This is a genomic window from Nesterenkonia sp. CL21 (assembly GCF_031705515.1).
GTDB lineage: Bacteria > Actinomycetota > Actinomycetes > Actinomycetales > Micrococcaceae > Nesterenkonia > Nesterenkonia aethiopica.
This window is the reverse complement of sequence record NZ_JAUTWR010000001.1, coordinates 1,028,767-1,084,894: the sequence shown is the minus strand read 5'-3', so window position 1 is coordinate 1,084,894 and position 56,128 is coordinate 1,028,767. Positions and strand designations below refer to the sequence as shown.

The following is a 56,128-nucleotide window of genomic DNA, read 5'->3' as shown; positions in this document are numbered from 1 at the left end:
GGTGGTGAGCCAGGTGATGGCTGACCGGACGTCGACGTCGGCTCCTGTCGCCTTCGCCCTGCCTGCCAGGTCCTGGATGCTGGGATGGTCGGTCTGGTGGGGCATGCGGACCACCATGGCCAAGGCCGCCCGCTCGAGATAGTGATCGCACAGCTGGGCGAAGGCTCGCTGCCGCGCCGACTCCGGATCGTGATTCTCGGAGAGCTCGATCGCGTAGACCCGAAGCAGGTCATGAAGCCGGTAGCGCCCCCGGGACACCGGCTCGACCAGATGAGCACGCCGGAGCGTCTCCACGCCGCGCCGGGTGGCGCGTTCATCGAGGTGGGCGAGCGCTGAGAGCGGACCCAGGCTCAGTTCAGCGGACGGTGAGATGCCGAAGCATCGGAAGATCCATGCGGAGTCATGGTCCAGGTGACGGTAGGACCAGGAGAAGACGCCGCGAACGGACGCCCGGTCCTCTCCGACGTCCAACACGTCCAGCCGAGCCCCGGCGTCAGGAGGGACGTCCTGGGGCGAGGCGAGGAGCGCGTCCAGTTCCTGGGCGCCTCCTGACCGCATACGCTCGGCTGCGATGCGCAGGGCCAGGGGGAGGCGCGAGCAGACTGCTGCCAGGGAATCGGCCTGTGAGTCATCCAGCGGCAGGCCCAGGTCCGCGATGAGCTGCTGAGTCTCCTCCGGGGAGAGCGGACCCAACGGGAGGCGATGCGCACCTTCCTGCACGACCAGTCCGGTCAGCTGCGAACGACTGGTCACGACGGTGACTGACTCCGATGTCCCCGGGAGCAGAGGCCGGACGTGGTCGGCGTCCTTGGCGTTGTCGAGCACCACCAGCATCCGACGACCTGACATGGCCGATCGGAACAGGGCTGATCGTTCGTGCTCGCCATCAGGAATCTCCGCCGTCGGGACGCCCAGAGCAGTGAGAAGTCCGGGCAGTGCTTCCGTAGGGTCCCGAGGCTCATCCGGGCCGAAGCCCCGCAGATCGATGTACAGCTGTCCGTCCGGGAAGTCGCCTGTGACCGCATGTCCCCACGAGACGGCCAGCGCCGTCTTGCCAGTGCCGGCGCCACCGGTCAGGCAGAAGATCCTGACCGCATCGACAGCACGGCTCCTCCCCTCGTCAAGCTCCCGAAGGACGTCCGTGCGGCCGACGAAGACACGGGGACACACCGGCAGCTGGGCGGGAACCTGGCGGGACGGCTTCGGGACGGACGTGCCCGGGTCGACGAGTATCGCTTCCTCGGCGAGGACCATGCGATGCAGCTCTCGCAGCCGGGGTCCGGGCTCGACCCCGAGCTCATCCAGAAGCCATGTCCTGGCGCGTTCACAGGCCCCCAGCGCGTCGGCGTGGTGACCGGAGAGGGAGAGGGCCGTGACGAGCAGTTCGTGGAGGCGCTCGCGGAGCGGGTGCTCACGGACCAGCGGCTCGATCTCTCGCGCCACCGTCTCGTGGTTTCCCCGGGACAGCTCCGAGGCCAGTAGCAGTTCCCAGGTGGACGAGCGAAGGTCGTGGAGGCGCCGCGATGCTCCGGCCAGACGTGTGGTCTCGATGGTCTCGAACGGTGCGCCCCGCCACAGGGAGAGAGCGTCGCGACACAGCGTCACCACCTGGTCATGGTCGCCGATCTCGGCCGCCCTCCGTGCCTCCGCGAGGAGCTTCTCGAAGCGGACCGCGTCGACAGCCCCGCCTTCGAGGCTCAGACGGTACCCGCCGCCGTCGGCCTCGATCGTGGCACCGGTGTCGAGTGTGCGGCGCAGCCGGTGGATATGGGACTGCAGGCGATGAGCAGCACGATCATCCGGGGCAGCGCCCCACATGACGTCGATCAGCCGATCCGTCGTGACGATCTGGTCTGCGTCCACGACCAGCATGCTCAGCAGCAGCGCCTGCAGGCCTGGCGGACGGACGACGGTGCCGTCGTCGCGTCTGACCTGCACCGGCCCCAGCACCTCGACAACCACCATGATCTGCAGACGGCACGCCCGTCCCCGCCGACCGGCCAGGACCGGGCCCTGTGCGACTGTGTCCTCCCCTCAGAACCAGAGATGCGTCTCAGGATCCGTCCACCGTACCCGGTGGGTGCTGTGGTGAGGATGGCTGCTCGACCGTGAGGCGCGGTCTGTGGCCGCGCGGCATGGCCGGAGCGGAAGCTGCTGCGGGAACGACGATGCCCGGCACGGAGACCGTGCCGGGCATCGGTGGGCCCTACCGGGATCGAACCGATGACACTCGCGGTGTAAACGCGATGCTCTACCAGCTGAGCTAAAGGCCCGGGCACGGCGGCCGCGTTCCCGTGACAGGCGCAATGACGTCGGGACGGGCGCGCCGGCCACAGCACTATACCAAAGGGCTCAGCGCCCGCGACGGAGGAAGCCCTCCTGCAGGGCGGCCGCTCAGGCGTCGGCGCTGATCTTCTCAGCGGCCTCCTGCTGCGGGTCCACGGCCGCGGAACGCCGCGCCAGGGCGCGCTGCTCGGCGCCGAAGAGCGCCGCGCCGACGATGCCCGCGTTGTTCTTCAGCTGGGCCGGCACCACCGGCGCGCGGGTGCTGGTCACGTGGGGGAGGAAGTCCTCGCTGCGCTTGGAGATGCCCCCGCCGATGATGAACTGGGAGGGGGAGAACAGGCGCTCGACGTGAGTGAGGTAGCGGTCCAGGAGCCGCCCGTACTCGTCCCAGGGCATGTCGACGCGTTCGCGGGCCGCGGCCGAGGCCTTCTGCTCGGCGACCTCTCCTTCGAACTCCAGGTGCCCCAGCTCGCTGTTGGGGACCAGCACCCCGTCATGCACCAGGGCAGAGCCGATCCCCGTGCCCAGAGTGACGGTGAGCACGCTGCCCGCGCGTCCAGCGCCGGCGCCGTACCGTGCCTCAGCCAGACCGGCGCCGTCGGCGTCGTTGAGCGTGGAGATGTCACCGGGCAGCGGGCGCAGCAGCTCACCGGCGTCGCATTCGATCCAGGAGTCGTCGATGTTGGCGGCGGAGAGCACGACGTTGTCGATCACGATGCCGGGCACCAGGACGCCGACGGCCAGCTCATCGCGGGAGGGCGCCTTCTCGCGCCCCAGCAGCTCCTCCAGGATGGTGCTGATGACCTCCGCGACGGCCTCCGGCGTGGCCGGCCTCGGCGTCGGGATGCGGAACCGCTCGCCGGTCAGCTTGCCCTTCTGGAGGTTGACGATCCCGCCCTTGATGCCGGTGCCGCCCACGTCGATGCCGATCGCCCGCTTGGGAAGGTCGTCGACGGCGAAGCTGGCAGGGGCGACCGCCTGGGCGGCCAGAGGCTGAGACTGGTCAGAGTGGGTCATTGCTCTCCAAGGGGTGAGGCGAGAAGAGCGAGACAGCGGCGATCGACGACGCGCTGCCGGCTCTGCTCGGGGGCCACAGGACTGGACGTGCGTCGTCGCACCGGGATCGGACGGCCAGACCCTGCGGGGTCGGCCAGAGAACAGGATAGCGGGTCGGAGCGATGCAGGTCACGTATGTCACGATGCTTGACGCGCCGCGGACGCGGGCGTGCGGAGCCCCACGGGAACTGCGCGGCCGCCCGGCGCCTGGCTGATCAGGCGTCTTCGTCGGCCGAGGGGAGTGTGAGGACGTCCGCCCCGTCGTCAGTGACGACCAGCGTGTGCTCGAACTGTGCGGTGCGGCGCCGATCGCGGGTGACCGCGGTCCAGCCGTCCTCCCACATGTCCCAGTGCCGCGTCCCCAGGGTGAGCATCGGCTCGATGGTGAACACCATCCCGGGCTCCATGGGACGTGAGTACTCGGGTGCGGCGTCGTAGTGGGGGATGACCAGCCCCGTGTGGAACGCCTTGCCCACTCCATGGCCGATGAACTCGCGGACCACGCCGTAGCCGAAGCGTTTGGCATAGGACTCGATGGAGCGGCCGATGACGTTGATGGGGCGGCCGGGCTTCACGGCGCGGATCCCGCGCATCATGGCCTCGTGGGTCCGCTCCACCAGCAGCCGGGAGTCCTCGTCGACGTCGCCCACGAGGAAGGTGCGGTTGTGGTCGCCGTGGACGCCGTCGAGGTAGGCCGTGATGTCCAGGTTGACGATGTCGCCGTCCTGCAGGGTCGTGGAGTCGGGGATGCCGTGGCAGATGACCTCGTTGACGGAGGTGCAGATCGCCTTGGGGAAGCCGCGGTAGGACAGGCAGGAGGGGTAGGCCCCACGGGACACGAGGTACTCGTGGGCGAAGGCATCGAGCTCGTCGGTGGTCACCCCGGGGCGGATGAGTCGGCCGGTGGCCACCATCGCATCGGCGGCGAGCTGTCCGGCACGGCGGATGCGCTCCACCGTCGCGGCGTCGTAGACGTCCTCCCCGGTGTACTCCGGGGGCGCGTCCAGCCCGACGTAGTTCGGCTTCTCGATGTGGTGCGGCACGGGCCGCATCGGAGTCACGGTGCCCTTGGTGAGCGTGCCGATCGGGGCGGTGGAGGAGGGAGCGGAAGCCATGGACCCCATCCTAACGTTCCGACAGGGGGCGTTCACCGGGCGACGGGGCGCAGCTGCAGCACCAGGGCGACGACGGCGATGAGGGTCACCACGGTCAGGGCGATCGGCAGCGAGGTGCTCTGAGTCATGGCGCCGATCGCCGGCGAGAGGCTCAGCGTGACGGTCCGCATGGTCCAGCTGATCCAGGTGACGCCGCTGTGCGGGGGCAGTCCGGGCACCGCGTCGGCGCGAGCGAACGCGATCGGGACGGTCACCGCACAGCCCACTCCGGCCAGGGCCAGTCCGGCGAGGGTGAGGGGGACGGTGGGCGCCCAGGCGGCCCCGAGGAGACCCAGCACGACGGCGGCGAGGCTCAGCAGCAGAGCCCGACGGTCGCCGAGCCGATCGATCACCCTGTCTCCCAGCAGGCGGCCGATGAACTGGGCGGTCAGCAGGACGGTGAGGCCGATGCCGGCGGAGGCCGCGGCCATGTCGCGTTCGCTGGAGAGCAGCACGGCGGACCAGTTGTTGCCCACGTCCTCCACCGAGATCCCGGCCAGTGCCACCAGCGCCAACGGGATCAGGATCTTCGCCGTGGCCCAGCCGGTGGCGCGGGTGGTGCTCTGCGGGGTGCCCAGCACCGGTTCCGGCTCCGGCAGGAACGCCCGGGCGGATGCGGCCATCGCGGCCGCGCAGACCACGGCCCAGACGGCCATATGGGTCAGAATCGGCACACCCAGCAGTGCGGCGAGCGTGCCGACGGCGCCGCCCAGCGCCGCTCCGACGCTCCACCCGGCGTGCATGGAGTTCAGCAGGGACCGGCCGTAGGCCTCCTGGACCCGCAAGCCCTGGGAGTTCTGCGCCACGTCCACCACGGCGTCTCCGAAGCCGGCGAGCAGCAGTCCCAGCAGGACGAGCCACGGGCTGGCCAGTGCCACGCCGGAGGTGGCCACCACCAGGGAGCCGCCCACCCAGGCCGTGCCCACACCGGCCGACCAGGCGACGCCGAAGCGACGGGAGATCACTCCCGGCAGGTGCACGGCCAGCGTGCCGCCCAGACCGATGCCGACGACCAGCAGTCCGAAGAGCGCCGGACTCAGTCCCAGGGCCTCCTTGACCTCCGCATACCGGGCCAGCAGGGAGGCCGGCAGGGCGCCGTTCGTGGCGAAGGCCGCCATGGTCGCCATCCGGCTGCGTCGCAGGGAGGGCGGCGGCGGAGTCGGCACGCGGTCCGCTGGGCTGGGCATTTGCATGGCGAGCAGTCTTCCGATCAGATCGAACACATGCAACGTGCGAACAGACACAGAACGATCATCGCAGCCGTGCGGGGCGGCGACGAGGTGCGCGCCTCCGATCTGGTCCGCGCCACCGGGGCCTCTGCGATGACCATTCGCCGGGACCTGAGCGATCTCGAACGCCGCGGGGTGCTGCGGCGCACCCATGGGGGTGCCGTCGGGCTGCCCGCACGAGGCGCGCAGCTGCCGTTCCAGGTGCGCAGCGAGACTCATGTGGAGGAGAAGCGCGGGATCGGGGAGGCGGTGGCCGCCATGATCCCGGACGGCTCCAGCGTGATCCTGGACGACGGCACCACCTGCGGAGCGGTGGCCCGAGCGTTGGCCGGGCGGGAGCTCACCGTCCTCGCGCTGTCGGTGCATCTCGCGGCCGTGCTTGCGGAGGGAGGGGACGCCTCAGGGAGGGGGATCCGGGTGCTGACCCCCGGAGGCGAGCTCAACCCTGGCGAGCTGTCCTGGAGCGGCCACCGGGCGGTGCGCGACATCGAGGACTTCCGGGCGGACATCGGCGTGCTGGGGGTCTGCGGATGGGACGAGGAGTCCGGGATGACGGCGTCCACGCTTCAGGACGCCGACGTCAAGAAGGCGCTCATCGGGTCCTCCCGTCAGGTGGTCGCCGCCGCGGCGGCCGAGAAGATCGGGCTCTCGGCGGTCTTCTCGGTGTGCCCCTCCTCGGCGGTAGACACCCTCGCCACGGGGCGTCTGTCTCGCGAGCGACGGCTCTGGCTGGAGCAGGAGGGGGTCGACGTCGTCTGCTGTGCCTGATGTCGCGCCTTCGCGCTGTGCCTGCGAGGGCGTGCGGCGTAGGCTGGAGCCATGAGCACGCAGTACTGGTACAACGTCCGCACCGGCGAGGTCGAGCAGGGCGCCCAGTCCAGCTGGAAGCACCTCCTGGGTCCCTACGACTCCCATGCGGAGGCGGCCCGCGCCATGGAGAAGGTGCGGGCGAACAACGAGCGATGGGACGAGAGCGACTCGGCGGAGGACGCCGAGGGCTGACTCAGAACCCGTGCTCCTCCGCGGGGAACGTGCCCGAGCGCACGTCGTCGGCGAAAGCCGTCGCGGCCTCGGAGATCACCCCGCGAAGGTCGGCATAGCGCTTCACGAAGCGAGGCACGCGGCCCTGGGTCATGCCGAGCATGTCCTGCCACACGAGCACCTGCCCGGTGGTGGACCCTCCGGCGCCGATGCCGATGGTCGGGACCTCCAGAGCGGCGTCGACCTCGGCGGCGACCTCCGAGGGGACCATCTCCATGAGCACGCAGAACGCGCCGGCGTCCTGCATGGCTCGCGCGTCCTCGAGCACTCGGGCGGCCGCATCGCCGCGGCCTTGGACTCGGTAGCCTCCGAGCGCGTGCTCCGACTGCGGAGTGAATCCCACATGCCCCATGACCGGGATCCCGGCGGCGACCATGGCGCGCACGTGGGGCGCCATGGCGGCATCCCCCTCGACCTTCACCGCGTGGACGCCGGCCTCCTTCAGGAAGCGCACGCCGGTGGCCACCGCCTGCTGCGGGGAGGCCTCGTAGCTGCCGAACGGCACATCGGCCACCACCAGGGCGCGCCGGACGCCGTTGACCACTGATCGGGAGAACAACAGCATCTCGTCCACCGTGATCGGCAGCGTAGTGGTCCGGCCCATCATGACATTGGCGGCGGAGTCGCCCACCAGCAGCACCTCGACGCCGGCCTCGTCGAAGATCGAGGCGATCTGGGCGTCATAGGCGGTCAGCATGGCGAAGCGGCGGCCGTCGTCCTTGAAACGTCGCAGGTGGACCGTGCGGATCCGCGAGGGGGAGTGCGGCGTCGCCCCGGCCTCGCCTGCGGTGCCTCCGGCCGCCGCGCCGCCTGACCCCCCATAGGGGGTGGACGCGGGGGAGGTGGCCTGGGTGTCTGTCTCGCTGCTCTGATTCTCAGCTGGCATGGCTCCAGGCTAGCGCCTTCTGCCGGCGAGCCGGCATGAGGGTCGGCGAACCCCGAACCGCACCCCGGATGGCCCCGACGTGGGCGAAGACTTGGGTAGAGTGGGAGCGGCGAGACACCCACGCACGGCAGAGAGGCTGCAGCGAGCATGGATCGACAGCAGGAATTCGTACTGCGCACCATCGAGGAACGGGACGTGCGCTTCGTGCGTCTGTGGTTCACCGACGTCGTGGGCGCGCTGAAGTCGGTCGCCCTGGCGCCCGCCGAAGTGGAGGGCGTCTTCAGCGAAGGGCTGGGCTTCGACGGTTCCTCCATCGAGGGACTCTCCCGCGTCTTCGAGTCGGACATGCTGCTGAAGCCCGACCCTTCGAGCTTCCAGATCCTGCCGTGGCGGGGCGAGGATGAGCCCACCTCCCGGATGTTCTGCGACATCCTCACGCCGGACCAGGAGCCGGCCGCCGCTGACCCGCGCTCCGTGCTGCGCCGACAGCTCGACACCGCCGCGGAGATGGGCTTCACCTGCTACACCCACCCGGAGATCGAGTTCTACCTGCTCGACTCCGACGAGGTCGACGCGGACGGCTACCCCGTGCCGGTGGACCGGGCAGGATACTTCGACCACGTGACCGGCAGCGTCTCCCAGGACTTCCGCCGCCATGTGGTCTCCATGCTGGAGGCCGTGGGGATCTCGGTGGAGTTCAGCCATCACGAGGCCGGACCCGGCCAGAACGAGATCGACCTCCGCTACGCGGACGCGTTGACCACGGCGGACAACATCATGACCTTCCGCACGGTGATCAAGGAGGTCGCCGTGATGCAGGGCAAATACGCGACCTTCATGCCCAAGCCCTTCGCCGAGCACCCCGGCTCGGGCATGCACACGCACTTCGGCCTCTTCGAGGGCGACACGAACGCGTTCTTCGCGCCGAACGCCGAGTTCAACCTCTCCACCATCGCCCGGCAGTTCATCGCCGGTGTGCTCACCCACGCACCGGAGTTCACGGCGGTGACCAACCAGTTCGTGAACTCCTACAAGCGCCTCTGGGGCGGGGGAGAGGCGCCGTCGCACGTCTCCTGGGGGCACAACAACCGGTCGGCCCTCATGCGGGTGCCGCTGTACAAGCCCACCAAGGGCGGCTCTGCGCGGGTGGAGTTCCGTGGCATCGACTCCTCCGCCAACCCCTACCTCGCCTACGCGGTCGTGCTGGGTGCCGGGCTGAAGGGCATCCAGGAGGAGTACCAGCTGGCGGAGGCGATCACTGAGGACGTGTGGTCTCTGACCACCCCGGAGCGCAAGGCACTGGGCATCAAGCCGTTGCCCGGCACGCTGCACGATGCGATCCGCCAGATGGAGGACTCCGAGCTCGTGGCGGAGATCCTCGGCGAGCAGGTCTTCGAGAACTTCCTGCGCAACAAGCAGCAGGAATGGGACGAGTACCGGATCAACGTCTCGCCCTTCGAGATCAACCGATACCTGGGCATGATCTGAGACCGGCCGGACGAGCATGAGCACACCGTCCACACGCGACCTGATCGCCGCCGGCTTCGACGAGCTGGACCGAGCTGCGGCCTTCCTGCAGGACGATCAGCTGCGGACGATCGGCAGGCCGGAACTCCTGGGCACGCTGAGGCGGGCCCCCGATGCCGATCAGGCCCTGCTGCTGCTCATCCGGCTGCTCGAGCAGGCACCGGACGTCCTCGCGCTGTTCGAGGAGGTCAGCGACGGCCACCATCCGCAGGCGGTCCCGCTGATCCGGCTCCTGGGCGCCTCGAGGGCGCTCGGCGAGTTCCTGGTGCGCCGCCCTGACGCGGTGCGCGTGGTGTTCGATCACCGGGAGGAGGCGGATCTTCCATCCCCCGATGGTCGGCCGCGGGTCGACGACGCTGAGAACCTCCGGCGGGTCCTGCTCGAAGAGGTGCGCGCGGACCCCGGGTCAGAGACGCCGGTGGCCCGCCTGGATGACGGGTTCACGGCCCGCGACGCCGCGGTCGCCTTGCGAGTGGCCTATCGTCACCTGCTCACCGCCGTGGCTCTGCGTGACCTCACCGCGGCGGACCCGCTGGCCTATCAGCCGCTGGTCTCCCAGCAGTTGGCAGACCTGGCGGCCGCGGCCGTCGAGGCCGCCCTCGCCGTGACTCGGGCGGAGCTGGTGGAGCGTCACGGCCCGATCGCCCAGCAGGTGGAGCTCGCGGTCATCGGGATGGGCAAATGCGGGGCCCGCGAGCTGAACTACATCTCCGACGTGGACGTCGTCTTCGTCCATCGCGGGCCGGAGGACGTGGACGACGCGCAGGTCAGCTCGATCGCCGGAGGGCTGGCCGGAGGCATCTCCAAGGTCATCAACTCCTCGGCGCCGGAACCAGGGCTGTGGGAGGTCGATGCGAATCTGCGGCCCGAGGGCAAGGACGGCCCGCTCACCCGCACCCTGGAGTCCCATGTGGAGTACTACAAGCGGTGGGCCCACGGCTGGGAGTTCCAGGCGCTGCTCAAGGCGCGCCCCATCGCCGGCAGCCAGGCATTGGGCGAGGCCTACATCACCACGCTGTGGCCGCTGGTGTGGAGCTCCTCGCAGCAGCCGGAGTTCGTGGAGAACGTCCAGCGCATGCGCCGGCGGGTCTTCGAACACATCCCTGCCGAGCATGTGGACCGGGAGATCAAACTCGGCCGTGGAGGGCTGCGTGACATCGAGTTCACGGTGCAGCTGCTGCAGCTGGTCCATGGACGCGTGGACGAGGAGCTGCACGTCCGGGACACGCTGACCGCCATCCGGGCGCTCGGAGAGGGCGAGTACATGGCCAGCCGGGACCAGGAGGCCATGTCCCGCTGCTACCGACAGCTGCGGCTCTACGAGCACCGGATCCAGATGTCGAACATGCGACGCACGCATCTGATGCCCAGGAGGGAGCCGGAGCTCCGCGCCCTCGCCCATGCTGTGCGGCCGCCGCAGGCTGACCGACGGGATTCCGCTGAGGACCTGCTCAAGGCGTGGCGCAGCGTGGTGCGTGAGGTGGCGAGCTTCCACGAGACGATCTTCTACCGTCCGCTGCTTTCGACCACTGCGGTGCTCTCCGACGAGGAGGTCCGCCTGTCGTCCCAGGCCGCACAGGACCGGCTCGCCGCCTTGGGGTACTCGGACACCTCCGGCGCTATGCGGCATATCGAGGCGCTTACCGCGGGAGTCACCCGGCGGGCGACGCTGCAGCGCCGCATCCTGCCGATGATGCTGGGCTGGTTCGCCGAAGGGGTGGATCCCGACGCCGGACTGCTGGCCTTCCGGAGGCTCAGCGAGTCCCTGGGCACGAGCCCCTGGTATCTGACGATGCTGCGGGACTCCTCGGTGGCCGCCGAGCGGCTGTGCCACATCCTCACCAGCTCCCGCTTCATCTCCGACCTGTTGGAGCACTCGCCGGAGTCGAGCCGGTGGCTGGGTGACGACTCTGCGCTGCGACCGCTGAGCTTCGAGTCGCTGTGGACGGAGATCCGAAATCAGCTGGCCCGGCATGAGGGGGACGCGTCCACCGCGGTCCGGCTCACCCGACTGGTGCGTCAGCGCGAGGTGCTTCGGATCGCAATCGCCGACGCCGCCGGGCTGCTGGAGCTGGACGAGGTGGGCCGTGCGCTCTCCGACGTCGACAGGGCCGCGACCCTGGGCGCCCTGCACGTGGCCGAGCGGGAGGTCTTTGCCGAGCAGGGCGAGCACGTCAAGTTCCTCGTGGTCGCCATGGGACGGCAGGGTGGCCAGGAGATCTCCTACGGGTCGGACATGGACGCCATGTTCGTGCACCGCGCCGTCGAGGGGGCGGACCCGACCGTCGCCGATGAGCAGGCCCGGCGTCTGGCGACACGGCTGACCGCTCTGCTCTCCCAGTCGGTGAAGCCGCCGGTGCGTGGGGAGGACCCCCTGAAGCTCGACGCCGATCTCCGACCCGAGGGCAAGACCGGCCCGATCTCCCGGACCCTGGAGTCCTTCCGCGAGTACTACCGGCGGTGGATGGACGTCTGGGAGCGCCAGGCGCTGCTGCGAGCCCGTCCCATCGCCGGCTGCGACGAGCTGGCGGCCGACGTCATGGAGCTGGTGGATGAGGTCCGCTACGCCCCGGCCCCCTCCGAGTCCGAGGTGCGGGAGATCCGGCGGATCAAGGCCCGGGTCGAATCGGAGCGCCTTCCCCGTGGAGCCGACCCGTCCCGTCATGTGAAGCTGGGCCGCGGCGGTCTCTCCGACGTGGAATGGCTGGCCCAGCTGCTCCAGCTGCAGCATGCCTATGAGCACCCGGAGCTCCGGGTGACGAACACGCTGGACACCCTCGAGGTGCTGGTTCAGCATGAGCTGCTGGCGGCAGAGGACGCCGCCGTGCTGGCCGAGGCCTGGAGGCTGTGCACCCGAGCCAGGGCCGCCATGAAGGTGTGGAGCGGACGGACCTCGGACGTACTGCCCTCATCGCGCCGGGACCTGGAGGCCGTGGCCCGCTGGTGCGGCTTCGACGCCGGTTCCGCAGCCGCCTTCGAGGAACACTATCTGCGTACGACGCGGCGCTGCCGGCAGGTCTACGAGAGGCTCTTCTACGAAGACGTCTGACGGACTCCGAGGGTCGGACGCCGAGAACCCGGCACCGTCATGCGGTCGGGGAGAGGAGCTCCAAAGTGCGGTGCTGGACATCCTCCTCGGGTGCGAGGTTGACCAGCATCAGCTCGTCGGCCTGGACCTCCTCGGCCAGGCGGTCCAGCCAGGCGATGACCTCTGCTCCGGTGCCGGCCACGGTGCGTGAGAGCATGTCGAGCACCTGCTGACCTGCCGGATGGTCACGGAGCATGATGACGTCGTCGTCCGTCAACGTCCGGTTTCGGCCGAGCATGCTGCGGATCCAGGAGTCTTCGGCGGCTCGGCGCTGGGCCCGGGCCGCGTCGGCGTCGTCGTGGGCGATCACATTGGCCGCGGCGATGAAGTGCGGGCGGGCCTCGGGGCCGAGCAGCGACCGGGTGGCGTCGAAGGTGGACCGGTAGAGATCCGCGGCCTGGGTCAGCATCTGCGGGGCGAAGTGGGAGGCGAAGGCATAGGGCAGCCCGAGCTTGGCGGCCAGCTGGGCGCCGAACAGGGAAGACCCGAGGATATAGAGGGGGACGTCGGTGCCGTCCCCCGGGTAGGCCCGGACCCCGGGGATGCGGGAGTATCCGGACAGATAGCCGTTGAGCTCCATGATGTCGGACTCGAACCGGTCGGACTCGGTGCCGTCGCGGCGCAGCGCCCGCATGGTCGCGCCGTCGGTGCCTGGGGCCCGACCCAGTCCGAGGTCGATCCGCCCGGGGAAGAGAGTCGCCAGCATGCCGAACTGCTCGGCGATGACCAGGGGAGTGTGGTTGGGCAGCATGATGCCGCCGGAGCCGACGCGGAGGTTCTCGGTGGCCGCGGCGATGTGCTGGATCATCAGTGAGGTCGCCGAGGAGGCGATGTGGGGCATGTTGTGATGCTCGGCGAACCAGAGCCGGGTGTAGCCCAGGCCGTCGGCGGTGCGTGCCAGTCGGCGGCTGCGGGCGATGCCGTCTGCGATCGTCTCCGGGGACCGGACGGTCGCCAGATCCAGCAGGGACAGGGGACGGGATGCAGGCACAGCGGCTCCTCGGCGGTTCCGGACGGACGGGTGCGCTGACCCGTGTCAGCGCTCACCGGATCCAACAGGGGCGCGGCGGCACGTCATCCCGGATTCGCTGAGAGCATGATCACCAGGTGCGTCGGCCGAGCCGGGCCAGGAACGTGGTCTGCTCATCGGCGTCCTGGGGAGGTTCCAGCGGTGGGGCGCAGACTCCTTCGGCGTGGAGCATCTCGCCGAACCCGTCGGCGACGGCCGACGCCCAGCGGACGTCCTCGGGAGGCAGCGCCTCCGGCAAGCCGGCGGCACGGGCGAGGTCCCAGCGGTGGACGAGCAGGTCGAAGCACAGGAACGAGTCGACGGAGGTCTCCCAGGGCATCTGCCCGGCGATTCCGTCGATCACCTGCGTGGCGCGGTCGGGGTCCCCGAGCTGGTCCTGGACCGCGGCGATCACGACGTCCAGGGCCTCGACGGGGGCTTCGACGGCATCAGGCACGTTCTGCGGAACGGCATCGGCGAAACCGAGCTGCATCAGGTGCGCCTCGATGACGTGGGCGACGACGTCGTGTGCGGTCCAGCCCTGGCAGGGTGAGGGAGCGTCCCACCGGCCCGGGGGCACGGAGGCGGCGGTGCTCCTGAAGTCGGCGGCGAGCCGGGCGTGACGGGCGGCGATCTCTGACATGGTGTCGGCCTCCTGCGGCCTTCGGGATGTGGTGGCCGCTGGTCGTCGGGCGTCGGGTATGCCCACAGACCTTAGTGGCGGGCGGAGGTCTGTGGCCAGGGCGTATGGCCGTGGGTCCCGGCACCGTGGGCAGAGGGGCGCCCACCGCAGCGCACGCGAAAGGCCCCGTGGGGGACAGCCTGGCAGCTGCCGCCCACGGGGCCTTCGACGTCGACCTGAGTCTGCGGGTCAGACCGAGTAGTAGAGCTCGAACTCGTGCGGGTTCGGGCGCAGGTTCAGCGGCTCGATCTCCTGCTCACGCTTGTAGGCGATCCAGGTCTTGACGATCTCCTCGGTGAACACCCCGCCCTCGAGCAGGAACTCGTAGTCGTTCTCCAGAGCCTCCAGCGCCTCATCCAGCGAGCCGGGGGCCTGAGGGATGGTCGCCAGCTCCTCGGGCGGCAGCTCGTACAGGTCCTTGTCGACCGGCTCGTGGGGCTCGATGCGGTTGCGGATGCCGTCCAGGCCGGCCATCATCTGCGCGGCGAAGGCCAGGTACGGGTTCCCCGAGGCGTCCGGAGCGCGGAACTCGAGGCGCTTCGCCTTCGGGTTTGCCCCGGTGATCGGGATGCGGATCGAGGCGGAACGGTTGCCCTGCGAGTACACGAGGGAGACCGGGGCCTCATAGCCCTTGACCAGTCGCTTGTAGGAGTTCACCGTCGGGTTGGTGAACGCCAGGACCGCATGGGCGTGCTTGAGCAGGCCACCGATGTACCACCGCGCGGTGTCGGAGAGGTTCGCGTAGCCCTTCTCGTCGAAGAACAGCGGCTCGCCGTCCTTCCAGAGGGACTGGTGGCAGTGCATGCCCGAGCCGTTCTCCTCGAAGACGGGCTTCGGCATGAACGTGGCCGACTTGCCGAACTGGTCGGCAGTGTTCTTCACGACGTACTTGAACTTCTGGACGTCGTCGGCGGCGTGGACCAGCGTGTTGAACTTGTAGTTGATCTCCTGCTGGCCCGGAGCGGCGACCTCGTGGTGGGAACGCTCGACCTCGAGGCCGGCGTTGTCCATCGCGATGCAGATCGCGTCACGGAGGTCGGCGCTCTTGTCCTGCGGCGAGACCGGGAAGTACCCGCCCTTGGTGGCGAGCTTGTGGCCCAGGTTGCCGCCTGCGAGCTCCTCGGCCGACTTCCAGTTGGCCTCGTCGGAGTCGACCGAGTAGAAGGAGGCCTGCGGCGAGGACTGCCACTTCACATCGTCGAAGAGGAAGAACTCGGCCTCAGCACCGAAGAAGGCGGTGTCGGCGATGCCGGAGGAAGCCAGGTACTCCTCGGCCTTCTGCGCGACGCCGCGCGGGTCGCGGACGTAGGGCTCGCCGGTGCGCGGGTTCACGATGGAGAAGTTCATCGCCAGGGTCTTCTCGACGCGGTACTCGTCGATGAAGGCGGTGGCGACATCCGGGATGAGCTGCATGTCAGACTCTTCGATGCCCTGGAACCCGCGGATCGAGGAGCCGTCGAACAGCTGCCCGTTCTCGAAGAAGTCGAGGTTGACGGTCTTCGCCGGGACGTTGAAGTGGTGCTGGCTGCCGGGGAGGTCCGTGAACCGGATGTCGACGAAGCGGACATCCTCCTCCTGGATGAACTTCAGGACTTCTTCGGGGTTGCTGAACATGCGTCCTTGCTCCTATGGATATCGTGCTGGACACCGGGCGGACCCGGTCTGCGTTGTTCACCCTAGCCGGATCGGCACAGGTGTGTGGGACCGATCACCGTCGATGACCTGATCCGGCGCGGGGTGCACCGGGGTCGTGCCGTCGTGATGGCCGGTCCGCGTCACCTGAGCCGTGGGCCGAGGCTCACGCTCTGGAGTCCACGCTAGGCAGGCGGGGTTTCTCGACCATCACGCAAATGTTTCAGCCATGTAACTTAAGTCGCTCATCCCCCTCGGCCAGTCCCGCCCGGAGAGCGTCCTCGCCCGTAGAATGGTGGGTCTGAGTCCGTCGGCAGACATGCTGCCGACGGTCCGTCGAGCAGAGGAGATCCGTGGCAGACAGCCGAGACGCGCGCCCTGGTGGTTCCGAGCCCTCCGGGGAGGGGACCGGAGACAGCTGGCCGGGGGAACGCCTGGGCCTTCCGGAGGACGGCCCAGGCAGCCTGGCCCCGTTCGGGCGCCGGGTGCTGGCTCTGCTGATCGACTGGGGGATCGCGCTGCTGATCTCCACAGTCTGGTTCGCCGGCGACCCGGTGGTGACCCTGCTGATCTTCGCCGCGATGCACATCATCCTGGTGGGTCTGCTCGGAGTGACCATCGGCAAACGACTGGTCCGCATCCAGGTGGTGCGCGGCACTCGGGCCCCAGGGCCGCTCTGGTCGGCCGTACGCACGGGGCTGCTGGTGGTGATCCTCCCGGCGATCCTCTTCGGGCCCGACGGGCGCGCCGTCCATGACCGTGTGGCGGGAACCGTTCAGCTGAGGATGTGACCGTCGACCTCGGTGTTCACCGGGGTGCCGAGGCCTGCGTCGGGGCCCCGCGGTCCAGGCCGCGGGTCCGATACGGGGCCCGCAGCCTGTCCACCAGGACGATCGCCGCGGCGATGAGCACGGCGGAGCCGAGCATGTGCAGCAGGACGAGCAGGATGGGGAGTCCGGTGAAGTGCTGGACATAGCCGATGGTGGCCTGGCCCAGAATCACGCCGACCAACCACCAGGTGGCCTTCCGCTGAGCAGGGGACGCCTGGTGCCGGAGCTGCCGGACCAGGATGGCCAGCGTCGCCGCGCACAGCACCCACACCGGGATCGTGTGGAGGCGGGTGACCAGGTCCGGGTCGAAACCGTGCCGGGGGGCGCCCGGGTCTCCGGCGTGAGGGCCTGTGCCCGTGACGATCGTGCCCAGGACGACGGCGATCCAGCTGGCGCCCAGCACGACCGGAGCCATCGCGGAGCTGACGGAGTCCACTGGCCCGTCCACGAGGGGACGTCCGGCCTCACCGTCGTGTCGGAGCTCCAGGTTCACTCGATGCAGCAGCTGGGCGGCGAGCATGACGAGGACCGAGGACAGCACGAAGTGCAGGCCCACCACCCACGGGTTGAGGTTCGTCCAGACCGTGATGCCGCCGATCACGCCCTGCAGCGGAATGCCCAGGCCGATCAGCAGCGACCGGACGACGAGTGGACGGTGGCTGTCCCAGAGCCGGACGATCGCCAAGAACATGGCCATGCTGATGGCGATGAGCACGTAGGTGAGCAGCCGATTGCCGAACTCGATCGCACCGTGGATGCCCATCTCGGGGGTGGAGACCCAGGACTCGGGGGTGCAGCGGGGCCACTCCGGACATCCGAGGCCCGAGTCGGTGAGCCGCACGGCGCCCCCGGTGACCATGATGCCGATGTTGGACACCAGGGTGGCGATCGCCAGGATCCGCGTCATGGTCGTGATACGGGTGGGGAGTCGGCGGGTCAGGGAATCGGTCAGCGCCATTGGAACCACCTTCGTGCGGCGAGGACGGCGAGCACGGACCAGCCCGCCAGGACGAGAGCAGGGACCGGGGCCAGTGCCCCGTCGATGGAAGCGGCGCGCAGGCCCTCGCCCAGCGCCGCGGAGGGGAGCAGGAGCAGCAGGGCGCCCGGTCCGTCATGGTCGAGCGGGAACACGGTGCCTCCGGCGGCCCCCAGCAGAACCCACAGGATGTTGGTCAGTGCGAGTGTCGCCTCTGCTCGCACCGTGCCGGCCAGCAGCAGGCCCAGCGCAGTGAAGGCGGTGGCACCCAGGACGAGGACCAGCGACAGCCACGCCAGGCCTCCGGGGTCAGGCTGCCAGCCCAGCATCAGTCCTGCCGCCCCGATGACGACCACCTGGATGACCACGACGCAGACGACGGCCACGGCCTTGCCGAGGATCAGGCCGGTCGGCCCGAGCGGAGTGGTGGACAGATAGGCCAGCACCCCGTACTGCCGTTCGAAGCCGGCCGCGATGCCCTGTCCGGTGAAGGCAGAGGCCATCACGGACAGTGCGAGCACCCCGGGGGTGATGACATCGATCCCGGGCACGCTGAGGCCTCCGGCGGTCGTGCCGGAGACGATGTCCAGACGGTGCGCTCCGATGAGCACCAACACAGGAAGGATGATCGAGACCAGCAGCTGTTCGCCGTTGTGCAGCGTGTTGCGGGTCTCGTAGAAGCCATGGGCGAGGATGCGCCGGCTCGCCGGAGCGGGGCGGGAGAGCGGCGGGGTCATGAGACGGAGACCTCCCAGAAGACGTCCTCGAGGGTGCGGGCCTCGAAGGAGACCTCGCCGGGCATCAGATCGATCTGGCGCCACCAGTCCGTGAGACGGTGGAGATCCTGGGGGCCACTGATGCCTCCGGCGGCCCACCGGGCTCCGGGCTCGTTGTCCGCCCCGCCGTCGAGGCTCATCGGCGTCGGAGCCGCCTCGAGCTCGGCACGGGTCAACGTGCGGGGCGAGACGAAGATCAGCCGCCGGCTGCGCCCGTCGTCGGTGAGCTCGGCCACGGTGCCGTGCCGCACGACGACGCCGTCCTTGAGGATGTGCACCGAATCGGCCAGGCGTTGGGCCTCCTCCAGCAGATGGGTGGTCAGCACGATGCCCAGCCCCCGGTCCCGCAGATGCGTGACCAGCTCGAAGACGGTCTGCCGCGACTGTGGATCCAGGCCGGCCGACGGTTCGTCCAGGAAGACGGCCTCCGGGCGGCCGATGAGGCTGGCGGCCAGGGCGACGCGCTGCCGCTGCCCGCCGGAGAGGCGGCGCACGGTGGTGCCCATGAATCCGGACATGTCCAGGCGGTCCACCAGGTCCTGAAGCGGCCAGGGGTCCGCGTGGAGCCGGGCGACGTGTTCGAGCAGCACCTTCGGTCGCACCGACTGGGGGAGGCCGCCGTCCTGGAGCATGACGCCGACCCGGGCGCGCAGCCCAGCCCCGGCCCGCCAGGGGTCCTCGCCCAGCAGGGAGACCGTGCCCTGGGAGGGTCGCAGCAGGCCTTGCGCGCAGCCCAGTGCGGTGGTCTTCCCCGCACCGTTGGGCCCCAGGAGGACGGTCACTTCGCCGCGGCGGGCGGTGAAGTCGACGCCGCGGAGGATCTCCTGCACACCGGTTGCGGACCGGGCGGAGCCGACCGCGTATCGGACCTGGCGCAGGCTGAGGCAGAGGGGATGCTGGGGCACCAGGACATTCTACATTTCTACAGGTTGTAGTAGAGGTCGAGGGTGCTGGAGGGTGGGAGGATGACATCCTGTGCCGGGGCTCGTGGCCCCGGCTGTGATCTGGATCAATGCAGGGTCGCCTTACTGGCACGCCTGTTTTGAATAAGTCATAATAGGATCATGTATTCGAGCCGGAGCTCCGCAGAGCCCGTGTCGGCGCAGGTCGACGCGGGTCGGGACGGCGACGGCACCACGCGTGAGCGGGTGCTGCAGCTCGTCGTGGAGGAGGGCCCCATCAGCGCTGCGGCGCTCGGGAGGCGCCTTGACCTCACGGCCGCCGCTGTACGCCGTCACCTCGACGCGATGACCGAGCAGGGCATCGTGGAGATCAAGAACGTCACCTCCCGTCGCAAGGGTGCCGGACGTCCTTCCCGACGCTACGTGATCTCGCAGGAGGGCCAGCAGGTGCTCGGCGACGACTATCTCGGGCTGGCCCGGCGGGCTCTCGACGTGCTCGGCGACGCCGTCGGTGACGAGGCGCCCCGCGCGCTGGCAGAGGCCTACTTCGCCGGCCACGAGGATCGCTACCGCCAGCACCTGGCCGGCATCGACGACCTCGACGAGCGTTCGGAGAGGCTGGCCGAGCTCTTCAGCGAGGACGGGTTCGCCGGCTTCACCCGCAAAGTGGGCCGGGACAATCCGCTGCTGGCCATGCAGTCCACCCAGCTCTGTCAGGGACACTGCCCGGTGCGGGAAATAGCTGAGGCCCATCCGGTGTTCTGCGAGGAAGAGACCGAGATGATCTCTCGCCTGCTCGAAGTGGACGTCCGGCGGCTCTCGACGCAGGCCGCGGGAGCCCACGTCTGCACCACACACGTCCCGGTGGGCCGCGAGCGGCTCGCCGCCGAACAGCGGGCCCGACGTTCAGCGTCCGATGCCCCGCAGGACCCCACGACACGCACCGCCTCCGCAGGCAGCCGCCTGTCCGGCGGACGCAAGAGAATCGTCATCTCCCCCCGTCAACAAGAGAGGTTGTCATGACCGAGCAGATCCAGCGCACCGAGGACCCGGGCGTCATCTCTGAGATCCTGGAGAAGAATCCGGAGCTCAACGCGATCGGGGCCTATGAGTACGGCTGGTCCGACTCCGACGTCGCCGGCGCCAACGCCAAGCGCGGTCTCGACGAGGCCGTCGTCGCCGACATCTCCTCCAAGAAGGACGAACCGGAGTGGATGCTCAAGCTGCGCAAGAAGGGCCTGAAGTACTTCGAGCGCAAGCCGCTGCCGATGTGGGGAGCCGACCTCTCTGAGATCGACTTCGACAACATCAAGTACTTCGTGCGCTCCACGGAGAAGCAGGCCCGCACCTGGGAGGACCTGCCCGAGGACATCCGCAACACCTATGAGAAGCTCGGCATCCCGGAGGCCGAGCGTGAGCGTCTGGTGGCCGGCGTGGCCGCCCAGTACGAGTCTGAGGTGGTCTACCACCAGATCCGTGAGGACCTGGAGGAGCAGGGCGTCATCTTCATGGACACCGACACCGCACTGAAGGAGCACCCGGAGTTCTTCGAGGAGTACTTCGGCTCCGTCATCCCGGTGGGCGACAACAAGTTCGCCGCCCTGAACACCGCGGTGTGGTCCGGCGGCTCCTTCGTCTACGTCCCCAAGGGCGTGCACGTCGAGATCCCGCTCCAGGCCTACTTCCGCATCAACACCGAGAACATGGGTCAGTTCGAGCGAACCCTGATCATCGCCGACGAGGACTCCTACGTCCACTACATCGAGGGCTGCACCGCCCCGATCTATGACACCGACTCGCTGCACTCGGCGGTCGTGGAGATCGTGGTCAAGAAGAACGCCCGCGTGCGCTACACGACCATCCAGAACTGGTCGAACAACGTGTACAACCTGGTCACCAAGCGCGCCGTCGTCGACGCCGGCGGCACCATGGAGTGGATCGACGGAAACATCGGTTCCAAGGTCACCATGAAGTACCCCGCGGTCTACCTGACCGGTGAGCACGCCAAGGGTGAGACCCTCTCTGTGGCCTTCGCCGGCGAGGGTCAGCACCAGGACACCGGCTCCAAGATGGTCCACATGGCGCCGCACACCTCGAGCTCCATCGTCTCGAAGTCGGTGGCCCGCAACGGTGGACGCGCCTCCTACCGCGGCCTGGTCCAGGTCAACGAGGGAGCCGAGCACTCGGCGAACTCCGTGGTGTGTGACGCCCTGCTGGTGGACACGATCTCAAAGACCGACACCTACCCGTACATCGACATCCGCGAGGACGACGTGACCCTCGGGCACGAGGCCACCGTCTCCAAGGTCTCCGAGGACCAGCTGTTCTACCTCATGGCCCGCGGGCTGGCCGAGGACGAGGCCATGGCGATGATCGTGCGCGGCTTCATCGAGCCGATCGCCCGGGAGCTGCCGATGGAGTACGCCCTCGAGCTGAACCGCCTCATCGAGCTGCAGATGGAAGGCTCGGTCGGCTGACCGGAGGCCTCATCGCCGTACGCACGGACACCCGCTCCGGGGGGAGCCCCCGGGGCGGGTCTCCGTGAGATCCGACTTCACCCACATCTCCACGACAGACAAGGGACGAGGAACAGATGACGAACACCCCCGCTGACCAGGCGGAGAAGGTCGCAGGAGTGGAGGTCGGCGAGCGCCGCATCTCCATCCCCGGCATGACGGAGGAGGGCGAGAACCTCGCCGCTGAGACCAACCAAGCCGCTGAGCACAGCCACGGCGGGCTCGGTGAGACGAAGCAGCTGACCTCCGGCATCGGCTCCCGGGCCAACCGGCACACCGGATTCGACGTCGCCGGCTTCCCGCAGCCGAGCGGCCGTGAGGAGGAGTGGCGCTTCACTCCGCTGAAGAAGCTGACCGGCGTGCTGACCGACGAGGCAGGTCAGGCCGACGCCGCGGAGCACCGCGTCACCGCCTCCGAGGACGTCGTCGTCTCCTCGCTGGCCCAGGGGATCGCTCCGCGCGACAGCGTCCTGCAGCCGGCGGACCGCGCAGCCGCCGTCGCGGCCAAGAACGTCGACGACGCGCTGCACGTCAGCGTGCCGGCCGACGTCGAGGTCGCGGAGCCGATCCGCGTGGACATCACCGGGGCGGGCGCCGGACGTCGCGCCAACAGCCACATCGTGCTGCAGGCCGGGACCCACGCGAAGGCGGTGTTCGTGCTCGAGCACCGCGGCAGCGCGGCCTTCAACGGCAACGTGGAGGTGATCGTTGGCGACGGCGCCGACGTGAAGGTGATCTCCCTGCAGCGCTGGGACGACGACGCCGTCCACGTCGGACAGCACGACGCCGAGGTCGGTCGCGACGCGTCCTACAAGCACGTCGCCGTGTCGCTGGGCGGCGCAGTCATCCGCCTCAACACCAACTTCCGCTACGCCGCCGAGGGTGCGGAGGCGGAGATGTACGGCCTGTACTTCGCCGATGCCGGTCAGCACATTGAGCACCGGACGTTCGTGGACCACAACTCGCCGCGGAACACGTCCAACGTCCTGTACAAGGGCGCTCTCCAGGGCGCCTCGGCCCGCACCGTGTGGGTGGGTGACGTGCTCATCCGCAAGGAGGCCGTGGGGACCGACTCCTACGAGAAGAACCAGAATCTGGTGCTCACCGACGGAGCCCGCGCGGACTCGGTGCCGAACCTGGAGATCGAGACCGGCGTCATCGAGGGGGCCGGGCACGCCTCCTCCACCGGACGGTTCGACGAGAACCACCTCTTCTACCTCATGGCCCGGGGCATCCCGGAGAAGGAGGCCCGCCAGCTGGTGGTCCGTGGCTTCCTGAACGAGATCATCCAGAAGATCGGTGTGTCCAGCATCGAGGACTCCCTCCAGGAGGACCTGGAGAACGAGCTGGAGATCGCCGGCTTCTGAGCATCGCCGGGCGCGCGCCCGGACTGCCCCACCCGCTTGACACTGACGCTTCACGACACAGCAAAGGACGACGGACACGACATGTCTACTCTCGAGATCAAGGACCTCCACGTCTCCATCGAGACCGAGCAGGGCACCAAGGAGATCCTCAAGGGCGTCTCCCTGACCATCACCTCCGGTGAGATCCACGCCATCATGGGCCCCAACGGCTCCGGCAAGTCCACCCTGGCCGCCACCATCGCCGGGCACCCCCGCTACGAGGTGACCTCCGGGTCCATCACCCTCGACGGCGAGGACGTCCTGGAGATGGGCGTGGACGAGCGCGCCCAGGCCGGCCTGTTCCTGGCCATGCAGTACCCGGTGGAGGTCCCTGGTGTGACCATGACCAACTTCCTGCGCACCGCGAAGACCGCCCTGGACGGCGAGGCGCCGAAGCTCCGCACCTGGACCAAGGAGGTCCGCGAGGCGATGGAGCAGCTGAAGATCGACGCCGACTTCGCCAGCCGCAACGTCAACGAGGGCTTCTCCGGCGGTGAGAAGAAGCGCGTGGAGATCCTGCAGCTGGAGCTGTTCAAGCCGAAGTTCGCCGTCCTGGACGAGACCGACTCGGGTCTGGACATCGACGCCCTGCGCGTGGTCTCCGAGGGCGTCAACCGCGCCCATGAGGCCAACGGCATGGGCACCATGCTCATCACGCACTACACCCGCATCCTCAACTACATCAAGCCCGACCACGTCCACGTGTTCATCGACGGGCGCGTCGCCGAGCACGGTGGGCCGGAGCTCGCTGATGAGCTGGAGGAGAAGGGCTACGACCGCTTCCTCGCGGCCACCGCCTGAGACGACCATCTCGAGAGGCACTGATCCCATGACCGCTGCTCACCCGCAGCCCGCGCCGGCCGCCGGCTCCGCCCGCTCCCTGAGCGCGGCGGAGCTGGCGGCCGTCCGTGCGGACTTCCCGCTGCTGGAGCGCACCGTGCGTGACGGGCGGCCGCTGGTCTACCTGGACACCGCGGCGACCGCGCAGAAGCCCCGTGCTGTGCTCGAGGCGGAACGGCACTTCTACGAGCGCACCAACGCCGCTGTCCACCGCGGCGCCCATCAGGTCGCCGAAGAGGCCACAGAGGTCTACGAGGCGGCTCGAGCCGCCGTCGCCGGCTTCGTCGGGGCCGACGAGGACGAGATCGTGTGGACCAAGAACGCCACCGAGGCGCTCAACCTGGTCAGCCACGGCTTCCTCAGCGCCACGCTGGACGCCCGGCTCGGACGCGGCGAATCCGCGACGTCGGAGCGCTTCGCCCTCGCGGAAGGTGACGAGATCGTGGTCACCGAGGCCGAGCACCACGCGAACCTGGTGCCCTGGCAGCAGCTCGCCGCACGGACCGGAGCCACGCTGCGGTGGATCGGCCTCACGGATGAGGGCCGCCTGGATCCGGAGACGTTCTCCGTGATCACCGAGCGCACCCGAATCGTGGCGCTGACGCACGCCTCCAACGTCACCGGCGCGATCAGCCCTGTGGCCGACGTCGTCGCGCACGCGCGGCGCGTCGGCGCCGTCGTGGTGCTGGATGCCTGCCAGTCCGCAGCCCACCTGCCGTTGGACGTCCACGGTCTCGACGTCGACTTCGCCGCGTTCTCCGGGCACAAGATGCTCGCTCCCACCGGTGTGGGCGTCCTGTATGGTCGCCGTGAGCTGCTGGAGCTCCTGCCGCCGTTCATCACCGGCGGATCGATGGTGGAGGTCGTCACCATGGAGACCACCACGTTCATGCCGCCGCCGAACCGTTTCGAAGCCGGCACGCAGATGGTCGCCCAGACCGTGGGGATGCACGCCGCTGTGGAGTATCTCCACGGTGTGGGTATGGAGTCCTTCGCCGCACATGAGGAGGAGCTGACCCGGCTGCTGCTCGACGGGATCGCCTCGGTCCCCGGTGTGCGGGTGCTGGGCCCCACGGATCCCGTCGACCGGCTCGCCGTGGTGGCCTTCGACGTCGAGGGGGTGCACCCGCACGATGTGGGCCAGGTGCTCGACGACGCCGGCATCGCCGTGCGCGTGGGACATCACTGTGCCCAGCCGGTGCATCGGCGGCTCGGCGTCCACGCCTCGGCCCGAGCCTCAGCCGGCGTCTACACCACGCCTGACGAGGTCGCGGCGTTCGTGGAGGCGCTGGGGCGTGTGAGGCCGTTCTTCGGCCTCGGGGGGAGCACCTCGGGAGGGCAGCATGGCTGACGCCCTGGAGCAGCTCTACCAACAGGTGATCCTCGACCACTCCCGGGAACGCCACGGGGCAGGTGCGCTGGAGAACTACGACGGCGAATCCTTCCAGGTCAACCCGACCTGCGGCGACGAGGCCCGGCTCTGGGTCAGGCTGGACTCCTCGGAGGACGGCACGGACCTGCGCATCGCGGGTCTGGGCTGGGAGGGCCACGGCTGCTCGATCTCCCAGGCCTCGCTGTCGGTCATGCATGACCTCGTCGACGGCACGCAGGTCTCGGAGGCCGAAGAGCTGGGGGAGACCTTCCGGGAGCTCATGCGTGGTCGAGGCCGCCCCTTGGCGGACGAGGAGCGACAGGAGAGGCTGGAGGACGCCTCGGCCTTCGTGGGCGTCGCGAAGTATCCGGCGCGCATCAAGTGCGCCCTGCTGGGCTGGATGGCGCTGCACGACGCCCTGCTGCAGGCGCGCGTCTCCCGCACGCCGAGCACCGAAGACTGACACCCCGGCCGGACAGGCCGGGCATACATGGCGACACCGTGGCGTTACGCCATCGAAGGAAGGAGTGCGGACCATGAGTGAGACCCCGACCGCCGAGCGGACACCGCTCGAAGACATCGAAGAGGCCCTCAAAGAGGTCATCGACCCGGAGCTGGGCATCAACGTCGTCGACCTGGGCCTGCTCTACGGCCTGAACTACGCCGAGGACGGCGCCCTGGTCATCGACATGACCCTCACCACCGCCGCCTGCCCGCTGACCGACGTCCTGGAGGACCAGGTCGGCCAGCACGTGGGCACCATGGTGGACGAGTGGCGGCTCAACTGGGTGTGGATGCCGCCGTGGGGGCCGGAGAAGATCACCGAGGACGGCCGCGAGCAGATGCGGGCCCTCGGCTTCAACATCTGAGCCTTCAGCGGCCCTCAGGCTCCTGCAGGGCGAGTCGGCGGTAGCGAGCGATCGCTGCCGCCGGCTCGTCGTCGTCCACGAGCCGCCCGTGATCGAATACGAGGACCCGGTCCGCCTGGGCCGCGAACTCCAGATCATGGGTGGCCAGCAGCAGGGGCACCTGCAGCTCGAGCAGGCGGCGGCGGAACTCTGCGGCATTGCGCAGATCCAGCAGTGTGGTGGGTTCGTCGGCGATCACCAGCTCGGGCTCAGTGGCCAGCACTCCGGCCAGGGCGACCTTCTGCCGCTCGCCGGAGGAGAGCTCGTAGACGCTCGACTCCGCCCGGTGTCCGAGTTCCAGCTGTGTCAGGATCTCCCGCATCCGGCGGGTGCGCTCGGCGCGGGACTTCACCGTCTCCCGCAGCGAGAACTCGATGTCCTCGCCCACCACCGGCATGATGATCTGCGCCTGCGGGTTCGCGAAGATGAACCCCGACCGCGGCACGGCCGGGGAGAAGCGGATCTCCCCGGCGGTGGGTGCGACCAGGCCCGCCACCAGCCGCAGCAGCGTGGACTTGCCGGAGCCGTTGGCCCCGACGACCGCGACCACCGGCTCGTCCAGGGTGAGGCTCAGCTCGTGGAGGATCGTCCGACGCGAGCCATCGGGCAGGTCCACGGCGACGTGGACGGCGTCGACCTCGGTGACCAGGCGCTGCGGGCCAGAGGCGGGGACCCGCGAGCCCGATTGGACAGCCTCGTTAGACTGTCCAGGGTGTGCCGGAGCGTCGGCGCCCTTCAGCGTGCTCCTCGTCGCTCCGTCCGTCATCTCAGCCATGTCTCGACTGCTGCTCCGATCTGCGGCGGTCCGCGTCTCTCCCAGGAAGGCCTGTCAACTGTGATCAGCGTATCGAACCTCGAGCTGCGAGCCGGCGCCCGTCTGCTCATGGACGAGGTGTCCTTCCGCATCGACGCCGGTGACAAGGTGGGTCTGGTGGGGCGCAACGGCGCGGGGAAGACCACCATGACCAAGGTGCTCGCCGGCCAGGCCCTGCCCGCGGCCGGTCACGTCGAGCGCACCGGGTCGATCGGGTACCTGCCCCAGGACCCCCGAGTGGAGAACATGGAGCAGCTCGCCCGCGACCGCATCCTCTCTGCGCGCGGTCTTGACGAGGTCGTGGCCAAGATGCGCCAGGCCGAGGAGCAGATGAGCTCCTCTGACGACGCCGTCCAGGCCCGGGCCATGAAGCGCTACTCCACCCTGGAGGCTCGGTTCGTGGCAGCCGGCGGCTACGCCGCAGAGTCTGAGGCGGCCACCATCTGTGCGAACCTCGACCTGCCGGAGCGCATCCTCACCCAGCCGTTGAAGACGCTCTCCGGCGGCCAGCGGCGGCGCGTGGAGCTGGCGCGGATCCTCTTCTCGGACGCCGACACCCTTCTTCTCGACGAGCCGACCAACCACCTGGACCAGGACTCCATCGTCTGGCTCCGGGACTACCTGCAGCACTTCTCGGGCGGATTCATCGTGATCTCCCACGACGTGGAGCTCATGGAGCGCACCGTCAACAAGGTGCTGTACCTGGATGCCAACCGGTGTGTGGTGGACGTCTACAACATGGGGTGGAAGAACTATCTCGTTCAGCGGGAGCAGGACGAGGCGCGACGCAAGCGCGAGTTCGCCAATGCCGAGAAGAAGGCCACGGCGCTGCGCTCCCAGGCGGAGAAGATGCGCGCCAAGGCCACCAAGGCGGTCGCCGCGCAGAACATGTTGAAGCGGGCCGACCGCATGATGGTCGGACTCGAAGGAGAGCGACAGGCGGACCGGGTGGCCAACATCCGCTTCCCGAAGCCGGCGTCCTGCGGCAAGACGCCGCTGTTCGCCGAAGGGCTCTCGAAGTCCTATGGCTCCCTGGAGATCTTCACCGGTGTGGACCTGGCGATCGACCGAGGCTCCCGGGTGGTCATCCTCGGCTACAACGGGGCAGGCAAGACCACACTGCTGCGCATGCTCGCCGGAGTCGCCCAGCCAGACTCCGGGGCTGTCATCCCTGGACACGGGCTCAAGCTGGGCTACTACGCCCAGGAGCACGACACCTTGGACACCGAACGCACCGTGTTGGAGAACATGAAGACCGCCGCACCGGAGCTGGCGGACACCGAGCAGCGCAAGATCCTGGGTTCGTTCCTGTTCTCCGGCGATGACGTCCACAAGCCGGCGGAGGTGCTCTCCGGCGGTGAGAAGACCCGTCTGGCCCTGGCCACCCTGGTCGCCTCCAGCGCCAACGTGCTGCTGCTCGACGAGCCCACGAACAACCTGGATCCCGCCTCCCGTGAGGAGATCCTGGCCGCGCTGCGGACCTACGAGGGCGCCGTCGTGCTGGTCACCCACGACGAGGGTGCGGTGGAGGCACTGGATCCGGAGCGTGTGGTGCTGCTGCCCGACGGCGTCGAGGACCTCTACACCGCCGAATACCAGGACCTGGTCACCCTGGCCTGATCCTGGCTCCCCACAGCACAGGGCCGGGAGCGACGACTCATCGTCGCTCCCGGCCCTGTGCTGTGTCTCCCGGTGCGGAGTATGGGGCAGTGGAGGCTCAGCCCTGCCGGCTGAGGAAGTCCTCCGCGCCTCCGACGAGCTCCACGTGGCCCTGGGCGAGACCGTCCCGATTCACCGTCGAGGCGATCTCCGCAGCGAACTCCTCCACGGAGTACAGCTTGCCGGCGGCTTCCCGGCGGGCGTCGATCGCACCGGGCTCGGCACGCTCGAGCAGCGTCGCGGTGATCGTGCCTTCGATCATGTCCCCGGAGACGATGGTCAGCGTGATCCCCTTCTCGTCCAGCTCAGGGATCATCGCCACCAGGGCGTCCTCACCGGCGCGCTTGGAGCGGGCCACCGGCTCGTAGGCGTCCATGGTGGCGGTCTCATTGATGAAGTGCGCCTGGTGGCTGGTCACGAAGACCACCTGGGCACCGCGAGGCATGACGTCGAGCGCGGCGCGGAGCATCTGGACCTGGGCGTCACGGTTGAGCTTCAGGGCGTAGTCCTCGCCCCGGTCTGACTCCATGCCGCCGGAGGCGTTGAGGATCAGCAGGTCCAGGGAGCCGAAGTTCTCCACGGCGGCGTCCACGAGGCTCTTGGCACCCGCGGCTTCGGTGAGGTCCGCACCGACGGCCACGGCACGGCCGCCGGCCTCGTCGATCTGTGCGACGACCTTCTTCGCGCGGGGGGCCTTCTGCCGGTAGTTGATCACCACACCCGCTCCACGGGCTGCGATCAGCTGAGCAGTGGCCGCACCGATGCCGCGGGACGAGCCGGTGATGATGGCGCCGGTGCCGGCGAGGTCCTGGGTCTCAGTCATGGTCAATGGTCTCCTTCTGTACTGGGTGACGGGGGTCGGCTGCGGAGCACCGGGGCTCAGTGGCCCATACCGAGTCCGCCGTCGACGGGGATCACCGCGCCGGAGATGTAGCCGGCGTCCTCGGAGGACAGCCAGCGCACCACCCGAGCGACTTCGTCGGTCTCGGCGAAACGGCCGGCGGGGATGTTCTCCAGATACTTCTTCTGGGTGTCCTCGTCGAGCGCGTCGGTCATGTCCGAGCGCACGAACCCGGGCGCCACCACGTTGGCGGTGATGCCCCGTCCGCCGAGCTCCCGGGTGAGGGACCGTGCCATGCCCACCAGCCCGGCCTTGGAGGATGCGTAGTTGATCTGACCGGGGGAGCCGTAGAGGCCGACCACGGAGGAGATCAGCACCACGCGGCCCTTGCGCAGGCGCAGCATGCCTTTGGACGCACGCTTGAGCACGCGGAATGCTCCGGTGAGGTTGGTGTCCACCACGTCCGTGAAGTCATCTTCGGACATCCGCAGCAGCAGGGTGTCCCGGGTGATGCCGGCGTTGGCGACCAGCACCTCCACAGGTCCGTGGGCCTCCTCGACGGCGGTGAACGCCGCATCGATCGAGGCGGCGTCGGTGACGTCCGCGGCCACCCCCAGCGCGCCCTCCGGGGCTTCGCCGGTCCGGGTTGTCACCGCGACCTTGTCTCCGGCCGCGATGAACTCCTCGGCGATGGCGCGGCCGATGCCGCGGTTGCCTCCGGTGATCAGTACGCTGCGTCCGCTCATGGGTCTCCCGTCGTCAAAATGGTCACAACTGCCCACCAGCCTATGTCAGGCACACGGTGACCGTCTCGTCACATCGCCGGTGGGCGTCCAGGTCCGCGCACTAGAATGGAGCGGTGAACGAACCTGTCCAGTCCATCACGGATGCTCCCCAGCGTCACAGCGAGGAGCAGCACGGGCGCATGGTGCGCTACGCGATCTCCATGGGCATCCGTGCCGTGTGCTTCGTGCTGGCCGTCGTCGTGCAGAACTGGATGACCTGGGTCTTCCTCGCGCTGGCTGTCGTGCTGCCCTACATCGCGGTCACCGTGGCCAATGCGGGCACGGACCGGTACTTCCGCAGTCGGGATGCCGAGACGGTGGACGGGATGCGCGGTCTGCCTGCCGGCTCGGCGCAGCTGGGGGACGGCCGGGGCCCCGGAAGAGATGCGGATGATCAGGCCGCGGCAGGGGACCCTGACCGTGCCGAGGGCCATCAGGGGGGCGCCGAGGGGCAGGTGCAGGTCATCGAAGGTGAAGTCGTGCGGGATGCAGGAGACGATGGACGTTCTTAGCTCGCTGGGCGGACAGGCCGGGGAGGCCTCCGGTCCGGAGACGCCGCAGTGCTCCCGCAAGGGGTGCCGGTCCGCCGCCGTCTGGCAGATCCTGTGGAACAACCCCAAGATCCACGACGAGCAGCGACGGAAGGTCTGGCTGGCCTGTGACGAGCACCGGGCATGGCTGGAGAACTTCCTGGCCCAGCGTCTGTTCTGGCGCAGCACGGTGCCCCTGACCGGCGGCGACACTGAGGAGTCCGCGACATGAGCCGGTACCGATTCCTGCTGACTCCCACGTGGCTGGGCTGGCTGGCCGTGTGCGTGGGCTTCGCTGTGGCCTGTGTGTTCCTGGGACAGTGGCAGCTGGACCGCCGGGAGCAGGCTATGGAGGACATCAACAGGGTCGTCGCCAACTATGACGAGGACCCAGTGCCCTATGCCGAGGTGCGCGAACTGTACCGGTCTCCGGAGGCCGACGACGAATGGACCGTGACCACTTTGCGCGGCGAATATCTCTCCGACGACGTCCGGCTGGTGCGCAACCGCGGTCACAGCGGGTCCGTCGGCTATGAGCAGGTGGTGCCCTTCCGCACCCACGACGGCGACGTCGTCGTGATCAGCCGCGGCTGGCTGCCGACCGACAGCACCGATGCCTCCCGGCCCGCCTATATGCCGGAGCCGCCGCGGGGAGAGGCCGAGGTGACGGTGCGGCTGAAGCCGGGCGAGCCGGACATCGACCGGGACGCCCCGGACGGCCAGCTCGCCTCCATCGACCTCGACGAGTACGAGACGCAGCTCGGCTACGACCTCGTGACCGGCGCCTACGGGCTCATGGCCGGAGAGGATCCGGCCCCCGACCAGCAGCCGCGCCAGCTGGCCCGGCCGGAGCTGGACGAGGGCCCGCACCTGTCCTACTCCATGCAGTGGTACGCGTTCGGGCTGCTCGGCTTCGTCGGCTGGGGATACGCGGCCCGACTGACGGCCCGCAATCGGGATCTCGACGTGATCGCCGAAGAGGAGGACGGAAAGGAACGGGCAGCCGGGACGGCGTCATCAGGGGTCTCCCGTCAGGAGCGTCTGCGCGAGGCCCGCCGGCGTCGTCGGGAGCGGGCCGGTCGCGCCAGCGACGAAGACGTCGAGGACGCGTGGGTGGACGAAAGGCTGGGCTCACGCTGACCGGTTCGGGCGCTTCGGCAGCCCCTCAGCAGCCCCTGTGCTGGCGCCGGGCGGTGCGCAGCGACTCATGCAGGTTGTCGGTGCGCGGCGCCTGCACGGCTCGGCGGGGACGTCGGCTGCCCCGGCGGACGGCCCGGAGATCCTCGATCAGCAGAGCCTCAGGAATCTCCCCGGACTCGTCGACCCGGACCCGCTTGCCCTCGCCGACCACCGGAAGTGCCCAGATGGCCAGGAACAGGACCCCGATGGCGCCCGCGGTCAGGGCCGCCCACCCGAGAGCGTCCCACACCGGCTCTGCTCGGTCCACCACTCCGCTCCACGTGCCGTAGAGCAGGGCGGCCGCCATGGTCAGCAGGACCCAGGGCATCGCCGTCAGAGGCATCCTCTCCCGGTAGAGCACCGTGCCCGAGCGAAGTCGAGCTGACAAGAAGCGGTGCATCAGATCACCAGCAGCAGGGCGGTGGGCACCGTCAGAAGCCCGGCAGCGGCTGCCGCGATCGCGGCCTGGGCGGTGCGTGGAAGCGCTGGCGGGGGCACGAGCAGGCGCTTGAGCCGCTCCGTGGTGATCACCGCGGCGCCGGCGCCGGCGGTCGCACCCTGGGCCGCATCGAGCTCCGGCAGGCCGCGAGGTCCGTCCGCGTCCGCGTCGTCGATCAGGGACATCTCAGGGGTGCTCAGGGCCAGAGAGCGCAGGAGGTCGTCCCTGGAATGGTGCTGCATGGCGCCGTCGTCGGCGAGCATCTCCGTGAGCTCGAGGACCGCTTCCCGGCCGTAGCGGGTGGTGGGCAGCCAGGGCAGCGCCCGGTACCAGGCGTCGAAGGCCATGGTGAGCAGATGGTGCCGTTGGTGCAGGTGAGTCTGCTCGTGAGCGACGACGGCGGCGAGCTCCGCATCGGAGAGCTGGTCGAGCAGCCCGCGGGAGAGCACCGTGACCGAACTTGCGTGCGTGCGTCCGGGCAGACAGTAGGCCAAGGGCGCCTCGGCCTCGATGACATGGGCCTCATCCACGGCCGTCGCATTCGGTGCTGTGGTGGCGCCTCTGCGCTCGTCCAGCGGTGTGGACAGCAGCCTCACGAGATCCCGGTGCCGGCGTCGCGAACCCAGGACCCTGACGTAGGTGCGCAGCAGCGTGAGCAGCAGGTGGGTGCCCAGCATGACCGCCAGGCACAGGGCGAACACATGGGTGGGCAGCACATGCAGGTCCTCCAGCGCGGTGAAGTCGGCGGCGAGCAGCAGCTTCAGGACCTCCGCCACGGATTCATGGAGCGATCCGCCGAAGGGTGACAGCCCGTAGACCAGAGGCGCTCCGATGAGCGCGAGCCCCCCGGCCAGAGCGATGGCCTGCCACAGCAGCATGGCGGCCCACGGAGAGCGTGCGCGGAAACGGGCCCGGCTGAGCAGCCGGGGGATCGGCACGGCCAGCAGGAACGCCAGCACGGCGAGGAAGAGGGCCAGCGAGGTCACAGCACCAGTCTACGGGCACGTCCACATCGGACCGGGGCGACCACGGCGACGAGGAGGTCTCCGCGGGGGAGCGGTTCAGGAGGACCTGAGGATCCGACGAAGAGCGGCGGCCTCCGAGTCGGAGATCCCACCGATGAAGCGGGCGAGCACGGCCTCACGGTCGGAGGCGGTGCCGAGCACCTCATTGAGCATCTCCACCGTGTGCTCCTCGCGGCTGGCCGCGGCGGCGTAGCGGTGCGGACGGCTGGAGCGCTCCCGGGTGACCATGTTCTTCTTCTCCAGGCGCGCGAGGACCGTCAGCACCGTGGTGACCGCCAGGTCCTCGTCCAGTCGATCCCGCACGTCATTGGCGCTGAGGGACTCTGCGCTGTCCCAGAGCAGGCTCATGACTGAACGCTCGAGGTCGCCGAGGGTGGCCATGCGGTGGATCTCCTTGCCGGTGATGGGGTGTCCTGACAGGCGGAGCGAGTCTGCTCAGCCCGCTACAGGGTGCCTTTCCACGATACTCCTGGTGGGACCGTGATTTCTACAACCTGTAGTAATGGCGTGTCACATGATGAGACGCCACCGTGCGTCAGTCCCCGGCGGCCCCGGTGTCCTCGGAGCCGTCCTCGGCGCCGTCCACGGAGCCGGCCGACAGGCGTGCGCCGGCCACGCGGGTGAGGGCCTCCGGGCTGGAGGCCACCGCATCGACCGTGCGCTCCAGCGGGATCCCGGAGCCGTCGCGTCGGGCCGTCTCCGCCGGCAGCACACGGGCCGAGCCGTTCTTCGCCGCGCCCATCGCCGGGCCCAGACCTGCCCATGCCAGGCGCAGGTGGTCTTCGCCGCGGAGAAAACGATGGGCACGGACGCCGGCGGTCGCGCGCCCCTTGGCCGGGAACTCGGAGAACTCGGTGACCTTCACGCTGCCGTCCTCGAAGCCCTCCAGCGGCTCCTGTCCGGCGGCGACGGTCACCACCACCGGCGTCCAGCCGGCCAGGTCCTCTGCGAGCTGCCCGTCCTCGTCCGGCACTCCCGCGCCGGGCACGACCGTGAAGCTGATGACCTCATCGCCGTCGGCGACCTTGATTCCTGCCATCCCGGCGGCGGTCCTGCCCTGGGGACGCACCAGTGCGGCGTCGTAGTGCAGCATCTGCGCCCCCGCAGTGATGAACACCAGCTGGTCGTCATCAGCAGGGGCCGCCTGGGCGCCGACGACGCGGTCCTTGCCCTTCAGCGCGACGACCTCCCACTCGTCCCGGTTCAGCGGATAGTCCGGGTTGACCCGTTTGACCCGCCCCGCGGCCGTCCCGAGGGCGACGACCTCGTCCAGGGGCACGAAGGCGATCAGCTCCTCTTTGCGCTCCAGCGCCAGGAAATCCTTGACCTTGACACCCTGGTTGAGATTCACCGTGCCGGAGGCGACCTCCACGGCGGGCATGTCCACCACCGGCACCCGGATCATCCGTCCTGCCGAGGTGATGGCGCCGATCTCCCCACGGGCTGAGGTGGGGACCATGGACGTCAGCGCGTCATGACGCCCGCGACGAGTCGGATGGACCAGTCCGGAGCGGTCCGTGGTGCGAGCCAGCTGCCCCGAGGTCGACAGCAGAGCCCAGCACGGGGAGTCGGCGATCTGCATGGCGGTGGCCGCCTCATCGGGCGAGGCCGCCTTCGCCGCGGGAGCCGGGGCCTCCAGGGTCTCGGACTCCACCAGCTGGGTACGGCGGTCGTCGCCGTGGGCCTCGGCAACCTGGGCCAGCTCGTCGGCCACCGCCTCCCGCAGCCGCTGCTCGGAGTCCAGGATCGCCTGAAGCTCGGCGATCTCCTCCTCGAGGCGCTGCTTCTCCTGCTCCAGCTCCAGCGTGGAGTAGCGGGTCAGCTGCCGCAGCCGCAGCTCCAGGATGTGCTCAGCCTGCGGCTGGGTGAGGTCGAAGATCGTCATCAGGCGCTCTCGGGCGGTGCCGGTGTCCTCGGCGGCGCGGATGATCTGGATGACCTCGTCGATGTCGAGGATCGCGATCAGCAGGCCCTCCACCAGATGGAGGCGGTCCTGGCGCTTCGCCAGTCGATAGGCCGTGCGCCGACGCACCACGGAGATGCGGTGGTCCACGTAGACCTGGAGCATCTCCAGCAGGCCCAGTGTGCGCGGCTGGCCGTCCACCAGGGCCACGTTGTTGATCCCGAAGGAGTCCTCCATCGGGGTGAGCTTGTACAGCTGCGCCAGCACCGCCTGGGGGTTGAACCCGGCCTTGAGCTCGATGATCATCCGCAGGCCGTGCTTGCGGTCGGTCAGGTCCAAGACGTCGGAGATGCCGGCCAGGCGCTTGGACTGGACCGCGTCCTTGATCTTCTCGATGATCTTCTCCGGACCCACCATGTAGGGCAGCTCCGTGACGACGATCCCCGTCTTGCGCGGAGAGACCTGCTCGATGGAGACCGTCGCGCGGGTCTTGAAGGAGCCGCGACCCGTGCGGTAGGCGTCCCGGATGCCGTCCAGTCCCACGATCCGTCCACCCGAGGGAAGGTCAGGGCCGGGGATGTGGACCATGATGTCCTCGAGCGTGGCCTCGGGGTGCATGATCAGATGCCGCGCCCCCGCGACCACTTCACGCAGGTTGTGCGGAGCCATGTTCGTCGCCATGCCCACGGCGATCCCCGACGCGCCGTTGACCAGCAGGTTGGGGAAGGCGCTGGGCAGCACCGAAGGCTGGGTCAGCTGATTGTCATAGTTCGGCTCGAAGTCGACGACGTCCTCGTCCAGATCGGTGGTCATCGACACCGCGGCCGCCGTCATACGGGCTTCGGTGTAGCGGGGAGCCGCCGGGCCGTCGTCGAGGGAGCCGAAGTTGCCGTGGCCGTCCACCAGGGGCAGCCGCAGCGAGAAAGACTGGGCCATGCGGACCAGGGCGTCGTAGATGGCGGCGTCCCCATGGGGGTGCAGCTTTCCCATCACCTCGCCCACCACGCGGGCGGACTTCACATGGCCCTTCTCGGGGCGCAGCCCCATCTGGGACATCATGTACAGGATCCGCCGTTGCACCGGCTTCAGTCCGTCGCGGGCGTCCGGCAGAGCCCGCGAGTAGATCACCGAATAGGCGTACTCCAGGAACGAGGTCTCCATCTCCGCCGAGACGTCGATGTCGACGATGTGGTCCTCCGGGGTCACCGGGGGCTGCTCGGGGCCGGAGCGCGGGGAGCTGGAAGTCGAACGGCGGGCCATGGGCGCGGAAGGTGTCCTTCGTCGGGGTCGTGAGGGTCGGCAGGGCCTTCGCAGACGTCCATAGGAGCGGTCCATGCCTGCCGGCCGGAAGTTCTCGTAGTCTTGATCCTATGGGTGAACCAGCAGAAACCGGCGGATATCCGGGCCACTGGGAGGCAGATGTCGTCCTGCGGGACGGCGCCGCGGCCCACCTGCGCCCGATCGGGGCCGACGATGCCGAGCGGCTGCAGCGCATGCATGCGGCCCAGTCGGAGTCGTCCATCTATCTGCGGTACTTCACCTACAAGTCCTCACTGACGGAGAAGGAGCTGCGACGCTTCACCCAGGTGGACCACGTCGACCGGGTGGCGATGGTGATCCTGCTGGCCAGCCCGTCCGGCGATCAGGAGATCATCGGCGTCGGAGGCTACGACCGCATCGACGGCACCCGGGAGGCCGAGGTCTCGTTCCACATCTCCGACGCCCATCAGGGCAGAGGTCTGGGGTCGATCCTGCTGGAGCATCTGGCGGCAGCCGGCCGGGAGCGTGGCCTGGAGCGGTTCTCCGCGGAGGTCCTGCCGGAGAACCGCAAGATGTTGGCCGTCTTCTCCGAGGCCGGCTATGAGGTGCAGCGGCGGTTCGAAGACGGCGTGGTCGTCCTCGAGTTCCCCATCGACCCGACGGAGAAGTCCCGCGCCGTGATGGAGGCGAGGGAGCATCGCGCCGAGTCCCGCAGCGTCGCCGAGCTGCTGACGCCGTCCCAGGTGGCGGTCATCGGCGCCTCCCGCGAGTACGGCTCGGTGGGGTATCACCTGGTGCACAACCTCGTGGAGGGGCGGTTCACCGGAGGCATCCACGCCGTGAACCCGGACGCCTTCGAGGTCGGCGGCACGGAGGCGTACGCCTCGCTGGAGCACATCAAGCAGGACGTCGATCTGGCGGTCGTGGCGGTGCCTCCGGAGCGGCTGGCCGAGGTGGTGGCGGACTGCGGTCGGCACGGGGTCAAGGGACTGCTGGTGGTGACCGCGGGGCTCGAGGCCGAGGGCGCCGGAGGGTCTCGGGCATCCGGCGCCGTCCTCGATCAGCGGGAGCTCGTTCGGCTGGCCCGCGGGTGGGGGATGCGGGTGATCGGGCCGGCCTCTGTGGGCCTGATCAACACCGACCCCGACATCTCGCTCAACGCCTCCCTGTCCCCGACGATGCCCTTGCGCGGCGGGGTCGGGCTCTTCAGCCAGTCGGCCTCGATCGGAGTGTCGCTGTACGCCGCGGCCTATCGACGGCAGGTCGGGCTGTCCTCGGTGATCTCGGCGGGCAACCGCGCGGACCTCTCCGGGAACGACGCCATGCAGCGCTTCGAGGACGACGAGGCGACGCGAGCTGTCGGGATCTACCTGGAGAGCTTCGGGAACCCCCGCAAGTTCTCTCGCATCGCCCGGCGGCTGTCGCTGACGAAGCCGGTGGTCGTCGCCACATCCGACGTCACAGGCCGTCGGCTGCCGCCCGGCCATGACGTGCGCACCACGCTGACTCCGCGGGGGGCCGTGGACTCCATGCTCGAGCACTCCGGCGTCATCCAGGTCGGCAACCATGATTCGCTCATGGACGTGCTGCAGATCCTGGCCAGCCAGCCGCTTCCCGCCGGGCCGCGTCTGGGCATCCTGTCGAACTCCGCCTCGATGGGCCGGGTGCTGGCGGACGCCGCCCAGTCCCACGGGCTTCAGGCCGTACGGACGGAGTCGGGGCTTGACCTCGACGGGACCCGACGTGAGGCGGAGGATAAGCTGCGGAAGGCGCTCGACGCGCTGCTGGGAGCCGAGGAGGTGGACGCCGTCGCGCTGTGCCTCCAGCCGACCGTCGCCGGCGAGCACCAGGATCATTCCCGGGTGATCCTCGACACCGCTCGGCAGCATCCCAAGCCCGTGGTCGTCTCGCTCATCGGGGTCCTGGAGGACGATGTGCCGCTGAACCACCTGGCCGCCGCCGCGCCGGTCATGGAGACCGGCGCGCTGCAGCAGGGCGTCCCCGTCTATTCCTCACCCGCCCGCTCGGTGGCCGCTCTGGGCAAGATCGTGCGCTACCAGCGATGGCGGCAGGAGGGGATCGGCGAGCCCTGGACGCCTTCCGGCCTGGAAGGCTCCACCGTCTCGCGCACCGTCGACGAGCTCCTCGAGGGCTGGCTCGCGGAATCCGTCTCCGGGACCGCCCTGCATCGGCTCGAGGCCGAACAGGCCGCGGAGCTGCTGGGTCACTATGGGCTCTCAGTGATGCCGTCGGTCCCTTTCACGACGCCGGAGGAGGCGGTCGCGGCCGCGGAACGGCTCGGCTGGCCGGTGGCGGTCAAGGCCACCACTGACTCGCTGCGGCACCGCCTGGATCTCGGGGGCGTGCGGCTCAACATCAGCGACGCCGACATGCTGCGCCGCACCGTGGCGGACATGCGTGCTCAGCTGGAGGGTCTCGGCGCACCGGGCCTCGAGGTCCAGGCGATGGCCCCCATCGGGCAGGGGTGCAGGGTCCGGGCCCTGGAAGATCCGCTCATGGGTCCCGTGGTGTCCTTCGGGATCTCCGGTGACGCAGTGGACCTCCTGGACGACTGGGCCCATGCCGTCCCGCCGCTGACCGACAAAGATCTCAGATCTCTGGTCCGTCGGCCGCGTGCCGCGCAGAAGCTCACGGGGCATCGTGGTCTGCCGCCGGTGGACATCACTGCGGTGGAGGAGACCCTGCAGCGGGTGGCCATGCTCAAGGACAACCACCCCCAGGTCGCCGCGCTGGAGATCGCGCCCCTGCTGGTCGCGGAGGAAGGCGTCAGCATCCTGCATGCGACCATCGACATCGCCAATCCGCAGCAGCGCACCGACTCGGCGCGCCGAGCCATCAGCCGGTGGTGAGGGCCCGGTTCAGACGGCCGAGGGGTCGGCGGCGACGGACTTCAGGAGGGTCCGCAGGCCCTGCTGGCGCGCCTCGAAGGGGCTCATCCCGCCCTGGGCCGGGATGAAGCGGATGGCGTAGAGCGTCGCCCAGGTGATGTTGCTGACCCATTCGGGGCTGAGGGTCGGATCGATGGTGCCGTCCCGATGCCCACGGCGCAGCGCCGCGGCGATCTCCGCATCCTCGGCGGATTCAGCGGGCGCCTCGCAGTCGCCGGACGTGTCCTGATCGGGCTCGTCGGAGGCCATCCACCAGGCCAGGGTGTCGATGCGGCTGATCAGTTCACCGCAGAGGCGACGGAAGGCCTCGAAGCCCGATCCCTGGTCCAGCCGCGCCACACGGACCGCCTCCGTCCATTGCTCCTCCGCCAGAGCGTCCACGGCGGCACGTAGAGCGGCACGGTCCGTGAAGTGACGATGCAAGGTGCTCCGAGAGACGCCGGCCGTGTCCGCCACATCGCTGAGGGCGGCTCCGGGGTTCACGGACAGGACCTCGACGGCGGCGAGCAGTATGGCCCGGCGGGTGCGCTGCGCGGCCGGACTCGGCGGGGCGAGGGGTCCTGATGAGGAGTGAGCGCGATCCGGTCCCGGCTCTTCCGGTCCCGGCTCTGCGGGGCTGGCGTCCTCCTCGGCCTCCGTCTCCCGCTCGGTTCCGGGGGCTGGGGACGCGGCGCTGTCGATCTCCTGCATGGGACCCAGCGTACAGGAGTGAACAGCCCTGATGTGCCACAAGTATTGACGAAAGTGCGACACTTATGTCTCACTAGGTGTCATGAATGAATCAACAGTGGAGGCGTCGGTCGAGCCCGAGGCCTCGTCCTCAGTCCGCATGAAGGTCCTGTGGTCCTTCGCGCGACCGCATCTGAAGGTCCTGGGACTCGGGCTGCTGCTCTCGCTCGCCGTCTCGGCCATGGGGCTGGCGAGCCCGATGGTCACCAAGTGGGTGCTGGACAGCCTCGCGGTGGACGCCTCGCTGCGGGATCCCGTCCTGGTGCTGGTCGGTCTGCTCCTGCTCGGCGCCGGTCTTGGCTGGTGCCAGTGGGTCCTCCTGGGGCGGCTGGCCGAGGACATCGTCTACGATGCCCGCCGACGCATGATCCTCCGATACCTGGGGTCCCGCGTCTTTGAGCTCCTGCGGCGCAGTCCCGGGGAGCTCGTCACCAGGGTCACCTCGGACACGGTGCTGCTCAACCAGGCGGCCTCGACCGCCATCATCGGGCTGATCAACGGCGCCATCATGATCCTCGGCTCCCTGCTGCTGATGGCGCGCCTGGACCTGGTGCTGCTGGGCACCACACTCGCCGCTCTGGCGGTCGTGCTGGTGATCTTCGCCGTGCTCATGCCGCGCATCGCCACGGTGGAGGAGAAGGCCCAGGCCGCCCTGGGTGACCTCGGATCCGACCTGGAGGGCACGGTGCGGGCCATCAAGACGGTGAAGTCCTCGCGGGCCGAAGGACGCCGCTACGAGTCGCTGATGCGCCACGTGGGCTCCTCCCGACGGCACAGCCTGCGTTCCGTGAAGATCCAGGCGGGAGCCTGGACGGTCGCGGGAGTCGGACTCGACGGCGCCCTCATCATGGTGCTCGCGCTGGGAGCCTGGCGCGTCTCCGAAGGCCACATCGGTGTCTCCACGCTCGTGGCGTTCCTGCTCTATGTCTGGGGACTGACCGGGCCGCTGATGGAGCTCACCCAGAACCTCACCACGCTGCAGTCCGGCCTGGCCGCCGCCGGACGGATCAGCCAGGTGGACGCGATGCCCGTGGAGGACCGGCGAGCCGACCTCCGCGTCGTGGAGGGAGTGGCACGAGGCTCGGGCGCCGTGACGGGGCCGGGCCACGACGACTTCGGCGTCCCAGCCCCGGACCCCCGCTCGGGCAGGGGAGGGCCACCACCTGGAGACGCCGGTCCAGAGGCACCGGCGGCAACGGAGAGCAGCGACTCGGAGACCGCATCCCGGCCCGTGCTGGAGCTGGCAGGAGTGACCGCCCGCTATGCGCAGGACGGTCCGGTGGCGGTCCAGGGCATCGATCTGCGGGTCCCGGCGACGGGCCACGTGGCGCTCGTCGGCCCCTCCGGGGCCGGGAAGACGACGCTGCTGTCGCTGATGATGCGGTTCCTGGAGCCCGAGGAGGGAGAGCTCAGACTGCGCGGCACGCCCTACGGGCAGCTCAGCCCGGCCCTGGTGCGCTCGGCCTTCGCCTACGTGGAGCAGGAGACTCCCGTCGTGCCCGGGACGATTCGGGAGAACCTGCTGTTCTCCGCACCCGAGGCAGACGAGCACCAGCTGCAGCAGGTGCTGCGGCGGCTGCAGCTCGAGGACATGGTCTCCCGCCTGCCGCACGGGCTGGACACGGCACTGACGGACACCAACGTCTCTGGAGGGCAGCGTCAGCGGATCGCCCTGGCCCGGGCGCTGCTGGTGGATCCGGCGGTGCTGCTGCTCGACGAGGCCACCGCTCAGGTCGACGGCGTCACGGAGGCCGCCGTGCAGGAGACCATCGCCACGCACGCCCGCCATGCCGCCGTCGTGACCATCGCCCACCGGCTCTCGACCGTGGTCGACGCGGACCGCATCCTCGTGATGGACGGAGGGCGCATCGTCGATGAGGGCACCCACGGGCAGCTGCTGACCAGCTCCCAGCTGTACCGCAGCCTGGTGGCGGCCCTGCGGATGGAGACTCCGGTGGGGTGACCCTGCGGGGTGTTCCAGCGCGGCGTTCCTGCGCGGTGTTCCAGCGCGAGCTCCTGAGTCGGAGGCCGCGCCGGTGGGCTCAGACTCCGCCGGTGCGGCGGACGTGCTCCGCCAGGAGGGCCAGGCCGTCGTCGATGCTGATCGCCGGGGTCCAGTCGAGGGCCGCCCGGGTCTCCCGCTGGTCGAACCAGTGGGCGGTCGAGAGCTGCTCCGCCAGGAACTTCGTCATCGGAGGTTCGTCGTCGAGGTCACCGGCGACCCGTTCCGCCAGGCCCCAGATCTTCTCCACGGCCAGTCCGGCCGCCTTCGCCACCGCCGGGGCCACGCGGAGCCGCGGACGACGCGCGCCGCCCGCCTCCGCGATGCCCATCAGGAGCTCGCCGATCGGTCGCGGTTCGCCGTTGGTCAGCACCAGTCGGCGGCCGTGGATCTGAGGCAGCCGACGCAGCCCGGCGGCGAAGGCGTCCACCGCGTTGTCGATGTAGAGGGTGTCCACCAGGGCCGCGCCCGAGCCCAACAGCGGCAGACGGCCGGAGCGGGCGCGGTCGACCACGCGGCGGGTCAGCTGGCCGTCCCCGGGGCCCCAGATCAGGTGCGGACGGATGACCAGCACCTTCATGCCCGCCGCCGCACGCGCCTGGACCAGCAGCTCGGCCTCAGCTTTGGTGCGGGCATAGTGACCGAGGACCGCGGTCGGGTCGGGGTCTCCGGCGCCTTCCCCGACCAGGGAGGTGCCGGCATGGGCGACCGACGGAGACGAGACATGCAGCAGATGCTCCACGCCGGCGGCCTCGGCCGCGTCGAGGATGTTCTCGGTGCCGTGGATGTTGACGTCGACGAAGTCTTGGCGGCGGCCCGAGACCGACACCTTGGCCGCCATGTGGATGACGGCGTCCTGACCGGCCATCGCCTGGGCCACCAGGGCGTGGTCGGTCAGCGAGCCACGCACGTCACGGACCTCGTCGAGTCCCGAGGCGCTGCGCTGCAGGGTGGTCACCTCATAGCCGTCCTGCGCCAGTCGTCGGGCGACGCTTCCGCCGAGCAGCCCGGAGGCGCCGGTGAGCAGGACCCGGGAGCCGGGCAGGATCTCGGCGGGACGCGGAGCTGAGGGGGTGGTCTCACTCACGGAGTGCCGGGCCTCCTCCCGGTCAGAGCCTTCTCGGCCCAGAGGGCCAGACGGGTGCGGTCGATCTTCGAATTGTGGCGGATGTCGGTGGGCAGTTCGTCGAGGACGAGCACGGCCGAGACCGGGACGTCACCGGCGGCATGGCGCACTGCGGAGGCGAACTCCGGCGAGGCCAGCGGGGACCGACCGGTACGCAGGGGCCGGTCCGGACCGTCCGGCTCCACGATGACGACGACGGCCTGGGTGCCGGACGGCCCGACGCCGACGGCGGCGCTGCGGGTCACCTCGTCGAGGGCGTCCACCGGGGTCTCCACCGTGCCGGGGCCCACCGGACCATCGGGGGTGGTGATCACGTGCTGCAGGCGCCCCTCGATCCACAGGCGCCCTGAGGAGTCGACATGGCCGACGTCGTGGGTGCGGTGCCACAGAAGGCCTTCGGCGGTGTCCCGACTGCTGGCCCGGTCCGTCTGCCAGAGCCGGTCGTAGCCGGCCTTCAGATGCGCGGCTGAGACGACGATCTCGGAGAGGACGCCCACGGCGGCGGGCTGGACGGGGTCGTCCAGCACGGTGAGCTCCTCCGCCGGACGGCCTGCGGGATCGAGCGGCGCCAGGGCCAGCCGCACGCCCGCCACAGGCTGGCCCACGCATACTCCGCTCTGTCCGGTGGCCATCGCCTCATGCACTCCGTCACGGTCGATGTCCGCCTGCAGGAGCCCCTCGGTCATGCCATAGGGCGTATGGATCTCTGCGGAGGGGAAGAGCTCCTGGACGGCGTCCAGCAGATCCGGATGGACCGGTGCCCCGGCCGAGAGGACCAGTGAGATCCGTCCCAGGGCGGCTCGCTGGTCCGCCTGGAGCTCGGGCGCGGTCGCCACGACGTTGCGCAGCGCCGCGGGGGAGCCGAAGAACATCGTGGCCTCACCCGTCATCGCCGCCTGAGCGACGGCGTCAGCGGTGAGCGTGGCAGGCCGTGTCACCGACATGTCCGGGGTCACCGAGGTGGCTCCGATGGCCGGGCCGAGCAGCGCGAACGGCGCGAAACCGGCGATCAGCGACGAGCCGGGCGTCACGTCGAACTGGCGCCGCAGCAGCGCCACGAGGGCGGCGAGCCGTCCGTGGGTGTACACCACGCCCTTGGCCGGTCCGGTGGAGCCGGAGGTGAACAGCACCGCCGCCTCGTCCTCGGGGGCCGGGTGGGGGACGTCCGGAGAGGCTCCCACGTGGCTGCGCAGCAGCCGCTCCACCGAGGCCACGGTGCCGAGCAGGCGTGCCTGACGGTGGGAGAGCGCCTGGACGCTGATCCGCCGACCGGGCCAGCCGAAGGTCCGGGCCAGGGCCAGGCCGGGGGTGGCGCCGATGATCCAGTCCGGCCGCGCGCTGCGGGCGGCCCGCGTCATGCCCCTCACGCCGAGGCCTGCGTCGGCGACGACGGCCACCGCCCCGATGCGCAGGCAGGCGTAGAGCACCACGGTCAGGTCGTTGCCGGGCGGGACCAGCAGGGACACCCTGTCGCCCCGGGAGACGCCGAGTTCGCTGAGCCCGCGAGCGAGCGCGTCGATCTGCGAGGAGAGCTCCTGCCAGCTGAGCGCCGTCGGGTCCTGGGAGGTCATGTCCACCACTGCGGGGGAATTCCGCCGCCAGCTCGCCGTCATCTCCTCAAGCTGAGCGTGCAGACCGTGCACCGCGGCGGCCGGGGCGGGGGAGCGGCGGGTCGAGTCCTCCGGGCGGAGACGTCCGTCGCGCCGGTCCATGCCGCCGAGCCAGGTCAGCAGCGGTGCTGCGATGTCTCGGTCCTCCGCCACCAGGTGGCCGGCACCCTCGAAGCGGTGCAGGTCGGCATGGGGGATGCGCTCCTGCAGATCCGCCAGATGACGTTCTTGGAAGACCGGGTCCTTCGGCCCCCAGAGCAGCAGCGTGGGCTTGTCCCATCGGGTCAGGGCCGAGGAGACCTCCTCCAGCGTCCCGCGGGAGACGTGGTCTGCGGAGGCGGGGATGTCCGCCACGAACCCGCCGATGCCCCCGCGCCGATCGCGGCTCCGGTACGGGGCCGAGTAGGCGGCATGGACCTCACGGTCGAGGCGCCCTTCCGCCAGGGACAGCGTGACCCCGAGGAACCCTCGGGTCTCCACGGTGGAGGCGCTCAGCAGGCCCGGTGCGGTGGCCGCGCGGAGCGCGGCCGGCACGGGCTCGTCCACCGGATGGTCCACTGCGGTGTTCAGCGTCGCGGCGGCGTCGACGTCGTAGGGATGGCGCGTGGCCCAGCCCAGGGAGATGACGCCGCCCCAGTCGTGGCCCAGCGTCACCAGAGGAAGGGCCGTGTCGACGTCGAGGGCGTCCATCAGGGCGTCCAGGTCGTCGAGCCGCTGCGCCATCCGGCGATATCCGCATTCGTCCGGATCCGCGCCCGTCAGGGTGCGCGGGGCGCCGGCGTGGCACAGGCGCTCGGAGTAGCCCATGTCCAGCTGGTCGGGCGCGATGATGCGCCACCCGCCGGCGGTGTCGGTCTCTGCCTGCCGCAGCGACTCCGCGACGAGCCCTCGCCACAGGTAGGACCAGGTCGGGTTGCCGTGGACGGCCAGGATCGTGCCCCGCACGGGGATGCCCCGGGCAGCCAGGATCGGGCCGGTGTCCAGGACGTGGAAGGTACGGGTGCCGTCGACGGTCCTGGCCGCCACCAGCCGTGACCAGGCAGGATCGAGCCCCGGCAGCCCCTTCGGCGGCAGCTGGGCGGGTGCTGCGGGCAGCGGGCGGTGTCGGATCCGGGGAGCCCTCACCAGATGATCTCCAGCATCGCCGTGTTGAGTCCGGAGCCGACGCCCATGCAGAGCACCCGGGAACCGGAGGACAGGGAGGCGGACTCTCGAGCCAGGGTGATCGGCAGCGAGGCGGGCCCCACGTTGCCCAGCTCGGGATAGGTCACCGGGACGCGCTTCTTGTCGAGCTTGGCGGCCTTGATGATCGACGCGGTGTGCAGTGACGACACCTGGTGGGTCACGTAGGCGTCCATGGCATCCCAGTCGAAGTGCTCCTTGGCGTCCTGCCAGGCATCCATGACGAGCTCGAGGCCGCCGTCGAGCAGGCCGCGGGAGTCAGTGAACATGCCGCGATGGTCACCGACGCACAGGCCGTGGTGCTGGGTCGCGGCCCGAGTCACACCACCGACGATCCGGTGCCCCTCGGGGTGCCGGTCGGCAGGGCCCACGACCGCCGCCGCCGCGCCGGAGCCCAGGGTCAGGGACGCGAACTCCGACATGAAGTCCTCGCGGCTGACCATCGATTCGAGGCTGCTGATGCGCTCCACGGTCGCGTCCTGGACCTTCTTGGCGTCCTCGCCGTTGACGATCAGCACATAGGTCGCCTGCCCGGCGTCGATCATGGAGCTGGCCAGGGTCATCGCATTGACGAAGCCCAGGCAGGCGTTGGTGATGTCGAAGTTCATCGCGGAGCTGGGCAGACCCAGGTCGTGGTGGACTCCCACGGCGACGGAGGGCTCGAGATGCTCGCGGGTCACCGAGGTGTTGATCATCACCGAGACGTCGGCTGCGGGGACGCCGGCGGCCTGGAGGGCCCGACGCCCGGCCTCCACCGTGCCGGCGCGTACGTCTCCCGCCTTCTCCCAGTTGCGGCGGGTCTTCACGCCTGCGACCCGCTGCAGGAGGCCCTGGGGGAGCTTCAGCCGCTTCAGGGCGTCGGCCAGGCGGCGGTCGATGTCCTTGGAGGTCAGAGGGACCGGGGCTTGGACCTCGGCCACAGACAGCAGGGCGGCGTTGCGGTGGTGAAAAGTCGCGTTTCCTGGCACCGCTCCATTATCCAGCAGGTGAACCGGGCTAGCGAATCGAGGGAGGGCTAGCATGGTTTCCATGACCTTCAGCCATGACGACTCCGCGCCCTCTTCGACACTCTCGCTGCGCGCGGCGATCGAGCGCGGCGGCTTCTACCCCACGCTTGTGCACCATACGGTGACCGACGCCCTGGACGGCCGCGAGCCTACGCACCAGATCGTCCATGTGGACACCCACTTCGACATGGAGGAGGTGCACCGGCACATCACCGTGCTGGCGCTGGCCGAGGACGTGATCGTCGTCGCCCATCTGGACGACCACGACGTGGAGGCCGACGACGCCGGGACCGCCGGTCGGACCGACACGGTGGCGCGCATCTCCACGGAGGTCGTCCCCGTCAGCCGAATCCGTTCGGTGATCCTCTCCGAGGTGCACCGACGCCCGGAGAGCTTCCGTCCGGAGCGGGGACTGGCGGAGGTGACGCTGAACATGAACTGGACCGGCGGCGCGCGCTTCGAGACGGCGCCGGTGCACTGCGGAGACCCGGACTGCATGGCTGACCACGGCGACGACGGCACCGTCGTGCCCGAGGACATCGTGCTCCGCATCGCCGCCACCGCCGAAGGAGACACCGCCGTGGAGGAGGCCCGCAGCTTCGTCCGGGCGCTGCGTCGAGCCTGTGTGCGTCACGCCCGCTGACCGTCGTCCTCCCGCACCCGACCCTCTGGTGACGCGGCAGCGCACCGCCCACTCCGGAAGGAAGACCCTGATGACCGCTCGTGCCCGTGAGCTGGCCGCTCTCGCCCCGGCCTATGACGGTGCCCACATCCGTCACGTGATGCCCTCGGCGGCGGCGTCGCTCGGCCTTGACGGATTCCTCGACAGGCTCGGGCTGCCCCAGGCGAGCCTCACCGTGGTCCTCATGGTCGACGGGCTGGGGGACGAGCTCATCGCCCGGCACAGCGGGCACGCCCGGTTCCTCGCCTCTGCATGGCGGAGCAGCGCCACCGGACGCGTGCTGGACGCCGCCGCCCCCGCGACGACCGCCGCCTCCATCGCCTCCTTGGGCACGGGAGAACCCCCGGGCCGTCACGGCCTGGTCGGGTACGACGTCCTCGCGCCGTGGCTGGACCGGGTGGTCAACATGCTCGGCGGGTGGGATCCCGCGGTGGATCCGGCCCGTTGGCAGCCCCACGAGCCGGTGCTGCGGCGCGCCGAGCGTGCGGGCGCTCGGGTGCTGACCGTCTCGCGTCCCAAATTCGCCGACTCCGCCCTGACGCAGGCCGTGCTCTCCGGAGGTGAGTTCCTCGGGGCCACCCACCTGGACGCGCGGTTCCGGTTGGCGGCTGGTGCGATCACCGGTCATCGTCCCGCCACCGGGGGAGTGCGCCAGGGGTCTCCGCAGCCGCTGCTGATGTATCTCTACGTGGACGAACTGGACAAGACCGGGCACCGATACGGGGTGGACTCACCCGAGTGGGTGCGCGCGCTGGAGAGTCTGGACCGGGAGGCCGAGACGTTCGTCACGCGGCTGCGTGAGAGGTTCGGCGACCAGCTCTCGGTGCTGCTGACCGCAGACCACGGCATGCTGGACATCGCCCCGGAGGGCCGGCTGGACTTCAGCGCAGAGGAGGCGCTGCTGCGCGGCGTCCGGCACACCGGCGGCGAGCCGCGGTTCGTGCATCTGTACTTCGATCAGCATGCTTCCGCCGCCGTGCGCCGCCAGGTGCATGAGGTGTGGGAGGAGCGCTTCGGCGACCAGGCGTGGATCGCCACGCGCGACGAGGCGGTGGACGCGGGATGGTTCGGTCCCGTGGAGGACCGGGTGCGTCCCCGCATCGGTGATCTCCTGGTGGCCGTGCACGGTCCGATCGCGCTCTATCACGTGGCCCGGACGGGCCCGGATCCACTGACCATGGTGGGCCAGCACGGATCGCTGACCGACGTGGAGGTCAAGGTCCCGCTGCTCTCGCTGACCGGGCGCGCCTTCGGCTGAGTCCCGTGGGGACGTGCGACCGATCCCTGTGCGACCGATCCCTGTGCGACCGTCTGCCGGTCGTCAGTCGCCCTTCGAGCCGAAGAGGATGTCGTCCCAGCGAGGCATGCTGGGGCGGCGGGAGCCGGAGCGCTTCGGCTTCGGGGCGTGGGCGGGCGCGGCGTCTTCGGTGCTGCCGGCGTCCCGCTGGCGGGTGGCGGCGTCGCCGTCGCTCTGTGCGGATCCGGCCGATGCCGGATCCTCGCCGGGGGTCGGCTCCTTCGCCGGGGCGCCGGCCCCCTCTGCGGTGTCGGGCGCGCCCTGCGCCGCCGCGTGGTCCGGACCGGAGGAGTCGACGTCGACCGGTGACTCGCTGTCGGCATAGCTGAACCCCCAGGCGTCGGTGCCGTCGGGGCTGTCTACGTCGGGGGACTCCGTGCGCTCATCGTCGCGGGGAGCCTGCTGATCGTCCTCCCCCTGACCGGTCTGCGCCGACTCGACCGCGCGCAGTCGGGGCGTGTCCTGGCCGCTGGGCTGTTCGTCGCGCGTGAGCATGAGGGCGAGCCTGTCATCGGCGTCCTCGTCCGCGCCCAACCGACGACCCCGCCGAGCGCGCAGGACGTCGAGGAGGTCCTGATGCTCGTCGCCTTCGCCCGTGGGGCCTGCCGGGGCGTCCGGAGAGCGGGAAGGCAGCGGCGAGGTGTCCTGCTGGTCTGCGGGCACCGGGGCCGGCGTCGTCGCCGCCGGCCTGCCGGTGCCACGATCCGATCGCTGCGCCGCCGAGTCCGCCACGGACTCGACGTCGAAGGGGGCGTCCACTGCGGTCAGTCGCCGCGGACCGCGGCGGGCGCCGGTCTCCGGAGGGAGGCTGCTCAGCGTCTGGGCCCAGGGACCGACCGCTCGCAGATGGCGAGACTCCGGAGAGAAGACCCATTCAGCGGGCGGTTCGGCGTCGACACGAGCGCGGGCGGCGGCTTCGTCATCGGGGGAGAACCAGCAGACGACCTGCCAGCTGCCGTCCTGGCGTCGCCAGGCGTCCCACGCCAGGGAGGTCAGGTCGACGCCGAGGGACCGCAGGCGGACCAGCGCCATCGCTTCGAGGGTGGCGGGGGCGTCACCGAACGCGATCCGGTGCTGTTCGGCCGAGGACGGCGGGGCGATCGCCGTGCTGCGGGCCAGTTCGGCGACATAGGCGCGCTCGGCCTGGACGGGCCCTGCGTAGCGTTCCACTCGGGCCGGGTCGAGGCCAGACTCTGCGACCATCTGCTCCACGGTGGCCCCTGCACGGAGCCGGGCCTGCACCTCCCGCACCGTCATGGGCGCCCGGGCGTCCTCGGCACGCGTCGTGAGGTGCGGCGGGCGGGTGGACTTCCGTCCCACGGCCGCGCGCAGCGCGTCGTCCACGGGCAGGGCGAACTCCTGACCCTGGTCGTCGGCGAGGACGAGCAGTTCGTCGGAGTCGTCCTCGGTCACGCCCATGATCCGCAGCTGCTGCATCTGTGCTTCCTCCCGCCTGTGGCCGGCAGTAGTCTTCGGGACGGGTGCGGTCGGCGCCGCGCCGCCCTCCGGGTGGACTGGTCCAGGGGTCACTGTAGCGCGGGGAGGGCGTGGAGCTCCCGCTCCCGGTTCAGCGGAACTTGAACCTTGGGGTCGCGGAGCCCGTGAGGAGCTGCGTGGCGCCGACTCCGGGCGGCCCCGGCTCGCCGCCTCAGCGACGGTTTCGGGGCCCCGAGCCGGCCCGTCGTCCGCCCTCGGCTCAATGTGTCGCCGCCGATTTGGCGGAGCTGGCTCGATGCGACACAATCTGTGCGACAAATCGCGCTTGGGGGACCGGTGGAGGCTGGTGTCCGAGCGATTCGAATTCGACTTTCGGAGTGTGGAGCGACCCTCATGGCAACCGACTACGATGCGCCGCGCAAGAACGACGACGACGTCAACGAAGACTCCATCGAGGAACTGAAGAATCAGCAGACCAATCGCCAGTCCGCCGTCGTGGACGAAGACGAGGCGGAGGCGGCCGAAGGGTTCGAGCTCCCCGGCGCTGACCTCTCCGACGAGGAGCTGCAGGTGCGGGTGCTGCCCGCCCAGTCTGACGAGTTCACATGCGGCGAATGCTTCCTGGTCCGCCACCGGTCTCAGGTGTCCCGCGAGGAGAACGGGATGTTCATCTGCAAGGACTGCGACAGCTGAACGGCGATCTCGGTCGGCCACATCGTCGCAGCACGGAGGCCCCGTTCCGGACCATGGTCCGGAACGGGGCCTCCGTGTGCCTGGGCCGCGCGGGGTCGGTTCGGGCGGTCAGTCCGTGACGCTGAGCCCGGTCTGGCGGACCGGCTCCTCGGAACCGAGCGCGGCGAGGACCGCCTCCGGGCGTCGGGTGGAGACGATCCAATACGGCGTGGCGTCCTGGGGATCGGTGATCTGAATGGTCACCACGGGATCGATCCACCCACGGATGCACTGATAGGCCCGTGCGTCGAAGCCGGGGCCGAGCTGCTCACGTGCCGCCTGGGCGCGATGGGCCACGACGGCGCCGACGTGGGTGCGCTCGATCCGGGCTCGGCCGGCGCTCAGCCACCCTTCGGTGATCTCGATCCGAGGGGTGGTGATGATCAGGGCGAACAGCAGCAGTCCGACTCCGATGACCATGGCGGTCGCGCCGAGCCCGACGGAGATGGGAAAGAAGATGAGCGAGACGGAGGCTCCGATGATGACCGCGGCGAGCCAGATCCACCACGCCGGCCAGAGCTTCTCGGAGTAGCTCGGAGAATGCGTCGTCATGACCACCAGCTTCTCACGGAACCTCCGGTGGGCCGGAACCGCCGACGGTGACGCCCTGCCGGATGGAAGCTCGGGCCAGAGGGAATCCCCGGCCGACTGGAATGTCAGGCCGGATGAGTAGACTCGAGGGGTCACTGGACCAGCCCGACATGGGCGGGACCAGGCCCCAGCCCGCAGACCACGAGGAGAAGCAGCCCCGATGACCACGTCTACGAAGGAGCACGACGCCGGCCAGATGCCGACCGGCTCGGCGCCCGGCAGGATCCGGGTGCCGATCCGGCGTCTTGATCCGGACCTTCCGCTTCCCGGCTATGCCCACCCGGGCGACGCCGGAGCGGACCTGGTCAGCGCCGAGGACTTCACGCTGGAGCCGGGTGCACGTCGCCTCGTGCCGACCGGGGTGGCCGTCGCGATCCCGCAGGGCTGGGTCGGGCTGGTGCACCCCCGCAGCGGACTGGCGGTGAAACACGGAATCACCCTTGTCAACACGCCGGGAACCATCGATGCTGGGTATCGTGGAGAGCTCAAGGTGTGTCTGCTGAACACCGACCGTTCGACTCCGGTGAGCTTCCGTCGCGGAGACCGCATCGCGCAGCTCGTCCTCCAGCGTGTGGACCAGGCTGAATTCGTGCCTGTGGACCAGCTGGAGGACAGCGACCGCGGCGCAGGCGGCTTCGGCTCCACCGGCACGTGACTCTCGAGGGATAAGAGGAACTTCAGCATGATCTTCGGACGACGGAAGAAGTCCCAAGGGGCGGAGAAGGCCAAGCCCGCCACCATCAGAGAGGCGCTCCGCGAGGAGGAGACCTCCCCCACGAGCCCTGCCCAGGAGGAGACCACGGAGAGTTCCGCGGCCCCCGAGCAGCAGTCCGCGACGGCACCAGCGCCGCAGGAGTCAGTGCCGCAGGAGTCGGTGCCGCAGGATTCGGCGGCCGCCGGTTCCGAGACCGGCGGCGCGTCCGACAGCGCGTCCGACGGTGCCTCTGAGGACAACTCTGAGGACGCCTCGGAACGCATCGAAGGCGGGGGGCCCTACGACGTCACGGAGGTGGAGACCACCAAGGGCTACATCGACTTCGGCGCGGTCCTGGTGCCGGCGGGCAAGGAACAGAAGGTACGCCTGGACATCGATCAGAAGACCAAACGTGTCGTGGCCCTGACGATCTCGGTGGGACAGGCCAGCATCCAGATCCAGCCGTTCTCCGCGCCCAAGTCGGGAGGCACGTGGGATGAGGTGCGGGAACAGATCCAAGACTCCGTGGTGAGGCAGAAGGGGCGGATCAAGCAGCTCGACGGCCGCTTCGGCAAGGAGCTCGCCGCCCGTGTCCCGACCACGCTGAAGGACGGCCGGGCCGGCTGGCGCGTGGCTCGTTTCATCGGATTCGAGGGGAACCGCTGGTTCCTGCGCGGTGTCGTCGGCGGGCGGGGGGCGATCGACCCTCAGGCCGCTCGTGACGTCGAGGATCTCTTCTCTCGGCTCGTCGTCGTGCGCGGCGACGACCCGCTGCCGCCTCGCGAGCTGCTGCCGCTGCGGCCGCCCGAAGGCGCACGCCGGGTGGTGCTGCCGCGGAACCCGGCGCAGCGTCGGGACGCCGCACCAGGGCCGAATCCCGGCGCTGCCGCGGTCGGCAGTGGAGAAGGGGACCAGAGCGGCGCCCGTGCCAACGGTGTCCGACCGCAGCAGCGGAGGTCGGCAGGAGGCGCAGCGGCCGGCTCCGAGGGGCCGCAGCAGGCCTGATCTCGCTGGCGGACGAGGCGGCGACAGGGGGTCGAGGGACGGCCGATGAAGACCAGGGGACCACGCACAGGGGAGGCGCAGGCGGCTGTGATGACTGATTCACCGGGCAGGGCGGGGACGCCGGGCAGCTCGGAGGAGCGTGCGGCGCGGGACGAGACGTCACCGCCCGCAGCGCCCGAGACGCTCATGACCGGGGGAGCGACCCCTGATTCCGCGACTCCCGATGCCGCGACTCCCGATGCCGCGACTCCCGATGCCGCGACTCCCGATGCCGGGAGGCTCGGGAGCGCCGGGGGCCCGGGGCAGGACGATCCGTCGGACCGTCGGGGCGATCAGGTTCAGGATGCGGCCGGCCCGGACGAGATCGGGGAGCGGCTCGCCGAGTCGGCGGGCTCCCGGCTGCGCACTCGTGAGGACGGCTCGCTCGACGTGATGTCCTCCATCGGGGGCGTGCGGGGCCTTGTCGAAGCTTCTCTGCCCGCGGCGGCGTTCCTCACGGTGTTCGTCATCACCGAGGACCTGCTGATCTCCTCCATCGTCGCGGTCCTCATGGGACTGATCTTCACGGTGGCGCGGCTGGCACAGCGCGGCCCTCTGGTGCAGTCGCTGTCCGGGCTGGCGGTCATCGTGCTGTGCGCCGTCGTCGCCCAGCAGACAGGCGAGGCCCGTGACTTCTACCTGTGGGGCTTCGTCACCAACGCCGCCTACATCGCGGGCTTCGCGCTGTCCGTCGCGGTCCGCTGGCCGTTCCTGGGGATCCTCTTCGGCTTCATCCGGGGAGAGGGCGTCGCCTGGCGTCAGGACCACGCTCGTCGGAGGCGCTATGCGCTGGCCACGTGGATCGTCACCGGTGTGCTCGCGCTGCGGCTGGCGGTCCAGCTGCCGCTGTACCTGGCGGACGCCGTCGTCGCGCTCGGGACTGCTCGCCTGGTGATGGGGCTGCCCCTCTATGCCCTGGCCCTGTGGGTCGGCTGGATGATCACGCGCCCGACGGTCGTGGAGGACCGGCGCGATGGAGAGGCGGTGTCCTGAGATGATGACCTCACGACAGGCCGGCACGACACATTCGCAGCAGCTGCTCACCCTCGACGTCGGCCCGATGGCTCATGGGGGTCACTGTGTCGCCAGGCATGAGGGGCGGGTCATCTTCGTCCGGCATGCGATCCCGGGCGAAGTCGTCCGGGCACGCGTCACCGACTCAGGACCGCAGGCCAAGTTCTGGCGCGCCGACGTCGTCGAGGTCCTGGAGGCCTCGGACTACCGGCGACGGCACATCTGGAAGCTCGCCGACGCACTCCGCGCCCATGAGATGGACCGGCTTCCGGTCGGCGGAGCCGAGTACGGCCACATCACGGACCAGCATCAGCGCCGCGTCAAGGCCCAGGTCTTCCGGGACACTCTGCAGCGCATCGGCGGAATCCATCTGCAGGACCTCACCCTGGCCCATGCCCCAGCCGACGGGGAGATCCATGTCGTCGACGTCGGAGAGCGTCACAGCAACGGTCTGCACTGGCGCACGCGGGTCAGCTTCGGGGTCAACGATCACGGCGTGCTCAGCATGAAGCCCTACCGCAGCCACGAACTGATCGATCTGCGGGGGATGCCGCTGGCAGTGGAGGACATCCATGAGTCCCGACTCTTCGGCGGAGACTTCACCGGCGCCCAACGAGTCGACGTCGTGGCCCCGGGTGGTCGGGCGCCGTTGGCGCTGGTCGTCCACGCCGAGCAGTCCCGGGCTGAGGAGGCCGGACTTCGTCAGCGCCTGTTGCGCATCGCCGACGTCGAGCCGAAGGTCGAGACCATCGTGCTGGCGCTGGCGCGCGCCGACGACGCACGGGCCGAGGCCCCGAACGGCGGCGGCGCCGTCGCCCGCAACGGTGCTCGCTCCGGCGTCCGCAACGGGCGCCGCGGCTCTGCCCGTGGTCGCACGCGTGGCCGTCCCGAGGTGCCTCGGGTGCCGGCGGTCGTGGAGCATGAGATCGTGCTCGGCGGTCGCACCGTGGCCGAGCCGCTGCCGGTCCCGGTCGCCACGGGGGACGGCGAGGAGCGTGCCGTCGTGCCGCTGCGCCCGGAGGGCTTCTGGCAGATCCATCGTCATGCGCCCGAGGCGCTGGTCCGCACGATCGACGAGATGGCCAGCGTCGGGGCCGGCGACGCCGTCGCTGACCTGTACGCCGGCGCCGGGCTGTTCACCGCCTGGGCCGCGGCGCGCACCGGCGAGACGGGACAGGTGCTCAGCGTGGAGGCCGCGGCCGGGTCCAGCGCCTCGGCGCGTGAGCTGTTCGAACGGACGCAGCACGTCCGGGTGGAGACGGCCCCGGTGGAACGGGTGCTGGACGCACTGGGGGGCCACGACCTGATCCTGGTGGACCCGCCGCGCGCCGGCGCCGGAAAGAAGGTCATCGGCGGCGTCGATGCGGCGGATGCGCGCCGGCTCGTCTACGTGTCCTGCGAACCGGCGTCCTTCGCCCGTGACGCCAAGGACCTGCTCGCCCGGGGTTGGCGGTTGGCGGACCTGCAGGTGCTGGACCTCTACCCGAACACGCACCACATGGAGTCAGTCGCCCTGTTCGA

49 protein-coding genes and 1 tRNA gene (2 of these 50 running past the window's edge) are annotated in these 56,128 nt (G+C 69.8%); 25 read left to right on the top strand and 25 right to left on the bottom strand.

Annotation, left to right across the window (positions count from 1 at the left end; genetic code table 11):
• The 5 genes from Q7C18_RS04840 to Q7C18_RS04820 all read right to left on the bottom strand — a co-directional run.
• Window positions 1-1,965 carry the 5' portion of a BTAD domain-containing putative transcriptional regulator gene (locus Q7C18_RS04840; RefSeq protein ID WP_311024404.1) on the bottom strand. The gene continues 1,053 nt to the left of window position 1, outside the view, so 1,965 of the gene's 3,018 nt are visible here — the first part of the coding sequence; it begins with the start codon at window positions 1,963-1,965; the stop codon falls past the left edge of the window.
• 235 nt (window positions 1,966-2,200) lie between these two features.
• Window positions 2,201-2,273: transfer RNA gene (locus tag Q7C18_RS04835), tRNA-Val, on the bottom strand.
• Between the two features lie 121 nt (window positions 2,274-2,394).
• On the bottom strand, window positions 2,395-3,303 hold the full coding sequence (gene ppgK, locus Q7C18_RS04830) for a polyphosphate--glucose phosphotransferase (protein WP_311024403.1): 909 nt from the start codon (window positions 3,301-3,303) through the stop codon (window positions 2,395-2,397).
• Between the two features lie 254 nt (window positions 3,304-3,557).
• Window positions 3,558-4,457: a type I methionyl aminopeptidase gene (gene map / locus Q7C18_RS04825; RefSeq protein WP_083277793.1), complete on the bottom strand. Its 900-nt coding sequence runs from the start codon at window positions 4,455-4,457 to the stop codon at window positions 3,558-3,560.
• 32 nt (window positions 4,458-4,489) lie between these two features.
• Window positions 4,490-5,689, bottom strand: coding sequence for an MFS transporter (locus Q7C18_RS04820; RefSeq protein WP_311024402.1), 1,200 nt, complete (start codon window positions 5,687-5,689; stop codon window positions 4,490-4,492).
• A gap of 30 nt (window positions 5,690-5,719) precedes the next feature.
• Between Q7C18_RS04820 and Q7C18_RS04815 the strand changes: the two genes are divergently transcribed.
• Both Q7C18_RS04815 and Q7C18_RS04810 read left to right on the top strand, forming a co-directional pair.
• Window positions 5,720-6,493, top strand: coding sequence for a DeoR/GlpR family DNA-binding transcription regulator (locus Q7C18_RS04815; protein WP_070162419.1), 774 nt, complete (start codon window positions 5,720-5,722; stop codon window positions 6,491-6,493).
• A 51-nt stretch (window positions 6,494-6,544) separates the two neighbouring features.
• Complete coding sequence (locus Q7C18_RS04810) at window positions 6,545-6,727, top strand: SPOR domain-containing protein (RefSeq protein WP_311024401.1); 183 nt, start codon at window positions 6,545-6,547, stop codon at window positions 6,725-6,727.
• A 1-nt stretch (window position 6,728) separates the two neighbouring features.
• On the opposite strand, the gene panB is transcribed toward Q7C18_RS04810, so the two are convergent.
• Window positions 6,729-7,652 carry a 3-methyl-2-oxobutanoate hydroxymethyltransferase gene (gene panB / locus Q7C18_RS04805; protein ID WP_311024400.1) on the bottom strand — a complete coding sequence of 308 codons (924 nt, stop codon included), beginning with the start codon at window positions 7,650-7,652 and terminating at the stop codon, window positions 6,729-6,731.
• A gap of 147 nt (window positions 7,653-7,799) precedes the next feature.
• Here panB and glnA (Q7C18_RS04800) point away from each other — a divergent pair, with 147 nt between their 5' ends.
• Complete coding sequence (gene glnA, locus Q7C18_RS04800; protein WP_085437316.1) at window positions 7,800-9,140, top strand: type I glutamate--ammonia ligase; 1,341 nt, start codon at window positions 7,800-7,802, stop codon at window positions 9,138-9,140.
• Between the two features lie 16 nt (window positions 9,141-9,156).
• Window positions 9,157-12,228, top strand: coding sequence for a bifunctional [glutamine synthetase] adenylyltransferase/[glutamine synthetase]-adenylyl-L-tyrosine phosphorylase (locus tag Q7C18_RS04795; RefSeq protein ID WP_311024399.1), 3,072 nt, complete (start codon window positions 9,157-9,159; stop codon window positions 12,226-12,228).
• 37 nt (window positions 12,229-12,265) lie between these two features.
• Here Q7C18_RS04795 and Q7C18_RS04790 read toward each other — a convergent pair whose 3' ends face one another.
• The 3 genes from Q7C18_RS04790 to glnA (Q7C18_RS04780) all read right to left on the bottom strand — a co-directional run bounded on the left by Q7C18_RS04790 (window position 12,266) and on the right by glnA (Q7C18_RS04780) (window position 15,572).
• The gene (locus Q7C18_RS04790) at window positions 12,266-13,258 is read right to left on the bottom strand and encodes an LLM class flavin-dependent oxidoreductase (protein ID WP_311024398.1); all 993 of its coding nucleotides are present in this window, start codon (window positions 13,256-13,258) and stop codon (window positions 12,266-12,268) included.
• 109 nt (window positions 13,259-13,367) lie between these two features.
• Window positions 13,368-13,919, bottom strand: a complete 552-nt coding sequence (locus tag Q7C18_RS04785; RefSeq protein WP_311024397.1) for a maleylpyruvate isomerase family mycothiol-dependent enzyme — start codon at window positions 13,917-13,919, stop codon at window positions 13,368-13,370.
• A 228-nt stretch (window positions 13,920-14,147) separates the two neighbouring features.
• Window positions 14,148-15,572, bottom strand: coding sequence for a type I glutamate--ammonia ligase (gene glnA / locus Q7C18_RS04780; protein WP_311024396.1), 1,425 nt, complete (start codon window positions 15,570-15,572; stop codon window positions 14,148-14,150).
• 371 nt (window positions 15,573-15,943) lie between these two features.
• Between glnA (Q7C18_RS04780) and Q7C18_RS04775 the strand changes: the two genes are divergently transcribed.
• Window positions 15,944-16,381, top strand: coding sequence for an RDD family protein (locus Q7C18_RS04775; protein ID WP_311024395.1), 438 nt, complete (start codon window positions 15,944-15,946; stop codon window positions 16,379-16,381).
• A 16-nt stretch (window positions 16,382-16,397) separates the two neighbouring features.
• Here Q7C18_RS04775 and Q7C18_RS04770 read toward each other — a convergent pair whose 3' ends face one another.
• From Q7C18_RS04770 to Q7C18_RS04760, 3 genes are read right to left on the bottom strand one after another with little or no spacing between them, the layout of a single operon-like run.
• Complete coding sequence (locus Q7C18_RS04770; protein WP_311024394.1) at window positions 16,398-17,378, bottom strand: COX15/CtaA family protein; 981 nt, start codon at window positions 17,376-17,378, stop codon at window positions 16,398-16,400.
• On the bottom strand, window positions 17,369-18,133 hold the full coding sequence (locus Q7C18_RS04765) for an ABC transporter permease (RefSeq protein ID WP_311024393.1): 765 nt from the start codon (window positions 18,131-18,133) through the stop codon (window positions 17,369-17,371). The genes Q7C18_RS04770 and Q7C18_RS04765 overlap by 10 nt, the downstream gene beginning before the upstream one ends.
• Window positions 18,130-19,077, bottom strand: a complete 948-nt coding sequence (locus Q7C18_RS04760) for an ABC transporter ATP-binding protein (RefSeq protein ID WP_237089990.1) — start codon at window positions 19,075-19,077, stop codon at window positions 18,130-18,132. The genes Q7C18_RS04765 and Q7C18_RS04760 overlap by 4 nt, the downstream gene beginning before the upstream one ends.
• Window positions 19,078-19,236: 159 nt before the next feature.
• Between Q7C18_RS04760 and Q7C18_RS04755 the strand changes: the two genes are divergently transcribed.
• From Q7C18_RS04755 to Q7C18_RS04725, 7 genes are all read left to right on the top strand, one after another.
• Window positions 19,237-20,097, top strand: a complete 861-nt coding sequence (locus Q7C18_RS04755; RefSeq protein WP_311024392.1) for a helix-turn-helix domain-containing protein — start codon at window positions 19,237-19,239, stop codon at window positions 20,095-20,097.
• On the top strand, window positions 20,094-21,551 hold the full coding sequence (gene sufB / locus Q7C18_RS04750; RefSeq protein ID WP_070162433.1) for a Fe-S cluster assembly protein SufB: 1,458 nt from the start codon (window positions 20,094-20,096) through the stop codon (window positions 21,549-21,551). Before Q7C18_RS04755 ends, sufB begins: the two co-directional genes overlap by 4 nt.
• A gap of 116 nt (window positions 21,552-21,667) precedes the next feature.
• Entirely contained in the window at window positions 21,668-22,957 is a 1,290-nt protein-coding gene (gene sufD / locus Q7C18_RS04745) for a Fe-S cluster assembly protein SufD (RefSeq protein WP_070162435.1), read from the top strand.
• Between the two features lie 81 nt (window positions 22,958-23,038).
• On the top strand, window positions 23,039-23,797 hold the full coding sequence (gene sufC, locus Q7C18_RS04740) for a Fe-S cluster assembly ATPase SufC (protein ID WP_070162438.1): 759 nt from the start codon (window positions 23,039-23,041) through the stop codon (window positions 23,795-23,797).
• Window positions 23,798-23,825: 28 nt separating this feature from the next.
• Window positions 23,826-25,187 carry a SufS family cysteine desulfurase gene (locus Q7C18_RS04735; protein ID WP_311024391.1) on the top strand — a complete coding sequence of 454 codons (1,362 nt, stop codon included), beginning with the start codon at window positions 23,826-23,828 and terminating at the stop codon, window positions 25,185-25,187.
• Entirely contained in the window at window positions 25,180-25,671 is a 492-nt protein-coding gene (gene sufU, locus Q7C18_RS04730) for a Fe-S cluster assembly sulfur transfer protein SufU (RefSeq protein ID WP_070162441.1), read from the top strand. The genes Q7C18_RS04735 and sufU overlap by 8 nt, the downstream gene beginning before the upstream one ends.
• Window positions 25,672-25,744: 73 nt before the next feature.
• A complete protein-coding gene (locus Q7C18_RS04725) occupies window positions 25,745-26,077 on the top strand; it encodes a metal-sulfur cluster assembly factor (RefSeq protein WP_070162443.1) in 333 nt (110 codons plus the stop codon).
• A gap of 4 nt (window positions 26,078-26,081) precedes the next feature.
• On the opposite strand, the gene Q7C18_RS04720 is transcribed toward Q7C18_RS04725, so the two are convergent.
• On the bottom strand, window positions 26,082-26,891 hold the full coding sequence (locus Q7C18_RS04720; RefSeq protein WP_311024390.1) for an ABC transporter ATP-binding protein: 810 nt from the start codon (window positions 26,889-26,891) through the stop codon (window positions 26,082-26,084).
• Window positions 26,892-26,951: 60 nt separating this feature from the next.
• Between Q7C18_RS04720 and Q7C18_RS04715 the strand changes: the two genes are divergently transcribed.
• Window positions 26,952-28,550: an ABC-F family ATP-binding cassette domain-containing protein gene (locus Q7C18_RS04715; protein WP_085437308.1), complete on the top strand. Its 1,599-nt coding sequence runs from the start codon at window positions 26,952-26,954 to the stop codon at window positions 28,548-28,550.
• 97 nt (window positions 28,551-28,647) lie between these two features.
• Here the strand turns inward: Q7C18_RS04715 and Q7C18_RS04710 are convergent, their stop codons facing one another.
• The gene (locus tag Q7C18_RS04710; protein ID WP_070162447.1) at window positions 28,648-29,412 is read right to left on the bottom strand and encodes an SDR family oxidoreductase; all 765 of its coding nucleotides are present in this window, start codon (window positions 29,410-29,412) and stop codon (window positions 28,648-28,650) included.
• A 56-nt stretch (window positions 29,413-29,468) separates the two neighbouring features.
• Window positions 29,469-30,176 (bottom strand): 3-oxoacyl-ACP reductase FabG, encoded by a 708-nt coding sequence (fabG, locus tag Q7C18_RS04705; RefSeq protein ID WP_311024389.1) that lies wholly within the window; start codon window positions 30,174-30,176, stop codon window positions 29,469-29,471.
• 113 nt (window positions 30,177-30,289) lie between these two features.
• On the opposite strand from fabG, the gene Q7C18_RS04700 reads away from it, so the two are divergent.
• Genes Q7C18_RS04700 through Q7C18_RS04690 form a run of 3 tightly spaced genes read left to right on the top strand, consistent with a single transcriptional unit; the run spans window position 30,290 to window position 31,885 of the window.
• Entirely contained in the window at window positions 30,290-30,727 is a 438-nt protein-coding gene (locus Q7C18_RS04700; RefSeq protein ID WP_311024388.1) for a DUF3099 domain-containing protein, read from the top strand.
• Window positions 30,714-30,977 (top strand): acetone carboxylase, encoded by a 264-nt coding sequence (locus Q7C18_RS04695; protein ID WP_311024387.1) that lies wholly within the window; start codon window positions 30,714-30,716, stop codon window positions 30,975-30,977. The genes Q7C18_RS04700 and Q7C18_RS04695 overlap by 14 nt, the downstream gene beginning before the upstream one ends.
• Window positions 30,974-31,885, top strand: a complete 912-nt coding sequence (locus tag Q7C18_RS04690; RefSeq protein WP_311024386.1) for an SURF1 family protein — start codon at window positions 30,974-30,976, stop codon at window positions 31,883-31,885. The genes Q7C18_RS04695 and Q7C18_RS04690 overlap by 4 nt, the downstream gene beginning before the upstream one ends.
• Window positions 31,886-31,910: 25 nt before the next feature.
• Here Q7C18_RS04690 and Q7C18_RS04685 read toward each other — a convergent pair whose 3' ends face one another.
• From Q7C18_RS04685 to Q7C18_RS04670, 4 genes are all read right to left on the bottom strand, one after another.
• Window positions 31,911-32,312 carry a hypothetical protein gene (locus tag Q7C18_RS04685; RefSeq protein WP_311024385.1) on the bottom strand — a complete coding sequence of 134 codons (402 nt, stop codon included), beginning with the start codon at window positions 32,310-32,312 and terminating at the stop codon, window positions 31,911-31,913.
• Between the two features lie 11 nt (window positions 32,313-32,323).
• A complete protein-coding gene (locus Q7C18_RS04680; RefSeq protein ID WP_311024384.1) occupies window positions 32,324-33,349 on the bottom strand; it encodes a M56 family metallopeptidase in 1,026 nt (341 codons plus the stop codon).
• A 75-nt stretch (window positions 33,350-33,424) separates the two neighbouring features.
• Window positions 33,425-33,769, bottom strand: coding sequence for a BlaI/MecI/CopY family transcriptional regulator (locus tag Q7C18_RS04675; RefSeq protein ID WP_311024383.1), 345 nt, complete (start codon window positions 33,767-33,769; stop codon window positions 33,425-33,427).
• Window positions 33,770-33,923: 154 nt separating this feature from the next.
• Window positions 33,924-36,551, bottom strand: a complete 2,628-nt coding sequence (locus Q7C18_RS04670; RefSeq protein WP_311024382.1) for a DNA topoisomerase IV subunit A — start codon at window positions 36,549-36,551, stop codon at window positions 33,924-33,926.
• A gap of 110 nt (window positions 36,552-36,661) precedes the next feature.
• Between Q7C18_RS04670 and Q7C18_RS04665 the strand changes: the two genes are divergently transcribed.
• Window positions 36,662-39,421 carry a GNAT family N-acetyltransferase gene (locus tag Q7C18_RS04665; RefSeq protein ID WP_311024381.1) on the top strand — a complete coding sequence of 920 codons (2,760 nt, stop codon included), beginning with the start codon at window positions 36,662-36,664 and terminating at the stop codon, window positions 39,419-39,421.
• Window positions 39,422-39,430: 9 nt separating this feature from the next.
• Here the strand turns inward: Q7C18_RS04665 and Q7C18_RS04660 are convergent, their stop codons facing one another.
• Complete coding sequence (locus tag Q7C18_RS04660; RefSeq protein ID WP_311024380.1) at window positions 39,431-40,150, bottom strand: TetR/AcrR family transcriptional regulator; 720 nt, start codon at window positions 40,148-40,150, stop codon at window positions 39,431-39,433.
• An 82-nt stretch (window positions 40,151-40,232) separates the two neighbouring features.
• On the opposite strand from Q7C18_RS04660, the gene Q7C18_RS04655 reads away from it, so the two are divergent.
• Window positions 40,233-42,152: an ABC transporter ATP-binding protein gene (locus Q7C18_RS04655; protein WP_311024379.1), complete on the top strand. Its 1,920-nt coding sequence runs from the start codon at window positions 40,233-40,235 to the stop codon at window positions 42,150-42,152.
• 79 nt (window positions 42,153-42,231) lie between these two features.
• Here Q7C18_RS04655 and Q7C18_RS04650 read toward each other — a convergent pair whose 3' ends face one another.
• From Q7C18_RS04650 to Q7C18_RS04640, 3 genes are read right to left on the bottom strand one after another with little or no spacing between them, the layout of a single operon-like run.
• Entirely contained in the window at window positions 42,232-43,278 is a 1,047-nt protein-coding gene (locus Q7C18_RS04650) for an NAD-dependent epimerase/dehydratase family protein (protein ID WP_311024378.1), read from the bottom strand.
• A complete protein-coding gene (locus Q7C18_RS04645; protein ID WP_311024377.1) occupies window positions 43,275-46,052 on the bottom strand; it encodes an alpha/beta fold hydrolase in 2,778 nt (925 codons plus the stop codon). The genes Q7C18_RS04650 and Q7C18_RS04645 overlap by 4 nt, the downstream gene beginning before the upstream one ends.
• A complete protein-coding gene (locus tag Q7C18_RS04640) occupies window positions 46,049-47,077 on the bottom strand; it encodes a 3-oxoacyl-ACP synthase III (protein WP_311024376.1) in 1,029 nt (342 codons plus the stop codon). The genes Q7C18_RS04645 and Q7C18_RS04640 overlap by 4 nt, the downstream gene beginning before the upstream one ends.
• Window positions 47,078-47,138: 61 nt before the next feature.
• On the opposite strand from Q7C18_RS04640, the gene Q7C18_RS04635 reads away from it, so the two are divergent.
• Both Q7C18_RS04635 and Q7C18_RS04630 read left to right on the top strand, forming a co-directional pair.
• Window positions 47,139-47,759 carry a DUF5998 family protein gene (locus Q7C18_RS04635; protein WP_070162463.1) on the top strand — a complete coding sequence of 207 codons (621 nt, stop codon included), beginning with the start codon at window positions 47,139-47,141 and terminating at the stop codon, window positions 47,757-47,759.
• Between the two features lie 70 nt (window positions 47,760-47,829).
• Window positions 47,830-49,056: an alkaline phosphatase family protein gene (locus Q7C18_RS04630; protein ID WP_311024375.1), complete on the top strand. Its 1,227-nt coding sequence runs from the start codon at window positions 47,830-47,832 to the stop codon at window positions 49,054-49,056.
• Window positions 49,057-49,119: 63 nt separating this feature from the next.
• Here Q7C18_RS04630 and sepH read toward each other — a convergent pair whose 3' ends face one another.
• The gene (gene sepH, locus Q7C18_RS04625; protein WP_311024374.1) at window positions 49,120-50,532 is read right to left on the bottom strand and encodes a septation protein SepH; all 1,413 of its coding nucleotides are present in this window, start codon (window positions 50,530-50,532) and stop codon (window positions 49,120-49,122) included.
• A 393-nt stretch (window positions 50,533-50,925) separates the two neighbouring features.
• Between sepH and Q7C18_RS04620 the strand changes: the two genes are divergently transcribed.
• The gene (locus Q7C18_RS04620; RefSeq protein WP_070158911.1) at window positions 50,926-51,225 is read left to right on the top strand and encodes a DUF4193 domain-containing protein; all 300 of its coding nucleotides are present in this window, start codon (window positions 50,926-50,928) and stop codon (window positions 51,223-51,225) included.
• Window positions 51,226-51,333: 108 nt separating this feature from the next.
• On the opposite strand, the gene Q7C18_RS04615 is transcribed toward Q7C18_RS04620, so the two are convergent.
• Entirely contained in the window at window positions 51,334-51,816 is a 483-nt protein-coding gene (locus tag Q7C18_RS04615; protein WP_070158914.1) for a DUF3093 domain-containing protein, read from the bottom strand.
• Window positions 51,817-52,015: 199 nt separating this feature from the next.
• Between Q7C18_RS04615 and dut the strand changes: the two genes are divergently transcribed.
• From dut to Q7C18_RS04595, 4 genes are all read left to right on the top strand, one after another.
• Window positions 52,016-52,510 carry a dUTP diphosphatase gene (gene dut / locus Q7C18_RS04610; RefSeq protein WP_170922602.1) on the top strand — a complete coding sequence of 165 codons (495 nt, stop codon included), beginning with the start codon at window positions 52,016-52,018 and terminating at the stop codon, window positions 52,508-52,510.
• A 27-nt stretch (window positions 52,511-52,537) separates the two neighbouring features.
• On the top strand, window positions 52,538-53,554 hold the full coding sequence (locus tag Q7C18_RS04605) for a DUF3710 domain-containing protein (RefSeq protein ID WP_311024373.1): 1,017 nt from the start codon (window positions 52,538-52,540) through the stop codon (window positions 53,552-53,554).
• Between the two features lie 90 nt (window positions 53,555-53,644).
• Window positions 53,645-54,586, top strand: a complete 942-nt coding sequence (locus Q7C18_RS04600; RefSeq protein WP_311024372.1) for a DUF3159 domain-containing protein — start codon at window positions 53,645-53,647, stop codon at window positions 54,584-54,586.
• A gap of 1 nt (window position 54,587) precedes the next feature.
• Window positions 54,588-56,128, top strand: partial view of a class I SAM-dependent RNA methyltransferase gene (locus tag Q7C18_RS04595; RefSeq protein WP_311024371.1) — the 5' portion only. Its footprint extends 7 nt past the window's final position; only the first 1,541 of its 1,548 coding nucleotides appear in the window; it begins with the start codon at window positions 54,588-54,590; its stop codon lies off the right edge, out of view.

Excerpts from the sequence above, each read along its gene's own strand:
- ppgK (WP_311024403.1), bottom strand. The coding sequence starts at position 3,303 with ATGACCCACTCTGACCAGTCTCAGCCTCTGGCCGCCCAGGCGGTCGCC.
- map (WP_083277793.1), bottom strand. The coding sequence starts at position 4,457 with ATGGCTTCCGCTCCCTCCTCCACCGCCCCGATCGGCACGCTCACCAAG.
- Q7C18_RS04820 (WP_311024402.1), bottom strand. The coding sequence starts at position 5,689 with ATGCAAATGCCCAGCCCAGCGGACCGCGTGCCGACTCCGCCGCCGCCC.
- Q7C18_RS04815 (WP_070162419.1), top strand. The coding sequence starts at position 5,720 with ATGCAACGTGCGAACAGACACAGAACGATCATCGCAGCCGTGCGGGGC.
- Q7C18_RS04810 (WP_311024401.1), top strand. The coding sequence starts at position 6,545 with ATGAGCACGCAGTACTGGTACAACGTCCGCACCGGCGAGGTCGAGCAG.
- panB (WP_311024400.1), bottom strand. The coding sequence starts at position 7,652 with ATGCCAGCTGAGAATCAGAGCAGCGAGACAGACACCCAGGCCACCTCC.
- glnA (WP_085437316.1), top strand. The coding sequence starts at position 7,800 with ATGGATCGACAGCAGGAATTCGTACTGCGCACCATCGAGGAACGGGAC.
- Q7C18_RS04795 (WP_311024399.1), top strand. The coding sequence starts at position 9,157 with ATGAGCACACCGTCCACACGCGACCTGATCGCCGCCGGCTTCGACGAG.
- Q7C18_RS04785 (WP_311024397.1), bottom strand. The coding sequence starts at position 13,919 with ATGTCAGAGATCGCCGCCCGTCACGCCCGGCTCGCCGCCGACTTCAGG.
- glnA (WP_311024396.1), bottom strand. The coding sequence starts at position 15,572 with ATGTTCAGCAACCCCGAAGAAGTCCTGAAGTTCATCCAGGAGGAGGAT.
- Q7C18_RS04770 (WP_311024394.1), bottom strand. The coding sequence starts at position 17,378 with ATGGCGCTGACCGATTCCCTGACCCGCCGACTCCCCACCCGTATCACG.
- Q7C18_RS04765 (WP_311024393.1), bottom strand. The coding sequence starts at position 18,133 with ATGACCCCGCCGCTCTCCCGCCCCGCTCCGGCGAGCCGGCGCATCCTC.
- Q7C18_RS04755 (WP_311024392.1), top strand. The coding sequence starts at position 19,237 with ATGTATTCGAGCCGGAGCTCCGCAGAGCCCGTGTCGGCGCAGGTCGAC.
- sufB (WP_070162433.1), top strand. The coding sequence starts at position 20,094 with ATGACCGAGCAGATCCAGCGCACCGAGGACCCGGGCGTCATCTCTGAG.
- sufD (WP_070162435.1), top strand. The coding sequence starts at position 21,668 with ATGACGAACACCCCCGCTGACCAGGCGGAGAAGGTCGCAGGAGTGGAG.
- sufC (WP_070162438.1), top strand. The coding sequence starts at position 23,039 with ATGTCTACTCTCGAGATCAAGGACCTCCACGTCTCCATCGAGACCGAG.
- Q7C18_RS04735 (WP_311024391.1), top strand. The coding sequence starts at position 23,826 with ATGACCGCTGCTCACCCGCAGCCCGCGCCGGCCGCCGGCTCCGCCCGC.
- sufU (WP_070162441.1), top strand. The coding sequence starts at position 25,180 with ATGGCTGACGCCCTGGAGCAGCTCTACCAACAGGTGATCCTCGACCAC.
- Q7C18_RS04725 (WP_070162443.1), top strand. The coding sequence starts at position 25,745 with ATGAGTGAGACCCCGACCGCCGAGCGGACACCGCTCGAAGACATCGAA.
- Q7C18_RS04720 (WP_311024390.1), bottom strand. The coding sequence starts at position 26,891 with ATGGCTGAGATGACGGACGGAGCGACGAGGAGCACGCTGAAGGGCGCC.
- Q7C18_RS04710 (WP_070162447.1), bottom strand. The coding sequence starts at position 29,412 with ATGACTGAGACCCAGGACCTCGCCGGCACCGGCGCCATCATCACCGGC.
- fabG (WP_311024389.1), bottom strand. The coding sequence starts at position 30,176 with ATGAGCGGACGCAGCGTACTGATCACCGGAGGCAACCGCGGCATCGGC.
- Q7C18_RS04695 (WP_311024387.1), top strand. The coding sequence starts at position 30,714 with ATGGACGTTCTTAGCTCGCTGGGCGGACAGGCCGGGGAGGCCTCCGGT.
- Q7C18_RS04690 (WP_311024386.1), top strand. The coding sequence starts at position 30,974 with ATGAGCCGGTACCGATTCCTGCTGACTCCCACGTGGCTGGGCTGGCTG.
- Q7C18_RS04675 (WP_311024383.1), bottom strand. The coding sequence starts at position 33,769 with ATGGCCACCCTCGGCGACCTCGAGCGTTCAGTCATGAGCCTGCTCTGG.
- Q7C18_RS04670 (WP_311024382.1), bottom strand. The coding sequence starts at position 36,551 with ATGGCCCGCCGTTCGACTTCCAGCTCCCCGCGCTCCGGCCCCGAGCAG.
- Q7C18_RS04665 (WP_311024381.1), top strand. The coding sequence starts at position 36,662 with ATGGGTGAACCAGCAGAAACCGGCGGATATCCGGGCCACTGGGAGGCA.
- Q7C18_RS04660 (WP_311024380.1), bottom strand. The coding sequence starts at position 40,150 with ATGCAGGAGATCGACAGCGCCGCGTCCCCAGCCCCCGGAACCGAGCGG.
- Q7C18_RS04655 (WP_311024379.1), top strand. The coding sequence starts at position 40,233 with ATGAATGAATCAACAGTGGAGGCGTCGGTCGAGCCCGAGGCCTCGTCC.
- Q7C18_RS04635 (WP_070162463.1), top strand. The coding sequence starts at position 47,139 with ATGACCTTCAGCCATGACGACTCCGCGCCCTCTTCGACACTCTCGCTG.
- Q7C18_RS04630 (WP_311024375.1), top strand. The coding sequence starts at position 47,830 with ATGACCGCTCGTGCCCGTGAGCTGGCCGCTCTCGCCCCGGCCTATGAC.
- sepH (WP_311024374.1), bottom strand. The coding sequence starts at position 50,532 with ATGCAGCAGCTGCGGATCATGGGCGTGACCGAGGACGACTCCGACGAA.
- Q7C18_RS04620 (WP_070158911.1), top strand. The coding sequence starts at position 50,926 with ATGGCAACCGACTACGATGCGCCGCGCAAGAACGACGACGACGTCAAC.
- Q7C18_RS04615 (WP_070158914.1), bottom strand. The coding sequence starts at position 51,816 with ATGACGACGCATTCTCCGAGCTACTCCGAGAAGCTCTGGCCGGCGTGG.
- dut (WP_170922602.1), top strand. The coding sequence starts at position 52,016 with ATGACCACGTCTACGAAGGAGCACGACGCCGGCCAGATGCCGACCGGC.
- Q7C18_RS04605 (WP_311024373.1), top strand. The coding sequence starts at position 52,538 with ATGATCTTCGGACGACGGAAGAAGTCCCAAGGGGCGGAGAAGGCCAAG.
- Q7C18_RS04600 (WP_311024372.1), top strand. The coding sequence starts at position 53,645 with ATGACTGATTCACCGGGCAGGGCGGGGACGCCGGGCAGCTCGGAGGAG.